General features: G+C 63.3%; 49 protein-coding genes, 1 tRNA gene and 1 pseudogene (1 of these 51 only partly in view). 21 read left to right on the top strand and 30 right to left on the bottom strand.

Features of this window, described 5'->3' with window-relative positions; translation table 11 throughout:
* The 3 genes from preA to hydA all read right to left on the bottom strand — a co-directional run.
* Positions 1-538: the 5' end (the start) of an NAD-dependent dihydropyrimidine dehydrogenase subunit PreA gene (gene preA, locus F3J44_RS09320; RefSeq protein ID WP_167271875.1), read on the bottom strand. Its footprint begins 737 nt before the window's first position; only the first 538 of its 1,275 coding nucleotides appear in the window; the start codon lies at positions 536-538; its stop codon lies beyond the left edge, outside the window.
* Positions 539-1,906: an NAD(P)-dependent oxidoreductase gene (locus F3J44_RS09315; protein WP_167271874.1), complete on the bottom strand. Its 1,368-nt coding sequence runs from the start codon at positions 1,904-1,906 to the stop codon at positions 539-541.
* A gap of 122 nt (positions 1,907-2,028) precedes the next feature.
* On the bottom strand, positions 2,029-3,468 hold the full coding sequence (hydA, locus tag F3J44_RS09310) for a dihydropyrimidinase (RefSeq protein ID WP_167271873.1): 1,440 nt from the start codon (positions 3,466-3,468) through the stop codon (positions 2,029-2,031).
* A 368-nt stretch (positions 3,469-3,836) separates the two neighbouring features.
* On the opposite strand from hydA, the gene F3J44_RS09305 reads away from it, so the two are divergent.
* Positions 3,837-5,324, top strand: coding sequence for an NCS1 family nucleobase:cation symporter-1 (locus F3J44_RS09305; protein ID WP_167068119.1), 1,488 nt, complete (start codon positions 3,837-3,839; stop codon positions 5,322-5,324).
* A gap of 11 nt (positions 5,325-5,335) precedes the next feature.
* Positions 5,336-6,619 carry a Zn-dependent hydrolase gene (locus tag F3J44_RS09300; RefSeq protein ID WP_167271872.1) on the top strand — a complete coding sequence of 428 codons (1,284 nt, stop codon included), beginning with the start codon at positions 5,336-5,338 and terminating at the stop codon, positions 6,617-6,619.
* Between the two features lie 113 nt (positions 6,620-6,732).
* Here F3J44_RS09300 and F3J44_RS09295 read toward each other — a convergent pair whose 3' ends face one another.
* The 3 genes from F3J44_RS09295 to F3J44_RS09285 all read right to left on the bottom strand — a co-directional run bounded on the left by F3J44_RS09295 (position 6,733) and on the right by F3J44_RS09285 (position 9,061).
* Positions 6,733-7,695 carry a ribonuclease Z gene (locus tag F3J44_RS09295; protein WP_167271871.1) on the bottom strand — a complete coding sequence of 321 codons (963 nt, stop codon included), beginning with the start codon at positions 7,693-7,695 and terminating at the stop codon, positions 6,733-6,735.
* A 60-nt stretch (positions 7,696-7,755) separates the two neighbouring features.
* Positions 7,756-8,319 (bottom strand): lipocalin family protein, encoded by a 564-nt coding sequence (locus F3J44_RS09290; protein WP_167271868.1) that lies wholly within the window; start codon positions 8,317-8,319, stop codon positions 7,756-7,758.
* Positions 8,320-8,431: 112 nt separating this feature from the next.
* Positions 8,432-9,061 (bottom strand): dihydrofolate reductase family protein, encoded by a 630-nt coding sequence (locus tag F3J44_RS09285; protein WP_167068106.1) that lies wholly within the window; start codon positions 9,059-9,061, stop codon positions 8,432-8,434.
* A gap of 161 nt (positions 9,062-9,222) precedes the next feature.
* Here F3J44_RS09285 and F3J44_RS09280 point away from each other — a divergent pair, with 161 nt between their 5' ends.
* Together F3J44_RS09280 and nudC are read left to right on the top strand one after the other, a co-directional pair.
* Positions 9,223-10,035, top strand: a complete 813-nt coding sequence (locus F3J44_RS09280) for a crotonase/enoyl-CoA hydratase family protein (protein WP_167068103.1) — start codon at positions 9,223-9,225, stop codon at positions 10,033-10,035.
* 36 nt (positions 10,036-10,071) lie between these two features.
* Positions 10,072-10,902, top strand: coding sequence for an NAD(+) diphosphatase (gene nudC, locus F3J44_RS09275; RefSeq protein WP_167271866.1), 831 nt, complete (start codon positions 10,072-10,074; stop codon positions 10,900-10,902).
* Here nudC and F3J44_RS09270 read toward each other — a convergent pair.
* The 12 genes from F3J44_RS09270 to F3J44_RS09215 all read right to left on the bottom strand — a co-directional run bounded on the left by F3J44_RS09270 (position 10,870) and on the right by F3J44_RS09215 (position 25,513).
* A complete protein-coding gene (locus F3J44_RS09270; RefSeq protein WP_167271864.1) occupies positions 10,870-11,649 on the bottom strand; it encodes a TSUP family transporter in 780 nt (259 codons plus the stop codon). The two genes, nudC and F3J44_RS09270, sit on opposite strands and share 33 nt — an antisense overlap.
* 162 nt (positions 11,650-11,811) lie before the next feature.
* On the bottom strand, positions 11,812-13,164 hold the full coding sequence (locus tag F3J44_RS09265; RefSeq protein ID WP_167271862.1) for a glutamine synthetase family protein: 1,353 nt from the start codon (positions 13,162-13,164) through the stop codon (positions 11,812-11,814).
* 157 nt (positions 13,165-13,321) lie between these two features.
* On the bottom strand, positions 13,322-13,873 hold the full coding sequence (locus F3J44_RS09260; protein ID WP_167271860.1) for a helix-turn-helix domain-containing protein: 552 nt from the start codon (positions 13,871-13,873) through the stop codon (positions 13,322-13,324).
* Entirely contained in the window at positions 13,866-15,155 is a 1,290-nt protein-coding gene (locus tag F3J44_RS09255) for an FAD-binding oxidoreductase (protein ID WP_167271858.1), read from the bottom strand. The genes F3J44_RS09260 and F3J44_RS09255 overlap by 8 nt, the downstream gene beginning before the upstream one ends.
* Before the next feature lie 242 nt (positions 15,156-15,397).
* Positions 15,398-17,347, bottom strand: coding sequence for a DNA topoisomerase III (locus F3J44_RS09250; protein ID WP_167272210.1), 1,950 nt, complete (start codon positions 17,345-17,347; stop codon positions 15,398-15,400).
* Positions 17,348-17,571: 224 nt separating this feature from the next.
* On the bottom strand, positions 17,572-18,000 hold the full coding sequence (locus F3J44_RS09245) for a GNAT family N-acetyltransferase (protein WP_167056774.1): 429 nt from the start codon (positions 17,998-18,000) through the stop codon (positions 17,572-17,574).
* Positions 17,993-19,159 (bottom strand): cupin domain-containing protein, encoded by a 1,167-nt coding sequence (locus tag F3J44_RS09240; protein WP_167056771.1) that lies wholly within the window; start codon positions 19,157-19,159, stop codon positions 17,993-17,995. Before F3J44_RS09240 ends, F3J44_RS09245 begins: the two co-directional genes overlap by 8 nt.
* An 81-nt stretch (positions 19,160-19,240) precedes the next feature.
* Positions 19,241-20,611: an adenylosuccinate lyase gene (gene purB / locus F3J44_RS09235; RefSeq protein WP_167271856.1), complete on the bottom strand. Its 1,371-nt coding sequence runs from the start codon at positions 20,609-20,611 to the stop codon at positions 19,241-19,243.
* Between the two features lie 248 nt (positions 20,612-20,859).
* Complete coding sequence (gene hflD, locus F3J44_RS09230) at positions 20,860-21,486, bottom strand: high frequency lysogenization protein HflD (protein WP_167056765.1); 627 nt, start codon at positions 21,484-21,486, stop codon at positions 20,860-20,862.
* Positions 21,483-22,607: a tRNA 2-thiouridine(34) synthase MnmA gene (mnmA, locus tag F3J44_RS09225; RefSeq protein WP_167271853.1), complete on the bottom strand. Its 1,125-nt coding sequence runs from the start codon at positions 22,605-22,607 to the stop codon at positions 21,483-21,485. Before mnmA ends, hflD begins: the two co-directional genes overlap by 4 nt.
* A gap of 59 nt (positions 22,608-22,666) precedes the next feature.
* Positions 22,667-23,107 carry an NUDIX hydrolase gene (locus F3J44_RS09220; RefSeq protein ID WP_167271851.1) on the bottom strand — a complete coding sequence of 147 codons (441 nt, stop codon included), beginning with the start codon at positions 23,105-23,107 and terminating at the stop codon, positions 22,667-22,669.
* Between the two features lie 180 nt (positions 23,108-23,287).
* Positions 23,288-25,513 (bottom strand): NADP-dependent isocitrate dehydrogenase, encoded by a 2,226-nt coding sequence (locus tag F3J44_RS09215; RefSeq protein WP_167271849.1) that lies wholly within the window; start codon positions 25,511-25,513, stop codon positions 23,288-23,290.
* 467 nt (positions 25,514-25,980) lie between these two features.
* Between F3J44_RS09215 and icd the strand changes: the two genes are divergently transcribed.
* Positions 25,981-27,237: an NADP-dependent isocitrate dehydrogenase gene (icd, locus tag F3J44_RS09210; protein ID WP_103448066.1), complete on the top strand. Its 1,257-nt coding sequence runs from the start codon at positions 25,981-25,983 to the stop codon at positions 27,235-27,237.
* Between the two features lie 80 nt (positions 27,238-27,317).
* Here icd and cspD read toward each other — a convergent pair whose 3' ends face one another.
* The gene (gene cspD / locus F3J44_RS09205) at positions 27,318-27,569 is read right to left on the bottom strand and encodes a cold shock domain-containing protein CspD (RefSeq protein ID WP_167271848.1); all 252 of its coding nucleotides are present in this window, start codon (positions 27,567-27,569) and stop codon (positions 27,318-27,320) included.
* Positions 27,570-27,798: 229 nt separating this feature from the next.
* On the opposite strand from cspD, the gene clpS reads away from it, so the two are divergent.
* A complete protein-coding gene (gene clpS / locus F3J44_RS09200; RefSeq protein ID WP_003251220.1) occupies positions 27,799-28,161 on the top strand; it encodes an ATP-dependent Clp protease adapter ClpS in 363 nt (120 codons plus the stop codon).
* A gap of 30 nt (positions 28,162-28,191) precedes the next feature.
* Positions 28,192-30,462, top strand: coding sequence for an ATP-dependent Clp protease ATP-binding subunit ClpA (gene clpA, locus F3J44_RS09195; protein WP_167056746.1), 2,271 nt, complete (start codon positions 28,192-28,194; stop codon positions 30,460-30,462).
* A gap of 156 nt (positions 30,463-30,618) precedes the next feature.
* Here the strand turns inward: clpA and infA are convergent, their stop codons facing one another.
* The 3 genes from infA to aat form a co-directional block, all read right to left on the bottom strand.
* Positions 30,619-30,837 (bottom strand): translation initiation factor IF-1, encoded by a 219-nt coding sequence (gene infA / locus F3J44_RS09190; RefSeq protein ID WP_002553999.1) that lies wholly within the window; start codon positions 30,835-30,837, stop codon positions 30,619-30,621.
* 101 nt (positions 30,838-30,938) lie between these two features.
* Complete coding sequence (locus tag F3J44_RS09185) at positions 30,939-31,646, bottom strand: arginyltransferase (RefSeq protein ID WP_167271846.1); 708 nt, start codon at positions 31,644-31,646, stop codon at positions 30,939-30,941.
* A gap of 55 nt (positions 31,647-31,701) precedes the next feature.
* Positions 31,702-32,382 carry a leucyl/phenylalanyl-tRNA--protein transferase gene (gene aat, locus F3J44_RS09180; protein WP_167271844.1) on the bottom strand — a complete coding sequence of 227 codons (681 nt, stop codon included), beginning with the start codon at positions 32,380-32,382 and terminating at the stop codon, positions 31,702-31,704.
* 325 nt (positions 32,383-32,707) lie between these two features.
* Here aat and F3J44_RS09175 point away from each other — a divergent pair, with 325 nt between their 5' ends.
* From F3J44_RS09175 to cysG, 5 genes are all read left to right on the top strand, one after another.
* Positions 32,708-35,263: a DNA translocase FtsK gene (locus F3J44_RS09175; RefSeq protein WP_370526732.1), complete on the top strand. Its 2,556-nt coding sequence runs from the start codon at positions 32,708-32,710 to the stop codon at positions 35,261-35,263.
* 62 nt (positions 35,264-35,325) lie between these two features.
* Positions 35,326-35,949 (top strand): outer membrane lipoprotein chaperone LolA, encoded by a 624-nt coding sequence (lolA, locus tag F3J44_RS09170; RefSeq protein ID WP_167056737.1) that lies wholly within the window; start codon positions 35,326-35,328, stop codon positions 35,947-35,949.
* 12 nt (positions 35,950-35,961) lie between these two features.
* Positions 35,962-37,287, top strand: a complete 1,326-nt coding sequence (locus F3J44_RS09165) for a replication-associated recombination protein A (RefSeq protein ID WP_167271842.1) — start codon at positions 35,962-35,964, stop codon at positions 37,285-37,287.
* A gap of 103 nt (positions 37,288-37,390) precedes the next feature.
* On the top strand, positions 37,391-38,671 hold the full coding sequence (gene serS / locus F3J44_RS09160) for a serine--tRNA ligase (protein ID WP_167056729.1): 1,281 nt from the start codon (positions 37,391-37,393) through the stop codon (positions 38,669-38,671).
* On the top strand, positions 38,672-40,063 hold the full coding sequence (gene cysG, locus F3J44_RS09155) for a siroheme synthase CysG (protein ID WP_167271840.1): 1,392 nt from the start codon (positions 38,672-38,674) through the stop codon (positions 40,061-40,063).
* Positions 40,064-40,181: 118 nt separating this feature from the next.
* Here the strand turns inward: cysG and F3J44_RS09150 are convergent, their stop codons facing one another.
* From F3J44_RS09150 to F3J44_RS09115, 8 genes are all read right to left on the bottom strand, one after another.
* Entirely contained in the window at positions 40,182-41,141 is a 960-nt protein-coding gene (locus F3J44_RS09150; RefSeq protein ID WP_167271838.1) for a glutathione S-transferase family protein, read from the bottom strand.
* 96 nt (positions 41,142-41,237) lie between these two features.
* A complete protein-coding gene (locus tag F3J44_RS09145; protein WP_167271836.1) occupies positions 41,238-42,239 on the bottom strand; it encodes a glycosyl transferase family protein in 1,002 nt (333 codons plus the stop codon).
* Positions 42,236-42,571, bottom strand: coding sequence for a TusE/DsrC/DsvC family sulfur relay protein (locus F3J44_RS09140; protein ID WP_167056716.1), 336 nt, complete (start codon positions 42,569-42,571; stop codon positions 42,236-42,238). The genes F3J44_RS09145 and F3J44_RS09140 overlap by 4 nt, the downstream gene beginning before the upstream one ends.
* Positions 42,568-42,864, bottom strand: coding sequence for a sulfurtransferase complex subunit TusB (gene tusB / locus F3J44_RS09135; RefSeq protein ID WP_167271834.1), 297 nt, complete (start codon positions 42,862-42,864; stop codon positions 42,568-42,570). The genes F3J44_RS09140 and tusB overlap by 4 nt, the downstream gene beginning before the upstream one ends.
* Complete coding sequence (gene tusC, locus F3J44_RS09130) at positions 42,864-43,223, bottom strand: sulfurtransferase complex subunit TusC (protein ID WP_167271831.1); 360 nt, start codon at positions 43,221-43,223, stop codon at positions 42,864-42,866. Before tusC ends, tusB begins: the two co-directional genes overlap by 1 nt.
* A gap of 1 nt (position 43,224) precedes the next feature.
* On the bottom strand, positions 43,225-43,617 hold the full coding sequence (tusD, locus tag F3J44_RS09125) for a sulfurtransferase complex subunit TusD (RefSeq protein ID WP_167271829.1): 393 nt from the start codon (positions 43,615-43,617) through the stop codon (positions 43,225-43,227).
* A gap of 189 nt (positions 43,618-43,806) precedes the next feature.
* Positions 43,807-45,186, bottom strand: coding sequence for a nucleobase:cation symporter-2 family protein (locus F3J44_RS09120; RefSeq protein WP_167271826.1), 1,380 nt, complete (start codon positions 45,184-45,186; stop codon positions 43,807-43,809).
* Positions 45,187-45,672: 486 nt separating this feature from the next.
* Positions 45,673-46,344, bottom strand: a complete 672-nt coding sequence (locus F3J44_RS09115) for a Bax inhibitor-1/YccA family protein (RefSeq protein ID WP_167271824.1) — start codon at positions 46,342-46,344, stop codon at positions 45,673-45,675.
* A gap of 123 nt (positions 46,345-46,467) precedes the next feature.
* Here F3J44_RS09115 and F3J44_RS09110 point away from each other — a divergent pair.
* The 9 genes and pseudogenes from F3J44_RS09110 to F3J44_RS09070 all read left to right on the top strand — a co-directional run bounded on the left by F3J44_RS09110 (position 46,468) and on the right by F3J44_RS09070 (position 56,885).
* Positions 46,468-46,555: transfer RNA gene (locus F3J44_RS09110), tRNA-Ser, on the top strand.
* A gap of 274 nt (positions 46,556-46,829) precedes the next feature.
* Positions 46,830-47,534 (top strand): annotated as a pseudogene (locus tag F3J44_RS09105) (IS5 family transposase); the annotation flags it as partial.
* A gap of 200 nt (positions 47,535-47,734) precedes the next feature.
* A complete protein-coding gene (locus F3J44_RS09100; RefSeq protein WP_167271822.1) occupies positions 47,735-48,244 on the top strand; it encodes a sigma-70 family RNA polymerase sigma factor in 510 nt (169 codons plus the stop codon).
* 16 nt (positions 48,245-48,260) lie between these two features.
* Positions 48,261-49,304, top strand: coding sequence for a FecR domain-containing protein (locus tag F3J44_RS09095; RefSeq protein WP_205299792.1), 1,044 nt, complete (start codon positions 48,261-48,263; stop codon positions 49,302-49,304).
* Between the two features lie 99 nt (positions 49,305-49,403).
* Positions 49,404-51,893, top strand: a complete 2,490-nt coding sequence (locus tag F3J44_RS09090) for a TonB-dependent receptor (protein ID WP_167271820.1) — start codon at positions 49,404-49,406, stop codon at positions 51,891-51,893.
* A gap of 327 nt (positions 51,894-52,220) precedes the next feature.
* Entirely contained in the window at positions 52,221-52,442 is a 222-nt protein-coding gene (locus F3J44_RS09085; protein WP_167271818.1) for a co-regulatory protein PtrA N-terminal domain-containing protein, read from the top strand.
* 335 nt (positions 52,443-52,777) lie between these two features.
* Positions 52,778-53,110 (top strand): hypothetical protein, encoded by a 333-nt coding sequence (locus F3J44_RS09080; protein ID WP_167271816.1) that lies wholly within the window; start codon positions 52,778-52,780, stop codon positions 53,108-53,110.
* A 60-nt stretch (positions 53,111-53,170) separates the two neighbouring features.
* Positions 53,171-54,178: a LacI family DNA-binding transcriptional regulator gene (locus F3J44_RS09075; protein ID WP_167271814.1), complete on the top strand. Its 1,008-nt coding sequence runs from the start codon at positions 53,171-53,173 to the stop codon at positions 54,176-54,178.
* 298 nt (positions 54,179-54,476) lie between these two features.
* Entirely contained in the window at positions 54,477-56,885 is a 2,409-nt protein-coding gene (locus tag F3J44_RS09070; protein ID WP_167271812.1) for a membrane-bound PQQ-dependent dehydrogenase, glucose/quinate/shikimate family, read from the top strand.
* Positions 56,886-57,120 lie beyond the last annotated feature (235 nt).

Below are 57,120 nucleotides of genomic sequence, written 5' to 3'. Positions count from 1 at the left end.
TATTCGGCGTCAGCTTGACGATCACCGGCAGTGAACAGTGCTGCTTGCACCAGCGGGTGACCATCTCCACGTACTCCGGCACCTGGCCGACCGCCGCGCCCATGCCCCGTTCGGGCATGCCATGGGGGCAACCGAAGTTAAGCTCGATGCCGTCGGCACCGGTGGCTTCGACCAGCGGCAGGATGAACTTCCAGGACGCCTCGATGCACGGCACCATCAGCGACACGATCAAGGCGCGGTCGGGCCAGTCCTTCTTCACCTGGGTGATTTCCCGCAGGTTGATTTCCAGCGAGCGGTCGGTAATCAGCTCGATGTTGTTGATGCCCTGCACCTGGCGGTTGGGGCCGTAGTGCGCGGAGTAGCGCGACGACACGTTGACGGCCGCCGGGTCCTCGCCCAGGGTTTTCCAGACCACCCCACCCCAGCCGGCCTCGAACGCGCGGACCACGTTGTAGGCTTTGTCGGTGGGCGGTGCGGAGGCCAGCCAGAAGGGGTTGGGCGCCTTGATGCCGGCGAATTCGATGGACAAGTCGGCCATTTACGCTGCCTCCACGTTGAGCATGAGTTGGGCATGGATGGCTTCGGCGGCCAGCTTGCCGTGTTGCACGGCCTGGACGGTGAGGTCCTGGCCCAGGGTGGTGCAGTCGCCGCCGGCGTAGACACCCGGCAGGCTGGTGCGCAGCTGCGCATCGACGCGAATGCGTTCGCCGTCGCGTGCCAGTTGCTGGGCGGTGGGGTCGGCCAGCGCGGTGGCGTCGAAGGCCTGGCCGATGGCCTTGAAGATGGCGTCGGCAGCCAGCTCGAAGCGCTCGCCGGTGTCGCGCAGGTGGCCGTCGGCCAACGCGGTGCGCATGAAGCGCATGCCGCGTACCTGGCCTTGGTCGTCGAGCAGCACGGCGTCGGGGCGCGCCCAAGTGTGCAGGCGTACCTGGTTGGCCTTGGCGATGTCCTGCTCGTGGCCGGTGGCGCCCATGTCGGCGTGGCCGCGGCGGTACACCAGGTTGACGTCGCGCGCGCCCAGGCGGCTCATCTGCACGGCCATGTCGATGGCGGTGTTGCCGGCCCCGATCACCAGGCAACGGTCAGCCAGGGGCAGCTGTGCCAGGTCATCGGCCTGGCGCAGTTCGCGGATGTAGGCGGTGGCGGCGAGCAGGCCGGGGGCTTCTTCATCGGGCAGGCCAAGCTGGCGCACGGCGTTCAGGCCGAGGCCGAGGAACACGGCGTCGTATTCCTCGCGCAGGCTAGCCAGGCTGAGGTTGCTGCCCAGACGCTGGCCATGGCGAATTTCGATGCCGCCGATGCCCAGCAGGAACTGCACCTCGCGCTGGGCGTAGTCGTCCACCAACTTGTAGCGGGCAATGCCGTATTCGTTGAGGCCACCGGCCTTGTCGCAGGCTTCGAACACCACCACGTCGTGGCCGTGCAAGGCCAGGCGGTGGGCGCAGGACAACCCGGCAGGCCCGGCGCCGACCACGGCGATACGCTTGCCGGTGGCCGGCGAGCGCTGGAACGGGTGCTCGGTGAAGCCTGCGTTGTCCAGGGCGTAGCGCTGCAGCTGGCCGATCAGCACCGGCGCGCACTCCTGGGCATTGTTGCGCACGCAAGCCTGCTGGCAGAGGATTTCCGTGGGGCACACCCGGGCACAACTGCCGCCGAGAATGTTGGCCGCCAGGATGCGCTCGGCGGCGCCTTGCAGGTTCTCGTCACTGATGCGGTGGATGAACGACGGGATGTCGATTTCGCTGGGGCAGGCGTTCACACAGGGGGCGTCATAGCAGTACAGGCAGCGGGCGCTTTCCACGGCGGCCTGGCGGGCGGTGAGGGGTGGGGCCAGGTCGGTGAAGCGCTCGGCCAGGGTGTCGCTGCCGGCACGTGGGCGCGGCAAGTGGTTCAGGGCATCGATCACGGTGGTAGCCTCTCTTTTTTTATGGGGCTTGAACTGAGGGCGCAAAGCCGCCCCTACAAGAAACCGCGATCTCGTGTAGGAGCTGGCTTGCCTGCGATGGGCCGCAACGCGGCCCCAAGGCCTCAGCGCTGCACAGGCGTCGGGCGCTGTTGCTCGGCCCGGCGGCCCAGCACCTCGTACACCGAGGGGTAGGCCGGGCGTTCCACGTAACGACCGGCGCCAGGCTCGGCGCGCAAGTCGCCATCGGCCCAGAGCACCTTGCCCTGGCTGATGGTGTGGCTGGGGATGCCGCGCACGGTGCGGCCTTCGAAGATGTTGAAATCCACCCGTTGATGGTGGGTCTGGGCGGAAATGGTGCGCGTGCCGTGTGGGTCCCACAGCACCAGGTCGGCATCGGCGCCAACACGGATGGCGCCCTTGCGCGGGAACAGGTTGAAGATCTTCGCGGTGTTGGTGGAGGTCAGCGCGACGAACTCGTGCATCGACAGGCGCCCGCTGTTGACCCCGGCGTCCCACAGCACCGCCATGCGGTCCTCGATGCCGGCGGTGCCGTTGGGGATACGGCTGAAGTCGTTGCGGCCCATGGCCTTCTGCTCGGCGCAGAAGCAGCAGTGGTCGGTGGCCGTGGTGTGCAGGTTGCCCGACTGCAGGCCGCGCCACAGGGCTTCCTGGTGTTCACGCGGGCGGAACGGTGGGCTCATCACGTAGCCAGCGGCGGTGGCCCAGTCTGGGTGGCGGTAGACACTGTCGTCGAGCAGCAGGTGGCCAGGCAGCACTTCGCCGTATACCGGCTGGCCCTTGGCCCGGGCGTAGGTGATTTCATCCAGCGCTTCGCGGCTGGAAATGTGCACCAGGTACAGCGGCGTGCCGAGGGTTTCGGCAATGCGGATGGCGCGGCTGGCCGCTTCGCCTTCCACCTGCGAGGGGCGCGACAGCGGGTGCGCTTCCGGCCCGGTCAGGCCCTGGGCCAGCAGCTTTTGCTGCAGGTGGTACACCAGCTCGCCGTTCTCGGCATGCACGGTGGGCACCGCGCCCAGTTGCAGGCAGCGCTCGAAGCTCGCCACCAGGGTGTCGTCGGCAGCCATGATGGCGTTCTTGTAGGCCATGAAGTGCTTGAAGCTGTTGACCCCATGCTGGCTCACCAACTGGCCCATCTCCTCGGCCACCTGCTCGCTCCACCAGGTGATGGCGACGTGAAAGCCGTAGTCGCTGGCGCTTTTCTGTGCCCAGCCGCGCCAGGTGTGGAAGGCCTCCAGCAGCGATTGCTGGGGGTTGGGAATGACGAAGTCGATGATCGAGGTGGTGCCGCCCGCCAGCCCTGCGGCGGTGCCGCTGAAGAAGTCTTCGCTGGCCACGGTGCCCATGAAGGGCAATTGCATGTGGGTGTGCGGGTCGATGCCGCCGGGCATCAGGTAGCGGCCGCTGCCGTCGAGGATTTCGCAGTCGGTCGGGGGTTCGAGGTCTTTGCCAATGGCGCGGATCTGGCCATCGGCGCACAGGACATCGGCGGGGTAGCTCTCTTCATGGGTAACCACGGTGGCGCCACGGATCAACAGGGACATGCCGTCTTCCTCGCAGGCTGACCGGTCTGTGCCGGTTCTTGGAGTTGTTCTAATCGCAGGGCTCACAGGTGGCGTGCTCCTTAATCCTGTCAGACCTAACAAGAATCGAGGCTAGTTGCGGATGGGGTTTTCGGCAAGAAAATAAGCCAGATAAATTTTGTGGTCATTAACCCAATGAAAAACAAGAAATTAGTAGCGGTTAAGCGACTCGGCGTGGGTTTTTCATCATCTTGCCTACCTTGACAGGAACAGAATTTGAGCAAGATTTTCTACGCGACCTAAGCGTTTCCAATGCCCACCGTGTGTGTACTCCGGCCATCGCATTAGCCCGATGAGCGAACAACTAAAAGAAATCTGGAGAAGGCCCCATGCAACAGAGCAGATCGCAGGTGATCGAGCAGGATGGCCTGTTCGAGCTGGCCGCGGGCAGTGACGTGCTCGACAGCCCGCGCTACAACCACGACATCGCACCCACCCAGGTGCACCAGCGAACCTGGAACAAGTGGCACATCACGGCGTTGTGGGTGGGCATGTCCATCTGCGTGCCCACCTACACCCTTGGCGGCGTGCTCACGGCGTATTTCGGCCTGAGCGTGGGCGAGGCCTTGCTGGCGATCCTCCTGGCCAACCTGATCGTGCTGATTCCCCTGACCCTCAACGCCTTCCCTGGCACCAAGTACGGCATTCCGTTCCCGGTGCTGCTGCGCTCGTCGTTCGGTATTTTCGGCTCCAACGTGCCGTGCTTGATCCGTGCCGTGGTGGCGTGCGGCTGGTTCGGCATCCAGACGATGTTCGGCGGGCTGGCGATCCACCTGTTTCTCGGTTCGATCTTCGACGGCTGGAAGGCCCTGGGTGGCACCGGCGAGGTGATCGGTTTCATGGTGTTCTGGGCACTGAACCTGTGGGTGGTGCTGCGCGGCGCCGAGTCGATCAAGTGGTTGGAAACGCTGTCGGCACCGCTGCTGGTGGCGGTCGGCTTCGGCCTGCTGTTCTGGGCCTTGCCGCACATGTCGATGGCCGAACTGCTGGCACAGCCGCCCAAGCGCCCGGAAGGCGCCAGCGTGGTCGGCTATTTCTGCGCAGGGCTTACGGCCATGGTCGGTTTCTGGGCCACCTTGTCGCTGAACATTCCCGACTTCAGCCGTTACGCCAAAAGCCAGAAGGACCAGATACTCGGGCAGATCTTCGGCCTGCCGCTGACCATGTTCCTGTTCGCCGCCCTGGGCGTGGTGATGACTGCAGCCTCGGCCTCGCTGGTGGGGGAAACGGTGTCGGACCCGGTCAGCCTGATTGGCAAGATCCACAGCCCCGGCTGGGTAGCCCTGGCCATGGCGTTGATCGTGGTCGCCACGCTGTCGACCAACACCGCTGCCAATATCGTCTCGCCCACCAACGACTTCCAGAACATCGCCCCGCGCCTGATTGGCCGCAGCCGGGCGGTGTGGCTGACCGGGTTCATTGGCCTGGCGCTGATGGGCCACGAACTGCTCAAGAAGCTTGGCTGGATCGTTTCCGACCTGAGCCTTGAGAGCGTGTATTCCAACTGGCTGCTGGGGTACTCCAGCCTGCTCGGGCCGATTGCCGGGATCATGGTGGTGGACTATTTCCTGATTCGCCGGCAACAGCTGGACCTGGCCGGGCTGTACCGCGACGACGTGTACCCGGCCTGGAACTGGGCGGGCTTTGCCGCCTTCGGCGTGCCGGTGGCGCTGACCGTGCTGGCCATCGGCAACAGCAGTTTCAGTTGGTTCTACGACTACGGCTGGTTCACCGGGTCGCTGTTGGGCGGGGCGCTGTACTACGCGCTGGGCGCCGTGGCGGTGCGTGGGCCGGTACACACAACGAGAAATGCCTGAGGAGAAACACCATGAGCCAAGCCAAGCATGTGCTGCAATCGAGTGACCGCCACGTCGACAGTGAACGCCTGTGGCAGTCGCTGATGGACCTGGCGCGCCTGGGCGCCACGGCCAAGGGCGGCGTTTGTCGCCTGGCCCTGACCGACCTCGACCGCCAGGCCCGCGACCTGTTCGTGCAGTGGAGCGAGGCGGCAGGCTGCAGCGTCAGCGTCGATGCGGTGGGCAACATCTTCGCCCGCCGCCCGGGGCGCAACCCCAAGCTGCCGCCGGTGATAACCGGCAGCCATATCGATACCCAGCCCACCGGTGGCAAGTTCGATGGCTGCTTTGGCGTGATGGCCGGGCTGGAGGTGCTGCGCACCCTCAACGACCTGGGCATTGAAACCGAGGCGCCGCTTGAGGTGGTGGTGTGGACCAACGAGGAAGGCTCGCGCTTCGCCCCGTGCATGATGGGGTCGGGGGTGTTTGCCGGCAAGTTCACCCTGCAAGAGACGTTGGCCAAGCGCGATGCCCAGGGCACCACGGTGGGCGAGGCGTTGAATGCCATTGGCTACGCGGGCTCGCGGGCGGTGCTCGGTCACCCGGTAGGTGCCTATTTCGAGGCCCATATCGAGCAAGGGCCGATTCTTGAAGACCAGGCCAAGACCATTGGCGTGGTGCTTGGCGCGCTGGGCCAGAAGTGGTTCGACCTGACCCTGCGCGGGGTTGAAGCCCACGCCGGCCCAACCCCGATGCACCTGCGCAAGGACGCCTTGGTGGGTGCTGCCGCGGTGGTGGAGGCGGTCAACCGCGCGGCCTTGGGCCATCAGCCCCATGCTTGCGGCACGGTCGGTTGCCTGCAGGCTTACCCCGGCTCACGTAACGTGATTCCGGGTGAAGTGCGCATGACCCTGGATTTTCGTCACCTTGAAGGTGAGCGGTTGGATGCGATGATTGCCCAGGTGCGTGAGGTAATCGAAGCGACCTGCGCCAAGCATGGGCTCAGCCATGAGCTGGTGCCGACGGCGGATTTCCCTGCGTTGTACTTCGACCGTGGCTGCGTCGATGCGGTGCGCGAGTCGGCGCGGGCGTTGGGTTTGCCGCATATGGACATCGTCAGTGGGGCAGGGCATGACGCGATCTTCCTGGCCGAGCTTGGGCCGGCGGGGATGATCTTCGTGCCGTGCGAGAATGGCATCAGCCATAACGAAATCGAGAACGCCACGCCCGAGGACCTGGCGGCGGGCTGTGCGGTGTTGCTGCGGGCCATGCTGGCGGCCTCGGAGGCGATCGCCAGCGGGCGGTTGGCGGCGTAGCAGGCACTGCTGGCGCAGCGCATCGCGAGCTGCGCTCGCTCCTACCGGGACGGATTTGCCCATGTAGGAGCGAGCGAAGCTCGCGATGCGCCGCCAAGCGGCGCCTCACGCGCTCAGCCCGAAACACACTCCAAAACCCCATCACGCCCAACATGATACCGCTGCAGGTCCTGCGCCAAGGTCAGGTGCCCGCTGTAATGGGCTTGAGCTTCCTCGCGCACGTCATCAATGCTCGGGCTGCGCCGTGAATCGCCCTGGTAACGCGCACTGAAATGCGTCAGCACCAGGTTGCGCACCCCTGCCGTTTGCGCAAACTGCGCCACTGCCGCCGCCGTGCTGTGGCCAAACGCATTGCCGCTGCGCTCGACGATCGGCTGGGTGAAGGTCGCTTCATGCACCAGCACATCCGCGCCCTGAGCAACCTCAGCCAGCAGCGCTGGGTTGTCGTTGTCGCCGCAGACGATCACCCGCCGCGGCGGGCGCGAAGCCTTCAGGTAAACCCGGGCGTCGAGGGCCCGGCCGGCATGCTCGACCGAGATGCCCTTGGCCAGCTCACCCCACAGTGGCCCGCGCGGAATACCTTCTGCCTCCAGCCGGGCAATGTCCAGGCGCGGCTCGGGGTTGAGTTCGCTGAACACGAAGCCAACGCTCGGCACCCGATGCGACAGCTGCACGGTGCTGACCTGAACCTGCTCGCTGTGCCAGTGCTGCAGGCCTTCGACGCTGAGCAGGCGCAGTTCGAACGGCAGGTAGCTGGCGCTGGCCTCCAGGCTCAGGCGTACCCAGTCGTGCAGGGCGGCGGGCAGGATCAGGTCGAGTGGCTCGGTGCGCCCGCTCATGCCGGCGCTGGCCAGCAGGCCGGGCAGGCCGAAGCAATGGTCGCCATGCACGTGGGTGATGAAGATGCCGCGCAGGTCGCGCACCGACAGCGAGGTGCGCAGCAATTGGTGCTGGGTGCCTTCGCCGCAATCCACCAGGTACCAGTGGCGGCCACTGGCTTCGATCACCGCCGTGGCGCTGACGTTACGGGCTTTGGTGGGCACCCCGGAAGAGGTGCCCAGAAACTGCAGGTCCACTGTTTCGCTCCATGCGTGAGGGAGCGACACCTTAGCCGGATTGCAGCAGGGCGTCGACGGTCACGGCTGGGCGTTGTCGCCCTGGCGCCAGATCAGTTTCTGCGTGTCGTAACCCTGCTTGCGGGCAATGGCCAGCAGTTGTTCGCGGGTTTGGTCGGTGATCGCCGGGGTGCGCGACAGCAGCCACAGGTATTCGCGGTTGGGGTGCCCGACCAGCGCCACGCGGTAGTCCTTGTCGTGGTACAGCACCCAGTAGTCGCCCTTGGTCAGGCCTGGGGCCAGGCGGCTGAACCAGTTGTCGAAGCGTACCCAGAGCTTGTCGGTCTTGCCGGCCACCTGGGGTTCGGCGATGCCGCGGGCTTCGTTCCATTCGCCGTCCTTTTCCCGGCAGCGGTTGGTCACATCGATGCGGCCGTCTTCGCGCAGGCCGTAGTGGGCTTCGGATTGTACGCAATTACGCTGGAAGAACATCGGCAGGCGCGCCAGTTCGTACCAGGTGCCCTGGTAGCGTTGCAGGTCGACTTGCTCGGTGCTGGGCGGCGCGCGGTGCTCGTCGCTGGAACCGGCGCAGCCCAGCAGGGCCAGGGTCATGCAGGAAAGCGTCAGGGCCTTGCGCATCGCCATGGGGAGTCTCCTGTGGGCAGATGTGGGGCTTACACGGGATTTGATGCTTGGGGGAGGGGAAAGTTGTATTGGGATCGAGCGCCGCTTGCGCGGCGCATCGCGAGCTGCGCCCCTACGAAGGCGGCAAATCGAACGACCCGGTCTGCACATCACCGGTTCGCACGAATCGGGCAATGATCACGCCCTTGGGCGTAACCTGCGAATGCTGCAACGTGAACGCGCCAGGCGCAGCGTCATCGGCGAACAAGCGTTTGCCACGCCCCAGCAGCACCGGGTTCATCAGCAGCTGCAACTCATCCACCAGCCCCGCCGCCAGCAACTGTTGAACCAGGTTGGCGCTGCCCTGGGTCAGCAGGTCGGCACCTTGCTGTTGCTTGAGCGCCCGCACCGCCGCCACGACATCCGCCCCCAGGCCATGGCTGTTGCGCCACCCGAGGCTGGCAGGGTGGTGGGTTGCCACATGCTTGGGCACACTGTTGAACAGGTTGGCGATGGAAAACTCCTCGGTGTCGTCCTTAACCCTTGGCCAGTAGCCGGCGAAGATGTCGTACGTACGCCGGCCCAGCAGCAGTTCGAAGGGCTGGCTGAACAGTGCCTGCATGGCCTGGCCAAACACCTCTTCGGCGTAAGGCACCATCCAGCCACCAAAGGTAAAGCCGCCGCTGGTGTCTTCCTGGGGCCCGCCGGGGGCCTGCATGACTCCGTCGAGGCTGGTGAAGGCGGCTACGATAAGTTTGCGCATGGGGCTTCTCCTGTTACAGGGCAGTGTCGAGGACTCATCACTGGTCGAATGGCGCGTGGCATTTTCGACAGGGCGTGCAGTCCCGTTTTTGGCACAAGCGCGGTCACGCTGCTGGGTTACCATCCGCGCAGTGAACCTCAACCCCTGCAGGAGTGCCGCCCGTGACCGAGTACAGCGCGTTCAAGGTCGAACTGACCGATAGCATCGCCCATGTGCAGATCAACCGCCCGGAAAAGATCAACGCCATGAACGCGGCCTTCTGGGACGAGATCGTCGATATCTTCCAATGGATCGACGACACCGATGCGGTGCGTGCGGTAGTGATCAGCGGCGCCGGCAAGCACTTCTCCTCCGGAATCGACCTGATGATGCTGGCAGGGCTGGCCGGGCAGATGGGCAAGGACGTGGGGCGCAATGCGCGCCTGCTGCGCCGTACCATCCTGCGCCTGCAGGCCTCCTTCAATGCCGTGGACAACTGCCGCAAGCCGGTACTGGCGGCGATCCAGGGGTATTGCATCGGCGGCGCCATCGACCTGGTTTCGGCCTGCGACATGCGCTACAGCAGCCGCGACGCGCAGTTTTCGATCAAGGAAATCGACATGGGCATGGCCGCCGATGTCGGCACCCTGCAACGTTTGCCACGTATCATCGGGGACGGCATGATGCGAGAGCTGGCCTTCACCGGGCGCAACGTGGACGCCGACGAGGCCCTGCGTATCGGCCTGGTGAACCGCGTCTATGATGATCAGGCCGCGCTGCTCGACGGGGTTTTTGCCATTGCCCGCGAGATTGCCGCAAAATCGCCGATCGCCGTGGCCGGCACCAAGGAAATGCTCAGCTACATGCGTGACCATCGCATCGACGATGGCCTGGAATACATCGCCACCTGGAACGCCGCGATGCTGCAGTCAGAAGACCTGCGCGTGGCCGTGGCGGCGCACATGAGCAAACAGAAACCGACGTTCGCCGACTGACCTGGCCGGGGGACGCGCAGTAAAGGAACCCCCGACATGTCAGCTCGCTGGACTACCGCAGTACTCGACCCACAGATCACCGGGGGGCTGGCCGTGGCCCGCGGCCCGGAAGGGTTCCTGGTGGACGCCAACGGTGCGCTGTTCCCCCGGGACTGGCTCAAGCGCCAGGGCCTGGACGTGCTGTGCGAGCATGGCATCGGCCACTTCGACGGCGAGCCGGTGTTCCTGCTGGAGCTGCGCAGCAGCGCCGAGGTGCCCGGCTGCAGCTGGCGCGGCCTGCGCGCCTTCATGCTTGAAGGCGATTTCGATACCTACAAAGTACTGGGCTACGCCGCCCAGGTCGGCACCTGGGCCCGCGAGCACCGTTTCTGCGGCAGCTGCGGCCAGGCGATGACGCAAATCCGCTGGGAGCGGGCGATGTACTGCCAGCCCTGCGAGCTGCGCAGCTACCCGCGCATTTCCCCAAGCATGATCGTGCTGGTGACCCGTGGCGACGAGATTCTGCTGGCCCGTTCGCCACGCTTCGTCACGGGCGTGTACAGCACCCTGGCCGGGTTCGCCGAGCCGGGCGAGTCGGCGGAGGACTGCCTGGTGCGCGAAGTGCGCGAGGAAGTGGCGGTAGAGGTGCGCAACATCCAGTACGTCGGCAGCCAGTGCTGGCCGTTCCCACACTCGATGATGCTGGGCTTCCACGCCGAGTATGCCGGCGGCGAGATCGTCATGCAGCCGGACGAGATCGAGGACGCCAAGTGGTTCAGCGTCCACGACCTGCCGCCGCTGCCGGCCGGGCGCTCCATTGCCCGGCATTTGATCGACCTGTACGTCGCCAGGCGCTTAGGCCTGCCCGAACCAGTGCTGCCACGCTAAGCGCACGGTCAGTGCCAGCACCACGGTGATGAACACCGGGCGAATGAACTTGCTGCCGCCGCTGATCGCCGTGCGTGCGCCGAAGAAGGCGCCGACCATCACCGACAGGCCCATGCACAGGCCGACGATGTAGTCCACCTGCCCGGAGATGATGAACACCGTCAGCGCCGCGATGTTGCTGACGAAGTTCATGCTGCGTGCCACGCCGCTGGCGCGGACCAGGTCGATGGGGTAGAGCAGCAGCGTGCTGACGGTCCAGAACGCGCCGGTGCCGGGGCCGGCCACGCCGTCATAGAAGCCCAGGGTGAAGCCTTGGGGGAACTGCCATTTCTTCTTGATCGGCGCATCGGCATCCAGTGGCGCCTTGGGCGTGCCGCCGAACAGCAGGTAGATGCCACAGGCGAAGACGATCACTGGCAGCATCTTGTTCAGCCACTCGGCAGGCATGTAGTGCGCGATGACCGCACCGATGGCGGCGCCGAGCAGGGTGGCGAACAGGGCCGGGCGCCATTGCGCGGGGTGGAACAGCTTGCGCCTGTAGTAGGTGAAGCCGGCGGTGGCCGAGCCGAAGGTGGAGCTGAGCTTGTTGGTGCCCAGTACCAGGTGTGGCGGCATGCCGGCGGTGAGCAGCGCCGGGGTGGTGAGCAAGCCGCCGCCACCGGCGATGGCGTCGATGAAACCGGCGACGAAGGCGACCAGGGCCAGGATCAGCAGGGTGAGCGGTTCTACGGTGAGTTCGAAGGGCATGGTGTTTGGTGGGCAGGGGGCTGGGAGGGCGCGGCAACGGGCGGCGCTGGAAGGTGGACATGGTAATCCTGGGGTTGCTGGGTTGCCAGTGCTGGCCTCTTCGCGGGGCAAGCCCGCTCCTACAAAGGGGGTTGTTGTAGGGGCGGGCTTGGACGCGCTGGGTTACAGGAACCAGCGGTATTCCCGGGCGCTCACCTCTTGCAGGAACGCCAGGTGGTCCTGGCGCTTGTTCTCGCAATACACCATCACGAATTCCTCCCCCAGCCCCGCGTTGACCGCTGGGTGCTCGCGCATTGCGGCCACCGCGCCGAGCATGTCCTTGGGAAAGTCGATGCCACTGCTGCGGTCGTCATTCAACGGTGCGATTGGCGCCTGCCCGGCGTCCAGGCCATGCTCCATGCCACACAGGATCGCCGCCAGCACCAGGTACGGGTTGGCATCGGCGCCCGCCAGGCGGTGCTCGATACGCAGGTTGCGTTCATCCGACTCGGGAATGCGAATGCACGCATCACGGTCCTCGAAACCCCAGCTGGCGCGGCTGGCGGCATTGACCATGGCGCCATAGCGCCGAAACGCATTGTGGTTGGCGGCGAAAATCGGCATGCAGTGCGGTAGCAAGGCCAGGCAGCCGGCCACGGCGTGGCGCAGCGGCTGTTGCTGGTCGGCCGCCAGCAGGTTGTTGCCGGCTGCGTCGTACAGGCTTACGTGCACATGCATGCCACTGCCTGGGGCCTGCAGGTAGGGCTTGCTCATGAACGAAGCGCGCAGCCCGTGCTTGAGCGCAACGCCACGGGTGCTGCGGCAGAACAGGGCAGCCCAGTCGGCAGCTTGCAGGCCGTCGTCGCAGTGGCCGAAGTTGATCTCGAACTGGCCGGGGCCCAGTTCGGCGGTGATCACATTGGCATCGATGCCTTGGGTGTTGGCGGTGTCGACCATGTCGCGCAGCACGTCACTGAAGCGCGACAGCCGTTCGATATGCATGTTGGGCTGGTCGTCCGGGTCGTCGCTGAACGGGTCGCGGGGGAATTGCGGCAGGCCTTGCTTGAGTGACCGGTCGAACAGGTAGAACTCCAGTTCGAACGCCACCACCGGGCGAATGCCACGGCGTTCCAGGCGCTGCAGCACCCGGGCGAGCACTTCGCGGGGTTCGAACTCGATGGGCGCGGCGGTGCCGTCGGAGCTGATCAGCATCTGCCCCAGCGGCTCGCGCTCCCAGGTCACCGGCTTGAGCGTGCCGGGCACCAGGCGGCGGATGGCATCGGGGTCGCCGTCGTTGAAGCAGTAGTCGCCAATCGGGAACAGCCCGCCCTGCACGCCCAGCAGCACGCAGTTCTGCGGCAATTTCAGCGGGCTGCCGGCGGCGACTTTTTCCAGCATGTCGATGGGGTAGCGTTTGCCGTAGAAGTGCCCGGGGATATCCAGGCTGAGCAGGTCGACATGGCCGACCTCGGGGTAACGGGCGCGGAAGGCGCGCACTTCACTGAGCAGATCGGGAAAGGCTGATGGAGGGGTCATGCAATGCTCCTGTGGAACAAACCGTAACTGTCTGATGCAACGATGACTGTGTAGGAGCGGGCTTGCCCCGCGAAGCAGGCGGCGCGGTGCATGGCACCGGCTTCGCCGGTGTTCGCGGGGCAAGCCCGCTCCTACAGGGGGCGCGTGCGGGCATTTATCATCGGAATACCCAGAGGACGCGGGTCGCCTGGTTGGTCAGGTTGGCGTAACGGAAACGGCGGTTGGGCGGCAGCTGGAAGCTGTCGTTGGCGGCTAGGGTCACGGCCTGCTCGTCACTGGCCAGCCACAGCGTCAGTTGCCCTTCAAGCACGAAACCGCCTTGCTCGGAGCTGTCGTTCAGGTGCCCCTGGCCACTGCTGGCGCCGGGGGCCAGGTGGCTTTCGAGCATGGCGAAGTGGCCGTTGAGGGTGGGCGACACCAGCACGTCGCTGATGCCTTCGGCGTAGTAGATCGTGCGCCGCTCGCCGGGGCGGGTCACCCAGTTCAGCGCAGGGGGCTGGCTGGCCTGATAGAAGTAGGTGGTCGGTACCTGCAAGGCTTCGCTGATCGCCGTGAGGTCGGCCACGGTCGGTTGCGACAGGCCGCGCTCGACCTGGGAAACAAAGCCCAGCGAGCGCTTGACCTTGCCCGCCAGCTCATCGAGGGTCAGCCCGCGGTGCTTGCGCAAGTCGCGAATCAGCAGGGCCAGGCCCTGGGCATCTTCAGACATGGTCGCGCATCCTGTACCAGGCCTTGGCCGCCGCCTCTAGCGGTGCGGCCAATAGGTCGCCGCCGGGGAAGCGGCCATTGTCGATGCCCTGGTACAACGCCAGCAGGTCATCGTCGCCCAAAATCGCATCGCTGACTGCGCGTGCGGCGGCCAGGGTTGGCAGCACGCCGTGGCCGGAGAACCCTTGCAACCAGTAGCGCTGGCCCTGGCGACCGACATCGGGGGTGCGCCGCAGGCTGCAATCGATATGCCCGCCCCAGGCGTAGTCGATGGCAACGCCCGCCAGTTGCGGGAACACCCGCTCAAGGTAAGGCCGGGTGGCGCTGGCGACGTCCTTGGGTATGCCGCCCAGGTAGGTGCAGCCGCCGCCGAACAGCAGGCGGTGGTCGGGCGTGAGGCGGAAGTAATCGGGCACGAACTGGTTGTCGATCACGCAACTGTTGCGCGGCAGCAGCGAACGGGCAAGGTCGGCGTCCAGTGGCGCGGTGGCCACCTGGTAGGAACCAACCGGCAGCAGGCGGCGCGACAGGCTGCGGTCGAGGCGGTCGATATAGGCGTTGCAGGCCAGCACCAGCACGGCGCAGCGCACCTCGCCGTGGGCGGTACGGGCGACATGGCCGTTGCTGGTGGCCTGGTAGCCCAGCACCTGGCTTTGTTCGAAAATGCGCCCGCCATGGGCCTCGATGGTTGCCGCCAGGCCCTGGGCCAGCTTCAGCGGGTTCAGGTGGGCACCCTTGGCATCGTACAGCGCGGCCTGGTAGCGCGGGCTGTCGACCCATTGCGGCAGTTCGTCCCGGCCGATCAGGCGCAGGGCGTCGTAGCCCCATTTGTGCTCGGCGTCGTGCAGGGCTTCTTCGAGCAGCTTGACCCGTCGTGGAAGCACTGCGGTCCACAGGCTGCCGAGGCGGTAGTCGATATCGAAGCCGTGGCGCTGTGGCAGTTCGCGCAGCTCATCGGCGGCCCAGCACATGCTGTTCCACAGGCGGCGGGTGCGCTCGATGCCCAGGGCTTTTTCCAGCGGGGGCATGTCGCACGACCAGCCGAGCAGAGCCTGGCCGCCGTTGCGCCCAGAGGCGGCCCAGGCGACGCGGCTGGCTTCCAGCAGGGTGACGCGCTTGCCGGCCAGGGCCAGGCGCAGGGCCGTGTGCAGGCCGCTGAAACCGCCGCCGACGATCAGCACATCGGTGTCGTGCGGGCCTTGCAGGGTAGGGCGCAGGGGGATGCTGGCGGGGTAGGTCTGGGCGTAGTAGCTGGCGACGTGCTGGGCGGACTGCTTGAACATGCCTTGGCCTCATGAAATTTATTGTGGTTATTTTCATGAAAATTTAGCAGAAGATTTTCATGGCGCCAGGCCGTTGGTCTTTTCTCTTTGAGGTTGTGGGCCTGCTGCTATCGTTGTGGGCGACCCTGTAGGAGCGGGCTTGCCCCGCGAACACCGGCGAAGCCGGTGCCATGCACCGCATCGTCTGCTTCGCGGGGCAAGCCCGCTCCTACAGGCATTTGAGCAAGACAGATGGTGAACCCTCAACTTGAGGCTTTACGCCTGGGTTTGCGCGCAGTGGTCTTGCCATCAGCTGCCTTACTCTTCCCGGCACTGCGGCGCTTCTTCTTCCACGGCGCGGTCTTGCCCACTGCAGGCCCAGTGATGGTCATGCGCAGGCCGCTGCAGCGCTCCACCAGCTTGCCCATCCACGCCGACTGGCGGGCGACGAATTCTTCCAAGCTCATCTCGCCACTTTGCACCATGTCCAGCGCCTGCTCCCAGATCGCCGTGGTGCCGGGGTCGGCGATGGCCCGGGGCACTGCGTCGATCAGGCTGAAGGCGGCCGGTGTGGCGGCCAGGGCCTTGCCGTTTTTCACCAGGTAACCGCGGTCGAGCAGGCCCTGGATGATGCTGGCGCGTGTGGCTTCGGTGCCGATGCCGGTGGTTTCCTTGAGCTTCTGCTTCAGCCGCGGGTCGTCCACCAGCTTGGCGACATTCTTCATCGCCTTGATCAAGTCGCCTTCGGTGAAGGGCTTGGGTGGCTGGGTCCACAGGTCCTTGAGCTGCAGGCCCTGCAACTGGCACTCCTGGCCTTCGCGCAGGGCCGGCAGCACCTGGGCGGGCGGGGCTTCGCGGCCTTTTGCCGGGGTCAGCGCCTCGGGCAGGGCGCGGCGCCAGCCGGGTTCGATGATCTGCTTGCCAACCGCGCGCAGGGCTTGGCCTGCGCAATCGAAATCGGCCTGGGTGCGGTCGTACTCGTGGTTGGGCAGGAACTGCGCCAGGTAGCGGGCACGTATCAGCGTGTACACCGCCTTGTGCTTGGCCGGCAGCCGCGCCGGGTCGCTGGCGGCGGCCGTGGGGATGATGCCGTGGTGGGCGCTGACCTTGGCGTCGTTCCAGGCGCGAGAGCGCCGTTGCGGTTCCAGGTGCGGCTGCAGCGCTGCGAGGCTGGCGTCGGCACGCTGCAGGGCGGCGAGAATGGCCGGGGCTTCGCCGTGCTGGCTGAGGGGCAGGTAGCCACAGTCGCTGCGCGGGTAGGTGATCAGCTTGTGGGTTTCGTACAGCGCCTGGGCGATGTCGAGGGTTTCCTGGGCGCCCAGGCCGAACTTCTTCGAGCACAGCTCCTGCAGGGTGCCAAGGTCGAAGGGCAGGGGCGCGGCTTCGCGCACGCGCTCGGTGGCAACCTTCACCACCCGTGCGCTGCCGGCGGCCTGCATGGCGGCGGCAGCCTGCTGCGCCAGCGCCTGGTTCAGGCAGCGGCCCTGGTCGTCGCAGGCGTCTTCCGGCGCCCGCCACTGGGCGTTGAACACCTGGCCTGCGGCCTGGAGTTGCACGTCGATGGCCCAGAACGGCACCGGCACGAAATCGGCAATGCTGCGGTCGCGGTCGACCACCAGGCGCAGGGTGGGGGTTTGCACCCGGCCCACCGGCAGCACGCCCTGGTAGCCGGACTGGCGGCCGAGCAGGGTGAACAGCCGGCTCATGTTCATGCCGATCAGCCAGTCGGCGCGCGAGCGCCCCAGCGCCGAGTGGTAGAGGTTGAAGGTTTCCTGGCCTGGCAGCAGCCGCGCCAAGGCCTTGCGGATGGACGCATCGTCCAGGGCCGACAGCCACAGGCGCTGGATGGGGCCGCGGTAGCGGCAGTGCTCCACCAGTTCACGGGCGATCATTTCGCCTTCACGGTCGGCGTCGGTGGCAATCACCAGTTCGCGGGCTTCGCCAAGCAGGCGCTTGACGGCCTTGAACTGGCTGGCGGTCTTGGGCTTGACCTGCATTTTCCACTTTTCCGGGATGATCGGCAGGTCGGCCAGGTTCCAGCGCTTGTAGCGTTCGTCGTAGCTGTCGGGCGGGGCGGTTTCCAGCAGGTGGCCGATGCACCAGGTCACGCAGACGTCAGTGCCTTGCCAGCAGCCGTCGGCCTTGCGGTTGGCACCGAGCACCTTGGCGATGTCTTTGGCCTGGGAGGGTTTTTCGCAGAGGAACAGGCGCATGGCCGGGAACGCTTCATCGGGAATGATGGGTACTAGGATGCGCAAGCGGGGGCGCACAGGCAAGCTTTATCTGGATGGATGTACAGGTTTTTGTCAGGGGGAGTGTCATTTCCTGTGCCGGCCCTTTCGCGGGGCAAGCCCGCTCCTACAAAGCCCCCGCATGCCCCAGGGCCATACGGGCCCTGTAGGAGCGGGCTTGCCCCGCGAAAGGGCCGGTGCAGGCTTCAGGCGCGCGAGTCGCGCACCATGTCCACGTGGGGAATGCCGGCTTCGAGGAATTCCTCGCTGACTACGCGAAAGCCCAGGCGCTCGTAGAACGGCGTGGCGTGCGTCTGGGCGCTGAGCATCTGCTGCTTCAGGTCGCGGTCCTGCGCTTCGGCGATCACCGCATGCATCAGTGCATCGCCAACCTTGAGGCCGCGCCAGTCCTTGAGCACCGACACCCGGCCGATGGTGCCGTCGGGCAGCAGGCGGGCAGTGCCGATCGCGTAGTCGCCCTCAAGGGCCAGGAAGTGGGCGGCCGTTGGATCGTCCGAATCCCATTCCAGCTCCGGCGGCACATGCTGCTCGGCGATGAACACGGCTTCACGGATGCGGCGGATGTCCGCGTTATCCTTGTGCCAGTCGGCGAGGCGCACACGAATCTTATTCATTGGCGAATCCCAGGCTTCCTTGTTTGATCAACTGCTGTACCAGCATAAGGCCATCTTCATCTTGCAACCACTGCTCAAGGTTGTCGATGTGTAACGCATCCGCCGAGCACACCAGTTTCAGCAGCTCGCGCAGCTTGGCCGGCAGCGGGCAGCTGCGGCCGCTGGCGAACAGCATCAGGTCGTCGTTGAGCTCGGACCAAGCCATGCGCGCGCTCGGGTTGCGAATCAGGATGGCGCCGTCTTCCAGGGCTTCAACCAGCTCTTCTTCGCTCAGTTCTTCGCCAACCACCTGCTCCGGGTAGCGCGGCTCGGTCATGAACTGGCCGAACCAGGTCAGCAGCAGGTCCTTGTCGTTGGTGTGCTTGTCGATCAGCGCCTTGAGGCGGTCGAGGGCATCGTGCTGGATCTGGTGCGGGTCGCTGGCAGGCTGCGCGTCGGCGTCGCTGTAGCGCTCCTCTTCGGGCAGGAACTGGCCGAGGAAGTCGGTGAAGTGGGTCAGCACTTCAGCCGCGCTTGGCGCACGGAAACCGACCGAGTAGGTCAGGCAGTTGTCCACGGCCACGCCGTAGTGGGCCAGGCGCGGCGGCAGGTAGAGCATGTCGCCCGGCTCCAGCGTCCACTCGGCGCTTTGCTCGAATTCGGCAAGGATGCGCAGGTCAGCGTGCTCCAGCAGTGGGCTGTCGCTGTTGCACATCTGGCCGACCTTCCAGTTGCGCTCGCCGTGGCCTTGCAGCAGGAACACGTCGTAGTTGTCGAAGTGCGGGCCGACGCTGCCGCCTGGGGTGGCGAAGCTGATCATCACGTCGTCGATGCGCCAGCTTGGCAGGAAGCGGAAGTGCTCCAGCAGCTCGGCCACTTCCGGAACGAACTGGTCTACGGCCTGCACCAGCAGGGTCCAGTCCTTCTCGGGCAACTCGGCGAAGGTGTCTTCGTTGAACGGGCCGCGGCGCAGCTCCCACGGGTGGGCGCCGTGCTCAAGGACGATGCGCGACTCGACTTCTTCTTCCAGGGCCAGGCCGGCCAGCTCGTCGGGGTCGATAGGGCTTTCGAAGTCTGGGAATGCCTGGCGCACCAGCAGCGGCTTCTTCTGCCAGTAGTCGCGCATGAATTCGCGGGCCGAGATGCCGCCGAGCAGCTGCAGTGGAGTATCAGGATTCATGTTCAACCTATTGAAAAAACGTAATTTTCGTCCGGGAATAAAAACGCCCGGCTAGGCCGGGCGTTGAACGCGACGGTCAGCTTAGATGCGTTTGGCCTGGGCTGCCGCGTTACCGATGTAGGTAGCGGGGGTCAGCAGCTTCAGTTCGGCCTTGGCGTCGGCAGGCATGTCGAGGCCGTCGATGAAGGTCAGCAGCGCTTCTGGCGTGATGCCCTTGCCACGGGTCAGCTCCTTGAGCTTCTCGTAGGGGTTCTCGATGTTGAAGCGGCGCATCACGGTCTGGATTGGCTCGGCCAGCACTTCCCAGCAGGCGTCCAGGTCGGCGGCGATGCGCGCCTGGTTGACTTCCAGTTTGCCGATGCCCTTGAGGCTGGCTTCATAGGCGATGACGCTGTGGGCGAAGCCCACGCCCAGGTTGCGCAGCACGGTGGAGTCGGTCAGGTCACGCTGCCAGCGCGAGATCGGCAGCTTGCTGGCCAGGTGCTGGAACAGGGCGTTGGCAATGCCCAGGTTGCCTTCGGAGTTCTCGAAGTCGATCGGGTTGACCTTGTGCGGCATGGTCGAGGAGCCGATTTCACCGGCCACGGTCTTCTGCTTGAAGTAGCCCAGCGAGATGTAGCCCCAGACGTCGCGGTCGAAGTCGATGAGGATGGTGTTGAAGCGGGCAATGGCGTCGAACAGCTCGGCGATGTAGTCGTGCGGCTCGATCTGGGTGGTGTACGGGTTGAACTGCAGGCCCAGCTCGTCTTCGATGAAGGCGCGGGCGTTCGCTTCCCAGTCGATTTGCGAGTAGGCCGACAGGTGGGCGTTGTAGTTGCCCACGGCGCCGTTGATCTTGCCCAGCAGCGGCACGGCGGCCACTTGGGCGATCTGGCGCTCCAGGCGGTACACCACGTTGGCCAGTTCCTTGCCCAGGGTGGTCGGCGAAGCTGGCTGGCCGTGGGTGCGCGACAGCATTGGCACGTCGGCGTGGGCGTGGGCCAGGGCGCGGATGGCGTCGGCGATCTGGCGCATCAGCGGCAGCAGCACGTCGTCACGGCCAGCGCGCAGCATCAGGGCGTGGGACAGGTTGTTGATGTCTTCGCTGGTGCAGGCGAAGTGGATGAACTCGCTGACCTTGGCCAGCTCAGGCAGTTGGGCGGCCTGCTCCTTGAGGAGGTATTCGATCGCTTTGACGTCGTGGTTGGTGGTGCGCTCGATTTCCTTCACGCGCTCGGCGTGCTCAAGCTTGAAGTCGGTGGCCAGGCTGTCCAGCAGGGCATTGGCTTCGGCGGAGAACGCCGGCACTTCGCCGATCTGCGGGTGGGCGGCCAGGCGCTGCAGCCAGCGCACTTCGACCAGGGCGCGGAAACGGATCAGGCCGAATTCGCTGAAAATGGGGCGCAAGGCCTGGGTTTTGCCGGCATAACGGCCGTCTACAGGGGAAACCGCAGTGAGCGAAGAGAGCTGCATGGGGTGTTCTCGGACAGTCAGGCTTTTGGAAGGGCGCATATCATACATGAAATTTGCGCCCGGGTCGGGTGGCTGACCAAAGGTCGGGCCTATAAACCATGTCGCGGTGCGACCGTAGGAGCGACTGCCAAGTCGCGATGGGGTGCGAAGCAGCCCCTGCAATCTGTGCCGCGGGCGAAATTGCAGGGCCGCTGCGCGCCCCTTTTCGCGACTTGGCAGTCGCTCCTACAGAGGGTTTCTGTCGCCTCTCAGGAAGGCGTACGCATCATGTCGTACAGTTCGTTGAGCAGCTTGCGCCGGCTGAACACCAGCTGCCAGCGGTGCCCGCCCAGCTGGCGCCACAGGCGCGCGGCGCGGATGCCAGCCAGCAGCAGGGCGCGAATCTTCGAGGCGTTGCTGGCCTGCTGCAGGAAACGCATGTCGCCGTGCACCTGGATACGCTGGCGCAGGGTGCTCAGGGTGTCTTGGTACAAGGCTCCGCTGGAAGCGATGACGTTTTCGTGAACCAGGCCGAAATGCTCGGCCTGGGACTGAATTTGCGGCAGGCGGTTGCCAATGGTGTCGAGCAGGTCGCCACGCTTGTTCAGCTGGCGCTCCAGGCCCAGCATCGACAAGGCGTAGCGCAGCGGCTCGCGCTGCAGGCTGCTGGGGTCACGCTCCAGGGCACCGACCAGTGCGCGGTAGCCGTCACGCAGGTTGAGGTCGTCGCCGCCGAACACTTCCAGGGTGTTGTTCGGGTCGCGCACCAGCAGGCTGCCGAGCATGCAGCCGATGTTGGCCTCGCTGGCCTGGCCGGTGCGGGCGATGCGGTCGACCAGCACGGCGGCCTGGAAAACACCGCCCAGGGCAATCAATTGCTCCTGCAGGTTGCTCATGCGCGCGGGCTCCACGGCTCGGCGGTTTCGATCACGCCGCCGCCCAGGCACACCTCGCCGTCATAGAACACCACCGACTGGCCCGGGGTCACGGCGCGCTGCGGTTCGTCGAACACGGCGCGGTAACCGGTAGCGCTCTGTTCCAGGGTGCAGTGCTGGTCGCCCTGGCGGTAGCGCACCTTGGCCGTCAGGCGGCGCGGGGTGCTGAGGTCGACCGGGTTGACCCAGAAAATTTCCGAGGCGAGCAGGGCGCGGGAGAACAGCCATGGGTGTTCGTTGCCCTGGCCAACCACCAGCACGTTGCGGGTGAGGTCTTTGTGCAGCACGTACCACGGCTCGTCGCCGGCGTCCTTCAGGCCGCCGATGCCCAGGCCCTGGCGTTGGCCGATGGTGTGGTACATCAGGCCGTGGTGGCGGCCGATCACTTCACCGTCGGTGGTTTCGATGTTGCCCGGCTGGGCGGGCAGGTACTGCTTGAGGAAGTCGCTGAAACGGCGCTCGCCAATGAAGCAGATGCCGGTGGAGTCTTTCTTCTTGGCGGTGGCCAGGCCGTGCTTTTCGGCGATGGCGCGCACTTCGGGCTTTTCCAGCTCACCGACCGGGAACAGGGTACGGGCAATTTCCTTGCCGCCCACGGCGTGCAGGAAGTAGCTCTGGTCCTTGTTCGGGTCCAGGCCCTTGAGCAGTTCGGTCAGCGTGCCGGTGTCGCGGCGGCGCACATAGTGGCCGGTGGCGATCAGGTCGGCGCCCAGCGACAGGGCGTAGTCGAGGAACGCCTTGAACTTGATTTCACGGTTGCAAAGGATGTCTGGGTTGGGCGTGCGGCCGGCCTTGTACTCTTCAAGGAAGTGCTCGAACACGTTGTCCCAGTATTCGGCGGCGAAGTTGGCGGTGTGCAGCTTGATGCCGATGCGGTCGCACACGGCCTGGGCGTCGGCCAGGTCTTCACGGGCGGTGCAGTATTCGGTGCCGTCGTCTTCTTCCCAGTTCTTCATGAACAGCCCTTCCACCTGGTAGCCCTGTTCCATGAGCAGGAGGGCGGAGACGGAAGAGTCCACGCCGCCGGACATGCCGACGATGACGCGGGTCTTGGCGGGGTCTTTGAGTGCTGGGCTGGTCATGTTTACCGGTGTGTATCAAGGGGGAAAAACGCCGATTCTATCAAAACCGGCGCGGCGCGTCAGTCGCGCAGCAGCTCAAGGCTGTGCAACGGGCCCTGGAGGTAGTCGTCGAGGCAGCGCGGCACCAGCTCGCTGCGCCAGCGGGTGGGGTCGGCCAGCAGTTCGTCACGGGTCAGCCACACGGCGCGCACGATGTCGCTGTCCAGCGCCAGGTCCTGGTGGTGGCGCAGCGGGCGGGCGGCGAAGCAGATGCGCTGGTAGGTCACGCCGTTGCTCGGGGCGGTATACAGGTAGATGCCGACCACGCCGGTGAGCTCGACTTCCCAGGCGGTTTCCTCAAGGGTTTCGCGCAGGGCGGCCTGGCGTAGGGTTTCGTTGGGTTCCAGGTGGCCGGCAGGTTGGTTGAAGACGTGCTGGTTGGCCTTGAACTCTTCGACGAAGAGGAATTTGCCGTCGTGTTCGACGACGGTGGCGACGGTGATGTGGGGTTGCCAGGTCATTGGGGTGTCCTTTTAGGTTGCTGGGGGCCGCTGTGCGGCCCATCGCGACTTGCAGTCGCTCCTACCGGGGTGCGATCGTTTGTAGGAGCGACTGCAAGTCGCGATAGGTCCGCACGGAAAACCCAGAAAGCACAAACCCCGGTGCGTGGCCGGGGTTTGTGTTGTTACGTCAAGCGAACCTTACAGGGCGGCAATGGCGCTGTTGAGGGTCTGGCTTGGGCGCATCACCTTGGCGGTCAGCTCGGCATCCGGGGCGTAGTAGCCACCGATGTCGGCCGGCTTGCCCTGAACGGCGTTGAGCTCGGCGACGATGGTCTCCTCGTTCTCGGTCAGGGTCTTGGCCAGCGGGGCGAAGCGGGCCTGCAGGGCGGCGTCGTCGCTCTGGGCGGCCAGGGCCTGGGCCCAGTACAGGGTCAGGTAGAAGTGGCTGCCACGGTTGTCGATACCGCCAACCTTGCGCGAAGGCGACTTGTTGGTGTCGAGGAACTTGCCGGTGGCCTGGTCCAGGGTGTTGGCCAGCACCTTGGCGCGTGGGTTGTCGTAGGTGTTGCCCAGGTGCTCCAGGGAAGCGGCCAGGGCCAGGAATTCACCCAGCGAGTCCCAACGCAGGAAGTTCTCTTCCACCAGCTGCTGCACGTGCTTGGGTGCCGAACCACCGGCGCCGGTTTCGAACAGGCCACCGCCGCTCATCAGCGGCACGATCGACAGCATCTTGGCGCTGGTGCCCAGTTCCATGATCGGGAACAGGTCGGTCAGGTAGTCGCGCAGCACGTTGCCGGTCACCGAAATGGTGTCCTTGCCTTCGCGGATGCGGGCCAGGGAGAACTTGATGGCGTCGACCGGGGCCAGAACGCGGATGTCCAGGCCGGTGGTGTCGTGATCCTTCAGGTACTTCTGGACCTTCTCGATCATCACGCCGTCGTGGGCGCGGGCTGGGTCCAGCCAGAACACCGCTGGGGTGTTGCTCAGGCGGGCACGGTTGACGGCCAGCTTGACCCAGTCCTGGATCGGCGCGTCCTTGGTTTGGCACATGCGGAAGATGTCACCGGCTTCGACGTTCTGCTCCAGAACGACCTGGCCCTTGCCATCGACCACGCGCACGACGCCGTCGGCCTTGATCTGGAAGGTTTTGTCGTGGGAGCCGTACTCTTCGGCCTTCTGCGCCATCAGGCCAACGTTCGGTACGCTGCCCATGGTGGTTGGGTCGAAGGCGCCGTTGACCTTGCAGTCTTCGATGGTGGCCTGGTAGATGCCGGCGTAGCAGCGGTCCGGGATGATCGCCTTGGCGTCTTGCAGTTCACCGGCGGTGTTCCACATCTTGCCCGAGTCACGGATCATCGCTGGCATCGAGGCGTCGACGATGACGTCGCTCGGCACGTGCAGGTTGGTGATGCCCTTGTCGGAGTTGACCATGGCCAGGGCCGGACGCTCGGCGTACAGGGCCTGGATGTCGGCTTCGATCTCGGCCTGCTTGTCGGCTGGCAGGTCCTTGATGCGGGCGTACAGGTCGCCGATGCCGTTGTTGGCGTTGAAGCCGACTTCAGCCAGGGCTGCGGCGTGCTTGGTCAGCACGTCGTTGTAGAACTCTTCGACGATGACGCCGAACATGATCGGGTCGGAAACCTTCATCATGGTGGCTTTCAGGTGCACCGACAGCAGCACGCCGGAGGCCTTGGCATCGGCGATCTGCTCGGCGATGAAGGCTTTCAGGGCCTTGCGGCTCATGGTGGCGCAGTCGATCACTTCGGCGGCTTTGACGGCGGTTTTTTCCTTCAGCACGGTGGTGCTGCCGTCTTTGCCGACCAGCTCGATGCGCAGGCTGTCGTCAGCCTCGATCAGTGCGGCTTTTTCGCTGCCGTAGAAGTCACCCTGGGTCATGTGGGCAACGTGCGACTGGGAGTCGGCGGCCCAGGCGCCCATTTTGTGCGGGTGCTTGCGGGCGTAGTTCTTGACCGACAGCGGTGCGCGGCGGTCGGAGTTGCCTTCGCGCAGCACGGGGTTCACGGCCGAACCCTTGATGCGGTCGTAGCGTGCGCGGGATTCTTTTTCCTCGGCACTGGCCGGCGCGTCGGCGTAGTCAGGGATGTTGAAGCCCTTGCCTTGCAGTTCCTTGATCGCGGCCTTGAGCTGCGGTACCGAGGCGCTGATGTTAGGCAGCTTGATGATGTTGGCTTCAGGGGTGGTAGCCAGCTGGCCCAGTTCCGCCAGGTGATCGCCTACTTGCTTCTCTGCGCCCAGTTGCTCCGGGAAGGCGGCAAGGATACGGCCAGCCAGGGAGATGTCGCGAGTTTCGACGGCGATGTCAGCCGAAGCGGTAAAGGCTTCGATGATCGGCAGCAGCGAGTAGGTGGCGAGGGCAGGGGCTTCGTCGGTGAAGGTATAGATGATCTTGGAACGGGTGGGCATGCGGGTTAACTCTCTGTGTGCTGAGCGTGCTCGAGTCTCGTGTTGCGCAGGGTAGGCGCATCGCCCTGGCAACGCCATGAGCGGAAAGTCGAGAGGCTGCGAGCTGTGATGGTGGATGCATCAGTCGAGCGTCAATGCTGAGCTGCGGTAACAGTCCAGGCTTTTTCTGGCCAGGCTTTCAGGCCCTTCACGGCCAAGGGCGGTCCGCATTTTCCTGGGATTCGCCCCGATGACCCTTCGGTCGCGGCGCAGTATACCAAACCAATCGGACTAATCAGCAAGGCCAAGTGACATCCTCGCCATTTATAAGACCAAAGACGTAGGGGCAATGTGGTGTAGTGACGCACCCATTGTGTTGCATTCTTCGCGGGCAAGCCCGCTCCCACAGCTTGCAGGTCGGCGGATGTGGTTTAGGCTCATTGCATCGCACGATGTCCAATCACACCCGACAGCGGAGTAGTGCAAGCATGGGATACCAGAAAATCAAGGTTCCGACCGACGGCACCAAGATCACCGTCAATGCAGACCATTCGCTCAACGTTCCTGACAACCCGATCATTCCTTATATCGAAGGCGACGGGATTGGCGTCGATGTCTCGCCGGTGATGATCAAGGTGGTCGATGCTGCCGTGCACAAAGCCTACGGCGGCAAGCGCAAGATCGCCTGGATGGAGGTGTATGCCGGCGAAAAGGCCACCCAGGTGTACGACCAGGACACCTGGCTGCCCCAGGAAACCCTGGATGCAGTGAAAGACTACGTGGTGTCGATCAAGGGGCCGCTGACCACCCCTGTTGGCGGGGGTATCCGTTCGCTCAACGTGGCCTTGCGCCAGCAACTCGACCTGTATGTGTGCCTGCGCCCGGTGCTTTGGTTCCAGGGCGTGCCGAGCCCGGTGAAAAAGCCTGGCGACGTGGACATGGTGATCTTCCGCGAGAACTCCGAGGACATCTACGCCGGCATCGAGTGGAAGGCCGGCTCGCCCGAGGCGAACAAGGTGATCAAGTTCCTCAAGGAGGAAATGGGCGTCACCAAGATCCGCTTCGACCAGGACTGCGGCATCGGCGTCAAGCCGGTTTCCCGTGAAGGCACCAAGCGCCTGGTGCGCAAGGCCCTGCAGTACGTGGTGGACAATGACCGCGAGTCGCTGACCCTGGTACACAAGGGCAACATCATGAAGTTCACCGAAGGGGCGTTCAAGGACTGGGGCTATGAAGTGGCCCGCGACGAGTTCGGCGCCGAGCTGCTCGATGGCGGCCCGTGGATGAAGTTCAAGAACCCCAAGACCGGCCGCGAGGTCATCGTCAAGGATGCCATCGCCGACGCCATGCTCCAGCAGATTCTGCTGCGCCCGGCCGAGTACGACGTGATCGCCACCCTCAACCTCAACGGTGACTACCTGTCCGACGCCCTGGCGGCGGAGGTGGGGGGTATCGGCATCGCGCCGGGGGCCAACCTGTCCGACACCGTGGCCATGTTCGAGGCCACCCACGGCACCGCGCCCAAGTACGCCGGGCAGGACAAGGTCAACCCGGGCTCGGTGATTCTTTCGGCGGAAATGATGCTGCGCCACATGGGCTGGACCGAGGCGGCCGACCTGATCATCAAGGGCACCAATGGCGCGATTGCCGCCAAGACCGTGACCTACGACTTCGAGCGCCTGATGGACGGGGCCACCCTGGTGGGCAGTTCAGGGTTTGGCGATGCGATGATCAAGCATATGTAAGGATAGGCAGGGCAATTTAAAACCGGCCGCTTCCATAAAGAAGCGGCCGGTTTCTTCGTATACCGGCAGAGCAGAACAGGTCAGGCGTTGCTGGTGACGGCCTCCGGCGTGGAATCTGCCTTCACGGCTGCGCTGCCGGAAATGTTCACCGCGTGCTTGCCCTTGGGACCTTGCACGATGTCGAACGTCACGGTCTGGCCGGCCTTGAGGGTCTTGTAGCCTTCCATCTGGATGGCGGAATAATGGGCGAAGAGGTCTTCGCTGTCGCCGTCGGCGTTGACGAATCCGTAGCCTTTGGCGTTGTTGAACCACTTGACTTTACCGCTTGCCATCCCTATGTCCCTCTGCAAAGGACTCCATCACTGGAGTATCATCCACTTCATCCGCATACGAACCTGCGAAAAAACCGGTTGACTGCGCGGATCTTTATCGACCACGGTGGGTTCTTATTGGTTGTAACACCGTTTTGCCGATAGTCAAGGTCACGCGGCGCCTGCGCTGGCGACGGCCTCGGCGGCCAACCCACAACCTTAACCTGTCGCTCATGATGAAATTCTTTCCATGCATGCACCCAGTGAGATTCGACTAACATTCAATCAGGATCGCCCGCAATCGAACGAGGACGACGGCTCAGGTCTTGCCGTTCAGGAAGCCAAGCCGATCCTGCAGGCGCCACCGATGTACAAGGTGGTTTTGTTCAACGATGACTACACGCCGATGGATTTCGTCGTCGAAGTGCTCGAAACGTTCTTCAGTTTGAACCGCGAGCTGGCGACCAAGATCATGCTGACCGTCCATACCGAGGGGCGGGCAGTGTGCGGATTGTTTACCCGTGACATCGCCGAGACAAAGGCCATGCAGGTCAACCAATACGCCAGGGAAAGCCAGCATCCGCTACTCTGTGAAATCGAGAAGGACGGTTAATCGCCGACCACTTGGGTATGAGGTGAAGCTATGTTAAACCGCGAGCTCGAAGTCACCCTCAATCTTGCCTTCAAGGAGGCCCGTTCGAAACGTCATGAGTTCATGACCGTCGAACATCTGCTGCTGGCACTCCTTGACAATGAGGCTGCTGCGACCGTTCTGCGCGCCTGTGGCGCCAATCTCGAAAAGCTCAAGCACGACCTGCAAGAGTTCATCGATTCCACCACTCCCCTGATTCCGGTCAATGATGAGGACCGCGAAACCCAGCCGACCCTGGGCTTCCAGCGTGTGCTGCAGCGTGCCGTGTTCCACGTGCAGAGTTCCGGCAAGCGTGAAGTCACCGGTGCCAATGTGCTGGTGGCGATCTTCAGCGAACAGGAAAGCCAGGCCGTGTTCCTGCTCAAGCAGCAGAGCGTGGCCCGCATCGATGTGGTCAACTACATCGCCCACGGCATCTCCAAGGTGCCTGGCCATGGTTCGCACAGTGAAAGCGACCAGGAAATGCAAGACGAAGAGGGCGGCGAAACGTCCTCTTCGAGCAACCCGCTGGACGCCTATGCCAGCAACCTGAACGAGCTGGCCCGTGCCGGCCGTATCGACCCACTGGTGGGTCGCGAGCAGGAAGTGGAGCGCGTTGCGCAGATTCTGGCGCGCCGGCGCAAGAACAACCCGCTGCTGGTCGGCGAAGCCGGTGTTGGCAAAACTGCAATCGCCGAAGGCCTGGCCAAGCGCATCGTCGACGGCCAGGTGCCCGACCTGCTGGCGCAAAGCGTGGTCTACTCCCTGGACCTTGGCGCGCTGCTGGCCGGTACCAAGTACCGTGGCGATTTCGAGAAGCGCTTCAAGGCGCTGCTTGGCGAGCTGCGCAAGCGCCCGCAGGCGATCCTGTTCATCGACGAGATCCACACCATCATCGGTGCCGGTGCGGCGTCGGGCGGGGTGATGGATGCCTCCAACCTGCTCAAGCCGCTGTTGTCGTCGGGTGAGATCCGTTGCATTGGCTCCACCACCTTCCAGGAGTTCCGCGGCATCTTCGAGAAAGACCGTGCCCTGGCGCGGCGCTTCCAGAAGGTTGATGTCAGCGAGCCGTCGGTGGAAGACACCGTTGGCATTCTGCGTGGGCTGAAAGGGCGTTTCGAAAGCCACCACAACATCGAGTACAGCGACGAAGCCCTGCGCGCCGCCGCCGAGCTTGCCTCGCGCTACATCAACGACCGCCACATGCCCGACAAGGCCATCGACGTGATCGACGAGGCGGGCGCCTACCAGCGCCTGCAGCCGGAATCCAACCGGGTCAAGCGCATCGAAGTGCCGCAGGTCGAGGACATCGTTGCCAAGATCGCGCGGATTCCGCCGAAGCACGTCACCAGTTCCGACAAGGAGCTGCTGCGTAACCTGGAGCGTGACCTGAAGCTGACCGTGTTCGGCCAGGACCAGGCCATCGACTCGCTGGCCACCGCCATCAAGTTGTCCCGGGCTGGGCTCAAGTCGCCAGACAAACCCGTCGGTTCGTTCCTGTTCGCAGGCCCCACCGGTGTGGGTAAAACCGAAGCGGCGCGGCAGCTGGCCAAGGCCCTGGGCGTTGAGCTGGTGCGCTTCGACATGTCCGAGTACATGGAGCGTCACACCGTGTCACGGCTGATCGGTGCACCACCCGGCTACGTTGGCTTCGACCAGGGCGGGCTGTTGACCGAGGCGATCACCAAGCAACCGCACTGCGTGCTGCTGCTCGATGAAATCGAGAAGGCCCACCCAGAAGTCTTCAACCTGCTGCTGCAGGTGATGGACCACGGCACCCTGACCGACAACAACGGGCGCAAGGCAGACTTCCGTAACGTGATCCTGATCATGACCACCAACGCCGGCGCCGAAACCGCCGCGCGGGCCTCGATCGGCTTCACCCATCAGGACCATGCGTCCGATGCCATGGAAGTGATCCGCAAGAGCTTCACGCCGGAGTTCCGCAACCGCCTGGATACCATCATCCAGTTCGGCCGCCTGAGCACCGAGACGATCAAGAGCATCGTCGACAAGTTCCTCATCGAACTGCAGGCGCAGCTGGAAGACAAGCGCGTGCTGCTGGAAGTCAGCGATGCCGCCCGCGGCTGGCTGGCGGTTTCCGGCTACGACGTGCAGATGGGCGCACGGCCGATGGCGCGGCTTATCCAGGACAAGATCAAGCGGCCGCTGGCCGAGGAGATCCTGTTTGGCGAGCTGGCCGAGCATGGCGGCGTGGTGCACGTCGACCTGCGCGATGGCGAACTGGTGTTCGACTTCGAGACCACGGCTGAGGTGGCGTGACAGCGGGGCCGCTTTGCGGCCCTTCGCGAGCGTTGCTCGCTCCTACAGGGATCGAATTCCCATGTAGGAGCGAGCGCAGCTCGCGATCAGCCGTGACGCGGTTTCAACAGGCACAAAAAAGCCCGGCACATGGCCGGGCTTTTTCATGGCTTGAGCTTAGCGCGCACGGTAAGTGATGCGGCCCTTGCTCAGGTCGTACGGCGTCAGTTCGACGCGGACCTTGTCGCCAGTGAGAATACGGATGTAGTTCTTGCGCATCTTTCCGGAGATGTGCGCGGTTACGACGTGCCCGTTTTCCAACTCCACGCGGAACATGGTGTTGGGCAGGGTGTCGACGACAGTACCTTCCATTTCGAAGCTGTCTTCTTTCGACATGCAGTAGAGCCCTCGGATCCAGTGTTGGCCCGACGCATATCCGCACCGGGCAAAAAAGTGGCGTGGATTATGCCCGAAAACTGTGTGTCAAGCCAATGCTTTCAGTTGAGGGTGACCCAGCGCTGGTTTATCAGCAATTCTATGGGCCGGTACTGCGTCTTGTAGTTCATTTTCTTGCAGTTCTTGATCCAGTACCCCAGGTAAACCGCCTCCAGGTCCTGGCGCAGCGCCTCGGTGATCTGCCAGAGAATGGCGAAACGGCCCAGGCTGCGGCGTTCTTCGTCAGGCTCGTAGAAGGTGTAGACCGCCGACAGGCCGTTGGGCAGCAGGTCGCACACCGCCACCGCCAGCAGGCGGCCTTCCAGGCGGAACTCGTAGAACCAGCAAAAGGGCAGGTCGCGCACCAGGAAGGTGGAAAACTGATCGCGGCTGGGCGGGTACATGTCGCCGTCGGCGTGGCGGGTTTCGATGTAGCGCCGGTACAGGTCGAAATACTCTTCCCTGAACGCCGGGCGGGCGGCGGTTACGCTGAGGTCGGCGTTGCGCTTCAAGATGCGTCGCTGCTGGCGGTTGGGAATGAAGCGTGCAGCCGGGATACGCGCCGGCACGCAGGCGTTGCAGTTCTGGCAGTGCGGGCGGTACAGGTGGTCGCCGCTGCGGCGAAAGCCCATTTCCGACAAGTCGGCGTACACGTGCACGTCCATCGGCTGGCTGGGGTCGAGAAACAGCGTGGTCGCCTGTTCGTCCGGCAGGTAGCTGCAGGAGTGGGGTTGAGTGGCATAGAACTTCAACCGCGCCAACTCTGTCATGATCAACCCCTCGGTGAGACTTTGCTTTAAGTGTAAGCCAGCTGGCAAAACTCGCCTAGCAAACCCAGGTGGCGCTATTGGGCTGGTCGAGGTGCTTGGCCAGGTAGTCGGCAAATGCGGCTCGGCTGATGGCACGGGCCCCCAGGCTGTGCAGGTGGTTGGTCGGCATCTGGCAGTCGATCAGCACGAAGCCTGCGTTGCGCAAGTGCTGGACCAGGGTGGCGAAGCCGACCTTGGAGGCATTATCGGCGCGGCTGAACATCGATTCGCCGAAGAACAGCTGGCCCATGGCCAGGCCGTACAGGCCGCCCACCAGCTCACCGTCCTGGCGCACTTCCACCGAGTGGGCGATGCCGCGCCGGTGCAGCTCGCAGTAGGCGTTGCGCATGGTGTCGGTGATCCAGGTGCCGCCTTCAGGGTCGCGTGGCGCGGCGCAGGCGGCGATCACGGCCGGGAAGTCGGTGTCGAAACTGACCTGGTAGCGCCCCTGGCGCATCAGCTTGGCCAACGAGCGCGACACGTGCAGCTCATCCGGCAGCAGCACCGTGCGCGGGTCTGGCGACCACCAGAGAATCGGCTGGCCGTCCGAGTACCAGGGGAAGCAGCCGTGGCGATAGGCTTGCACCAGGCGCTCGGGGCTCAGGTCGCCGCCGGCGGCGAGCAGGCCGTTGGGGTCGTGCAGGGCCTTTTCCAGGGGCGGGAAGGTCAGTGAGTCGCGGGTTAGCCAAGTGAGCATGGTCTATCGTGCGGTGGGGGATGGGAGAGGGCAGCATGGCTTGCGTGCACGGCAGGGTCAATGGTTGTGGATCCTTCGCGGGCAAGCCCGCGCCCACAGAGGTCGGTACGGACAACCAAATAGGCGATTTCCTACACATTCATGAAACCTTAGGCACCATCCGCTACATTTGCTGTCACACCTGTGCAAAAACACAGCATAAGCCTTTGTCACAAAAGAAAATGCATGCTCAAATTGCACCTATATGAAAGTCGCCCCCCAGCCAGGCTCCATACGGCGCGCCGTCATGGCGGCTGGCGGGCAGTAATGTTAAAAGTAGTGGTTCATTGGCCAAGCACCGGCCGATCACTACTGGACGCGCAGCACGCGCAGGAATAGACGCGTTTTGAAGAAATCCACCGCAACTCCAGCTCCCTTGCCCGTGCCCCTGTGGCGGCAGCAGCTGCACTACCGCCTCAAGGAAGGTGCGTTGATCGCTGTCGGCGCCCTGTGCCTGTACCTGTGGATGGCACTGCTGACCTACGACAACTCCGACCCAGGCTTCAGCCACACCAGCAACGTCGACCAGGTGCAGAATGCCGCCGGGCGTGCCGGTGCGTACTTCGCCGACATCCTGTTCATGGTGCTGGGCTATTTCGCCTACATCTTCCCGTTGCTGCTGGCGATCAAGACCTGGCAGATCTTCCGTGAGCGCCACCAGCCCTGGCAGTGGAGCGGCTGGCTGTTCTCCTGGCGGCTGATTGGCCTGGTGTTCCTGGTGCTGTCGGGCGCTGCGTTGGCGCATATCCATTTCCACCCGCCCGCGAGCCTGCCGTTTTCCGCCGGTGGCGCCCTGGGCGAGAGCCTGGGCGACCTGGCGCGCAACCTGCTGAACGTGCAGGGCAGCACGCTGATGTTCATCGCTCTGTTCCTGTTCGGCCTGACCGTGTTCACCGACCTGTCGTGGTTCAAGGTGATGGACCTGACCGGCAAGATCACCCTCGACCTGTTCGACCTGGTGCAAGGCGCGGCCAGCCGCTGGTGGGAAGCGCGCAACGAGCGCAAGCGCCTGGAAGCCCAGTTGCGCGAAGTCGACGAGCCGGCTTTCGACCTCAAGGCCCGTGCCGATAAGCGTGAAGCGGCTAAGCCGCAGCCACGCGAACGCGCAGAGCCCGTGGTCGAGCGCAGCGAGCCGCCCGTGCGTGCGGTGGCGCCGCGCGAGCCAGCGATTGCCCGTGAGCCGATTGCCCGTGAGCCAGTGGTGGCCCGCGAAACCGCGGTGGCCCGCGAACCTGCCGCAGCACCGGTGATCATCCCGCCAACCCCGGCCAAGGCGCCGGAGCCGAGCAAGCGGGTGATGAAGGAAAAACAGGCGCCGCTGTTCGTCGACAGCGCCGTCGAAGGCACCTTGCCGTCGATTTCCATTCTCGACCCCGCCGAGCAGAAGAAGATCGAGTACTCGCCCGAGTCGCTGGCCGGTGTCGGCCAACTGCTGGAAATCAAACTCAAGGAATTCGGCGTGGAAGTGTCGGTGGACTCCATCCACCCAGGCCCGGTGATTACCCGTTACGAAATCCAGCCGGCCGCGGGTGTGAAGGTCAGCCGTATCGCCAACCTGGCCAAGGACCTGGCGCGTTCGCTGGCCGTGACCAGCGTGCGGGTGGTGGAAGTGATTCCCGGCAAGACCACCGTGGGTATCGAGATTCCCAACGAAAACCGGCAGATGGTGCGCTTCTCCGAAGTGCTCGCCACGCCGCAGTACGACGAGCAGAAATCGCCGGTCACCCTGGCCCTGGGCCACGACATCGGCGGCAAGCCGGTAATCACTGACCTTGCCAAGATGCCGCACCTGCTGGTGGCCGGTACTACCGGTTCCGGTAAGTCGGTGGGTGTGAACGCGATGATCCTGTCGATCCTGTTCAAGTCCAGCCCGGAAGATGCGCGGCTGATCATGATCGACCCGAAAATGCTCGAACTGTCGATCTACGAGGGCATTCCGCACCTGCTGTGCCCAGTGGTCACCGACATGAAGGACGCCGCCAACGCGCTGCGCTGGAGCGTGGCCGAGATGGAGCGGCGCTACAAGCTGATGGCCGCCATGGGCGTGCGCAACCTGGCCGGTTTCAACCGCAAGATCAAGGACGCCCAGGAAGCCGGCGAAATCATCCACGACCCGCTGTACCGCCGCGAAAGCATGGATGACGAGCCACCGGCGCTGAAAACCCTGCCCACCATCGTGGTGGTGGTCGACGAATTCGCCGACATGATGATGATCGTCGGCAAGAAGGTCGAAGAGCTGATCGCCCGTATCGCCCAGAAGGCGCGGGCGGCCGGTATCCACCTGATCCTCGCCACCCAGCGCCCGTCGGTGGACGTGATCACCGGCCTGATCAAGGCCAACATCCCGACCCGCATGGCGTTCCAGGTGTCGAGCAAGATCGATTCGCGGACCATCATCGACCAGGGCGGCGCCGAGCAGCTGCTGGGCCACGGTGACATGCTCTACATGCCGCCGGGCACCAGCCTGCCGATTCGCGTGCACGGTGCGTTCGTTTCCGACGATGAAGTGCACCGCACGGTCGAGGCCTGGAAGCTGCGCGGCGCGCCGGACTACAACGACGACATCCTCAACGGCGTCGAGGAGGCCGGCAGCGGCTTCGATGGCGGCGGTGGTGGCGGTGGCGATGGCGAAGATTCCGAGAGCGACGCACTGTATGATGAAGCCGTGCAGTTCGTGCTGGAAAGCCGCCGCGCGTCCATCTCGGCCGTGCAGCGCAAGCTGAAGATCGGCTACAACCGCGCCGCGCGCATGATCGAGGCCATGGAGATGGCCGGCGTGGTCACCCCGATGAACAGCAACGGCTCGCGGGAAGTAATTGCCCCAGGCGGCCCGCGCGACTGATGAACACCTTGCCGGGCGCCAACGGTGGCGCCCGGCCTATTCAATGCTCGATGAGGATTCCCATGCGCGCGATTCGCATGCTGTTGGTTTCTGCCCTGACCTTGGGCTCGGTTACGGCTTATGCCGGTGAGCAAGACGTACAACGCCTGACCCAGCTGCTGGAAAAGTCGCAGACCCTGGAGGCCAACTTTTCCCAGCTGACCCTGGACGCCGGCGGCACCAGCCTGCAGGAAACCTCCGGCAAGATGACGGTGAAGCGCCCGGGCCTGTTCTACTGGCACACCAATGCGCCGCAGGAGCAGGTGGTGGTGTCCGACGGCAAGAACGTCACCCTGTGGGACCCGGACCTGGAACAGGCGACCATCAAGAAGCTCGACCAGCGCCTGAACCAGACCCCGGCGCTGTTGTTGTCCGGTGATGTGTCGAAAATCAGCCAGAGCTTCGACATCACCTCCAAGGAGCAGGGCGAAGTGATGGACTTCACCCTCAAGCCCAAGACCAAGGACACCTTGTTCGATTCCCTGCGCGTCTCGTTCCGCAAGGGCCTGATCAACGACATGCAGCTGGTCGACAGCGTCGGCCAGCGCACCAACATCCTGTTCAATGGCGTCAAGGCCAACCAGGCGGTGCCGGACAGCCAGTTCAAGTTCGACATCCCCAAAGGCGCGGACGTCATCAAGGAGTAAGCAGAGCTCGCCATGGACCTGTTTCGAAGCGAACCCGTCGCCCAGCCCCTGGCTGCACGCCTGCGCCCGTCGAACCTGGACGAGTACGTAGGCCAGGAGCACCTGCTGGCGCGCGGCAAACCGCTGCGCGAGGCGCTGGAGCAGGGCGCGCTGCACTCGATGATTTTCTGGGGGCCGCCGGGGGTGGGTAAAACCACCCTGGCGCGGCTGCTGGCGCAGTTCTGCGACGCCCATTTCGAAACGGTGTCGGCGGTGCTGGCCGGGGTCAAGGAGATCCGCCAGGCGGTGGAAGTGGCCAAGCAGCAGGCCGGCCAGTATGGCCGGCGTACCATCCTGTTCGTTGACGAAGTGCACCGCTTCAACAAGTCCCAGCAGGACGCCTTCCTGCCCTACGTGGAAGATGGCACGCTGCTGTTCATCGGCGCCACCACCGAGAACCCGTCCTTCGAGCTGAACAACGCGCTGCTGTCGCGGGCCCGGGTGTACGTGCTCAAGAGCCTGGACGAGCCAGCGCTGCGCAAGCTGGTGAACCGTGCGCTGAGCGAAGAGCGTGGCCTTGGCAAGCGTAACCTGCAGGTGGGTGACGAGGCCTTCAAGATGCTGATGGCCGCCGCCGATGGCGATGGCCGGCGCATGCTCAATTTCCTTGAAAATGCCGCGGACCTGGCCGAAGACGGCAGCGAAATCGACGTGCAGATGCTGCAAAGCCTGCTTGGCGACAGCCGCCGCCGGTTCGACAAGGGCGGCGAGGCGTTCTACGACCAGATTTCCGCCCTGCACAAGTCGGTGCGCGGTTCCAACCCCGATGCTGCCCTGTACTGGTTCGCGCGCATGCTCGATGGCGGCTGCGACCCACTGTACATCGCCCGCCGCGTGGTGCGCATGGCCAGCGAGGACATCGGCAACGCCGACCCCCGCGCCTTGAGCCTGTGCCTGGCGGCCTGGGACGTGCAGGAGCGCCTGGGCAGCCCCGAGGGCGAGCTGGCGGTGGCCCAGGCCATCACCTACATCGCCTGCGCGCCGAAGAGCAACGCCGTGTACATGGGCTTCAAGAACGCCCTGCGCGAGGCGGGCGAGCATGGCTCGCTGGAAGTACCGCTGCACCTGCGCAACGCCCCGACCAAGCTGATGAAGCAGCTGGGCTACGGTGACGAGTACCGCTATGCCCACGACGAGCCCGATGCCTACGCCGCCGGTGAAGACTACTTCCCCGACGCACTGGAGCCACGGCCATACTACCAGCCCGTGCCCCGCGGCCTGGAGCTGAAGATCGGCGAGAAGCTGCGCCACCTGGCCGAACTTGACCGCAACAGCCCGCGGCAGCGGAGAAAGCCGTGATGGCCGCTGCCTTGGGCTATACCAGTATCAGCGCAGTGGCCGGGCTGTCGGCCCGCCACTGACCCCATTCTGAACCAACACCTACCTATAACGAGAGAACGATATGCTCGATTCCAAACTGTTACGCGGCCAACTTCAGGAAGTGGCAGATCGCCTGGCCTCCCGTGGCTTCAGCCTGGATGTCGCGCGCATCGAATCGCTGGAAGAGCGCCGCAAGGCCGTGCAAACCCGCACCGAGCAACTGCAGGCCGAGCGTAACGCCCGTTCCAAATCGATCGGCCAGGCCAAGGCCAAGGGCGAAGACATCGCCCCGCTGATGGCTGATGTGGAGCGCATGGCCAATGAACTGGCCGCCGGTAAAACCGAGCTGGACGCCATTCAGGCGGAGCTTGACGGCATCCTGCTGACCATCCCCAACCTGCCGGACGCCAGCGTGCCGGTGGGCGCCAGTGAAGACGACAACGTCGAAGTGCGCCGCTGGGGTACGCCAACGGCCTTCGACTTCGAGATCAAGGACCACGTCGCCCTGGGCGAAGTGAGCGGTGGCCTGGACTTCGAGGCGGCAGCCAAGCTGTCTGGCGCCCGTTTTGCCGTGCTGCGCGGCCCGATTGCCCGCCTGCACCGCGCCCTGGCGCAGTTCATGATCAACCTGCACACCGGCGAGCACGGCTACGAGGAGCACTACACCCCGTACCTGGTGCAGGCCCCGGCCCTGCAGGGCACCGGCCAGCTGCCGAAGTTCGAGGAAGACCTGTTCAAGATCACCCGCGAAGGCGAGGCTGACTTCTACCTGATTCCAACCGCCGAAGTGTCGCTGACCAACCTGGTGGCCGGTGAAATCCTCGATGCCAAGCAGCTGCCGCTCAAGCTGGTCGCCCACACCCCGTGCTTCCGCAGCGAAGCCGGTGCGTCGGGCCGCGATACCCGCGGCATGATCCGCCAGCACCAGTTCGACAAGGTCGAGATGGTGCAGGTAGTGGAGCCGTCCAAGTCGATGGAAGCCCTGGAAGGCTTGACTGCCAACGCCGAGCGCGTGCTGCAGCTGCTGGAGCTGCCCTACCGCGTGCTGGCCCTGTGCACCGGCGACATGGGCTTTGGCGCCGTGAAAACCTACGACCTGGAAGTGTGGGTGCCGAGCCAGGACAAGTACCGCGAGATCAGCTCCTGCTCCAACTGCGGTGACTTCCAGGCGCGCCGCATGCAGGCCCGCTGGCGCAACCCGGAAACCGGCAAGCCGGAACTGGTGCACACCCTCAACGGTTCGGGCCTGGCCGTTGGCCGTACCCTGGTGGCGGTGCTGGAGAACTACCAGCAGGCCGACGGTTCGATTCGCGTGCCGGACGTGCTGAAGCCGTACATGGGCGGCGTCGAGGTTATCCGCTAAATGGATTACCTGCCGCTGTTCCACAAGCTGCAGGGCGGCCGTGTGCTGGTCGTCGGCGGCGGTGAGATCGCCCTGCGCAAGGCGCGCCTGCTGGCCGATGCCGGCGCTGCGCTGCGCGTGGTGGCGCCGGACGTCGACGGCCAGCTGGCCGCGTTGGCCCGGGAAGGTGGCGGTGAGGTGCTGGTGCGTGGCTATCAGGCCACTGATCTTGCCGGTTGCCGGCTGGTGATCGCGGCCACCGACGACCCTGGGCTCAATGCCCAGGTGTCGGCCGATGCGCAGGCGCAGAGCCTGCCGGTCAACGTGGTGGATGCACCGGCCTTGTGCACGGTGATCTTCCCGGCGATCGTCGACCGCTCACCGCTGGTGATTGCGGTGTCCAGTGGCGGCGATGCCCCGGTGCTGGCGCGGTTGATCCGCGCCAAGCTGGAGGCCTGGATTCCCTCGGCCTACGGCGAACTGGCGGGGCTTGCGGCGCGTTTTCGGCACAAGGTGAAATCCCTGTACCCGGACGTCAACCAGCGCCGCGGCTTCTGGGAAACCGTATTCCAGGGGCCGATTGCCGAGCGCCAGCTGGCTGGCCAGGGTGGCGAGGCCGAGCGCCTGTTGCAGGCGATGGTCGACGGCGCGCCGGTGCAGCAGGGCGGCGAGGTGTACCTGGTGGGGGCGGGGCCGGGCGATCCGGATTTGCTGACCTTCCGCGCCTTGCGCCTGATGCAGCAAGCCGACGTGGTGCTGTACGACCGTTTGGTGGCACCTGCGATCATCGAGATGTGCCGGCGCGATGCCGAGCGTATCTACGTGGGCAAGCGCCGCGCCGACCATGCCGTACCCCAGGAGCAGATCAACCGGCTGCTGGTCGACCTGGCCCAGCAGGGCAAGCGGGTGCTGCGCCTCAAGGGCGGAGATCCGTTCATCTTCGGCCGTGGTGGCGAGGAGATCGAGGAACTGGCCGAGCATGGCATCCCGTTCCAGGTGGTGCCGGGCATTACCGCGGCCAGTGGCTGTTCCGCCTACGGCGGCATTCCGCTGACTCACCGGGATTACGCCCAGTCGGTGCGCTTCGTCACCGGGCACCTCAAGGATGGCACCAGCAACCTGCCCTGGCATGACCTGGTGGCGCCGGCCCAGACCCTGGTGTTCTACATGGGGCTGGTGGGCTTGCCGACCATCTGTGCCGAACTGATTCGCCATGGGCGGGCGGCCAGTACTCCGGCGGCCCTAGTGCAGCAGGGGACCACGCGCAATCAGCGGGTGTTTACCGGCACCTTGGCGGATTTGCCAGCGCTGGTGGCCCAGCATGAGGTGCATGCGCCGACTCTGGTGATTGTTGGGGAAGTGGTGCAGTTGCGCGACAAGCTGGCCTGGTTCGAAGGTTCGCAAAACGGCTGAAACCGTTGGGGCCGCTTTGCGGCCCTATCGCGACCTGCGGTCGCTCCTACCGGGCATGCATATCCCCTGTAGGAGCGACCGCAGGTCGCGATAGGGCTGCAAAGCAGCCCCAACGATCTCACCCCTGATATATCCCTTTCCCGACCAACCGCGCCCGATCATGCGGCACGGTAAGGTCCTGCAACGGCCCCTTTGGCACGATCCCGTTCGGGTTGATGGTCTTGTGGCTCATGTAGTAATGCTTCTGGATATGCTCCATGTCCACAGTCCCCGCCACCCCCGGCCACTGGTACAGCTCACGCAGCCAGTTCGACAGGTTGTGGTAGTCGCTCAGGCGCCGCAGGTTGCACTTGAAGTGCCCGTGGTACACCGCATCGAAGCGCACCAGCGTGGTGAACAGACGCACATCGGCTTCGGTCAGGTATTCGCCGGCCAGGTAGCGGTTGCGGCCTAGCAAGTCCTCCAGATGATCCAGCTCGTTGAACACCTCGTCGAACGCCGCCTCGTAGGCGTCCTGGGTGGTGGCGAAGCCTGCGCGGTACACGCCGTTGTTCACCGCCGGGTAAATGCGTTCGTTCAACGCCTCGATGGCGGGGCGCAGTGGCTCGGGGTACAGGTCCAGGCTATTGCCGGTAAGTTCATTGAACGCACTGTTGAAGATGCGGATGATTTCCGACGATTCGTTGTTGACGATGCGCTGCTCTTTTTTGTCCCACAGCACAGGCACGGTCACGCGGCCGGTGTAGTGCGGGTCGTCCTGGGTGTAGCGCTGGTGCAGGTACTGCAGGGCGTCGAGGTGGTCGCCGCTGGAGCCTTGCTCGGTGTCGAAGGTCCAGCCATGGTCCTGCATCAGCCAGCTGACCACGGAAACATCGATCAATGGCTCCAGGCCCTTGAGGGCACGCACGATCAGGGTGCGGTGGGCCCAGGGGCAGGCCAGCGAGACGTACAGGTGATAGCGGCCAGCTTCAGGGGCGGGCAGGGCATTGCGGCGTTGGGCGTTTTCGCGTTTGAACGTGCCGTCCTTGCCGTTTTCATACCACTGGTCATGCCAGCGGCCGTCGATCAAAAGGCCCATGCTGAGCTCCTCGGAAACAAAAGTGTTTGTCGTTGGAGCCCAGTCTAGGGAAAAACGTTCGAATAACTAGCGCAAAGACTGCGGTGGTTTTATCTGTTAATTCGATTGATTGCGCTTGGCCCAGTAGTCACGTGCCTTGGCGAACGCCTGGTCGCGGTCGTCGCCCAGGCCACGCAGGGCCAGCGCCAGGGTGGCGACCACGGCCATTTCGCCATAGCTGTCCTCGGCTTCGCCGCGCCACACGGCCAGCAAATGCTCCGGTTGCAGGCTGGGCGGCTTCACATGGCGGCGCTCGCTCAGCGCTGGCCATTCCTCGTCCCAGGCTTGACCAGCGGTGGTGCCATACAGGTGGCTGATGACATCCGGGTTGACCTCGATTTCGCCGCCATCGCCCTTGATCACGATGACGTGATCGCCCAACAGCTGGCTGGCTTCGCGGTGCACGGCCTGGTAACCGGGGTGGAAGATGCTCTGCAGGCCACAGCGTGCGCCCAGCGGGTTGAGCACCCGGGCCAGGGAGTGGATGGGCGAGCGCAGGCCGAGGGTGTTGCGCAGGTCGATCATCCGTTGCAACTGCGGCGCCCAGTCGTGCAGTGGGGCAAAGGCCAGGTGCTGTTGCTCCAGGGCCTGGCTGACCGATGCCCAGTCGCGGCACAGCGGGATATCCAGCAAGGCCAGCAACTGCTCGGTGTACAACCGCCCGGCAGTGTGGGCGCCGCCACCGTGCATGAGAATACGCACGCCGTTGGCGGCCAGGCACTTGGCGCTGAGCAGGTACCAGGGCAGGTGGCGCTTCTTGCCGGCATAGGTTGGCCAGTCGATGTCCACGGCAATGGGTGGCGCCTGCAGGTGGCTGCGCAGGGCTTCGGTGAAGCCGGCAAGCTCTTCGGCGCTTTCTTCCTTGTGCCGCAGCAGCATCAGGAAGGCGCCGAGCTGGGTGTCTTCGACCTTGCCTTCGAGCAGCAGGGTCATGGCGGCGCGGGCCTCTTCGCGGGTCAGGCCGCGGGCACCGCGCTTGCCTTTGCCAAGAATGCGCACGAATTCGGCGAATGGGTGTTCGGCCGGGGTTTCCAGGGTCAGTGGGCGGGCGTCGGTCATATGCAATTGGTCGGCTTGGGCAGGCCCGCCAGCTTGGCGGCGAGTTTGGCGGGGGTGCCGTTGAACAGGCGGTTGAGGTGCGGGCTGTTGCCCTTTTCCGTGCCCAGCTTGAGCGCGGTGTATTTGATCAGCGGGCGGGTGGCCGGCGACAGCTGGTACTCGGCGTAGAACTGGCGCAGCAGTTCGAGGATTTCCCAGTGCTCGGCGGTCAGGGCGATGCTTTCGCGCTCGGCCAGGGCTTGGGCAACCGGGTGCGACCAGTCTTGCAGGTCGAGCAGGAAGCCGTCCTTGTCCAGGGCGATGGCGCGATCGCCTACGGTAAGCGTACTCATAACCAGCTGTTGACCTTGTCGTAGTGCAGTGACAGTGCGACGAAGGCCGGGTAGTCCACGGCCTTGGCCAGCTCGCTGGCGATGGCGCGGGCTTGCAGGTCTTCATCGAGGGCGAACAGGCGTTGGGCCAGGCCTGCCGCTTCGAGCTGGCGCTGGCTGTCGCTGCCCTGGCGCAGGGCGTAGACCGCGTCGCCGCACAACAGCACGCCGTCGTCGGCGGCGAGCAGGCGCAGGCAGCTGGCCAGGCGTTCGTCAGCGAACGGGGAGTGGGATAACACGTGCAGGGTTGCCATCAGAGCGTCACCACTTGGTCGAAACGGGCAATCAGGGCCTTGAGCGCGGCGGCGTCCAGCACCTCCACTTGCAGGGCCAGGGCGTCGGTGGGCAGCCCCCGGCGTGCCAGGCTGTGCCCGCAGGCGAACAGCTCGTCGACGCCGAACATCGGCAAGGCTTGCAGGTTGGCGGCAAGGTTCTTTTGCTGCACCGCAGCCGGTTGCTGGTCGGGTGCGAGCTGGAGTACGCCGTCATCGAGAAACAGCATGGCCAGGGGCAGGTCGAAGGCGCCGCCCGCCAGGGCGATATCCAGCGCCTCGCGGGCGGACGGGCCGCTCCACGGCGCCTGGCGGCTGATGATCAACATGGACTTGGCCATTTCAGTCGCCTCCGAAGCAGACCAGGCGGTCGGCAGTTTGTGCGGCTTCATGCAGCTGGCCCAGGCCAGACAACTCCCAGGGCTTGGGCAGGTTTACCGCCGGGCGCTGGTAGCGGCTGGCCTCGGCCTCGTCGAGCACGCCACGGCGCAATGCGGCGGCGATGCACACCACGGCATCGAGCTGGTGGGTGTCGATGAAGGCACGCCACTGGGCGGCGATGTCCTGTTCATCCTGGGGCGTGACCACGTTGGCCGAGGCGCTGTGCACCCCGTCCTGGTAGAAGAACAGCCGGGCAATCTCATGCCCGCCGGCCAGCGCCGCCTCGGCAAAGCGCAGGGCGCGGCGCGAGGAGGGGGCATGTGCCGGGGAAAATACCGCAATGGCGAATTTCATGGGCAACTCGTGCAAGGGAATGCCGCCATGATAAAGCAAAAAAGCCCGCCCCCGCTGTAGCAAGCTCGCCACGATCCCTGCGGGCTGCGCTGCCGCGCAGGCACCGCACCGTAATCCCCTGTAGGAGCGGGCTTGCCCCGCGAACACCGGCGCAGCCGGTGCCACGCACCGCCTTGCTTGCTTGGCCGGTCAAGCCTGTTCCTTGCTCTCCGGCAAGAACCAGTTCAGCACCAGCGCACAAATACCACCGGTAGCCACCCCCGATTCCAGCACGTTGCGAATCGCCGCCGGCATATGCGCCAGGAACTCTGGCACCTGCGCCACACCCAGCCCCAAGGCCAGCGACACGGCAATGATCAGCAACGCACGGCGGTCTAACCGCGTGCTGGCCAGGATATTGATACCCGAAGCCGCCACGGCACCGAACATCACCATGGCCGCGCCGCCCAGTACCGGCTCAGGCACCGCCTGGATCACGCCTGCCACCGTCGGGAACAACCCCAGCAGCACCAGCATCACGGCAATCCAGATACCGATATGGCGGCTGGCAATGCCGGTCAGCTGAATCACGCCATTGTTCTGGGCGAAGATCGAGCTTGGGAAGGTGTTGAACAGCCCGGCCAGCAGCGAGTTGGCGCCGTTGACCAGCACACCGCCCTTGATGCGCTGCATCCACACCGGCCCTTCGACAGGCTGGCGCGACACTTTGCTGGTGGCGGTGACGTCACCAATGGCTTCCAGCGAGGTCACCAGGTAGATCACCAGCATTGGAATGAACAGCGCCCAGGAGAAACCCAGGCCAAAATGCAATGGCGTCGGCACCTGGAACAGCGCGGCCTGGTGCATGCCAGTGAAATCCAGGCGGCCCAGGTAGGCGGCCAGGGCATAGCCGACCGCCAGGGCGATGACGATGGCGCAGCTGCGCATCCACACCACCGGAACCCGGTTGAGCACCACGATCACCGCAAGTACGGCGCCGGACAGCATCAGGTTCTCGCCATTGGCGAAGGTGCCGTTGGCCATGGCGCCAAAGCCGCCACCCATGCTGATGAGGCCGACCTTGATCAGGGTCAGGCCGATCATCAGCACGACAATACCGGTCACCAGTGGGGTGATCAGGCGTTTGACGAACGGCAGGATCCGCGAAACGCCCATTTCCACGAAGGAACCTGCAATCACCACGCCGAAGATCGCCGCCATCACGCTTTCAACTGGCGTGCCTTGCTTGACCATCAGCGCGCCGCCAGCTATCAGCGGGCCGACGAAGTTGAAGCTGGTGCCCTGAACGATCAGCAACCCGGCGCCGAAGGGCCCGAAGCGTTTGCACTGCACGAAGGTGGCGATACCGGAAATCACCAGCGACATGGAGACGATCAGGTTGGTATCACGAGCCGAAACACCCAGGGCCTGGCAGATCAGCAAGCCAGGGGTGACGATCGGCACGATGATGGCCAGCAGGTGCTGCAGCGCTGCCAACAGGCCGATCACCAGCCGTGGCTTGTCTTCAAGGCCAAGTACCAGTTCGTTGGCAGGCGCCGCCGCGCCTGGGCTGTTTTCGTGTGAGCTCATCTAGGAAGCTGCCCCGGAAGAAAAAAGGAGCGCATTCTACGGGCAGAAGTGGGATTGGGGTAGGGGAATGCACGATACCGGCAAGATCGGCGATCAATTGCCTTGCTTTTTGACTTTTTAGTCAGCTTCAGGGTGTTTGACGAGGGAGCAGGGGCGAGGCTGACTGGGGCTTGGCTTGGGTTATGAGGTGGGGCGGAAATCGAGCGCCGCCCGTGCGGCGCATCGCGAGCTGCGCTCGCTCCTACGTTGTGACCGCCTTGTTTGTACGACGCAATTACGAGACAGGCCCCAAGGCGGTCGCGCGCAATTCACTGGCCCGAAACAAACGTAGGAGCGAGCACAGCTCGCGATGCGCCGCGCAGGCGGCGCTCGATCTCACAGGCGCCGCCCCCTCAAGGCAAGCACCTCACAACTCCCCGCATGTTCTTCAACACGCAAAGAAAAGCCCGCCGAAGCGGGCTTTTCCAAACACTCAATCAATTCAAATCAGTCGTCACGGCCCATGATGCCAAACAGCTGCAGCAGGCTGACAAACAGGTTGTAGATCGACACATACAGGCTGATGGTCGCCATGATGTAGTTCCGCTCACCGCCATGAATGATGGCGCTGGTCTGGAACAGGATGCACACCGACGAGAACAGCACGAAGCCTGCGCTGATCGCCAACTGCAGCCCGCTGATCTGGAAGAAGAAGCTCGCCACCACGGCGCCCAGCAGCACGAAGAAGCCGGCGGTGATGAAGCCGCTCAGGAAGCTCATGTCCTTGCGGGTGATCAACACGTAGGCCGACAGGCCGCCAAACACCAGGGCAGTCATGGCGAACGCCGAGCTGACAACCTCAGCACCGCCTGCCATACCCAGGTAACGGTTCAGGATCGGGCCGAGAAAAAAGCCCATGAAGCCGGTGAGGGCAAAGGTGGACACCAGGCCCCAGGCCGAATCACGTAGTTTGTTGGTGAGGAAGAACAGGCCATAGAAACCGATCAGCACCACGAACACGTTCGGGTAGCCGACGCGCATCTGCTGGGCCACGAAGGCCATCACGCCGCTGAAGGCGAGGGTGAGTGCCAGCAGGCTGTAGGTGTTGCGCAGGACCTTGCTAACCTCCTGCTGCTCGGCCTGTAGGCCGTGGTTTACGGCATAATCCTGTTCGCGCATGGCGACACTCCTGTGGTTTTGGACGTTCAGATGCTAGGAGTCTACCAGAGCACTCGCAACCCGCGACACAGAGAGTTTGACAGCGTGTTTCATTACGGTATTATGGCCGCCGCAAAACAAGCTGGAAGCGTGGCCGAGTGGTTTAAGGCAACGGTCTTGAAAACCGTCGATGGGCAACTATCCTAGAGTTCGAATCTCTACGCTTCCGCCATACAAATGCCTGATTTCATTGATGTTTGCCTTAGGCGACCCCTCAAAAGGGAACGTTTTGGGAACATTGGGAGATCGAAGGCAAGCGAAAAGTCCGTCAGCAGGCTGTCTGAAGTCCTGCAATCTGCACGGCCTTTCAAGAGAATGCTCCGTATCGAAAGATACGGAGCATTTTTCGTTCTAGGTTCTGTATGAAAACCTTTGAAACCTCACCGGAGCCGCTGGAAGCCTGATTTTTCGTAGAGTTCTCGCTTTTTTAGGCGAAGGATTCTGCCATGCCCAAGCGATACGAACTTTCCGACACAGAATGGGAAATAGTCGCGGACCTCTTCACCGAACATCGACGTACGGGACGCCCAAGAGTCGACGATCGCTTGATGCTCAACGGCGTGTTGTGGGTGCTGTGCTCCGGTGCAACCTGGCGGGACATGCCTGAACGATTCGGGCCTTGGTCGACGGTCTATCAACGATTTCGAGACTGGCGAAACCAAGGAACCTTCAACAAGATGCTCAAGCGGTTACACCTCAAACTCAATGCACAGGGCCAGATTGACTTGACCACCTGGTGCATCGACTCAACCGCTGTGAGGGCCACCCGTGCCTCTGCCGGAGCAGGCAAAAAAGGGGGCTGAAGAACCAACGGACCACGCACCTGGACGAAGCCGGGGCGGGTTGGCGACGAAAGTTCACTTGGTCAGTGACGCCCATGGCATCCCACTCCACTCCACTTCACGCTCTCAGGTGGTAACGCCAGCGACATCTCCCATGCTCAGCGCCTGCTGGACGGTGTCCACATTCCCTCGAATCGAGGTCGGCCACGCAAGCGCTGCCGCTGGCTCCTGGCCGACAAAGGCTATGACGCAGAATCCTTGCGGCAATACTGCGACCGCTATCGGATGCAGCCGGTGATTCCGCTGCGTGGAATGAAGCGCAAGCCGAAGCTGGGTTTATCGCGCCTTTTTGACAAGCCCAAGTATCGGCTGCCTCGCAAGGGCATCTGCACATGGTTCGCTACCTGGTTGATGGGGAATGCCTCAGCAACCGGTGAATCAGCCGCTATCCAGGTAGGGGTCAGCCGTCACTGAACCTTCGAATGTCGAGACGAGCATCTTGGGAAATGCTGCGTGAGTGAGAATGATTCTAGATGTATGATGCATTGCATTCTCATAGGAGCCCTGCAATGCCTGCCTCTGAAGCCGTTCGGCATCATGATGTAGAAGGCCTATACAGCGATCACCACGGTTGGCTCCACGGCTGGCTTCGCAAGCGAATGGGCAGTGCGTGCGATGCTGCCGACCTGACTCAAGATACCTTCTTAAGCATCATCACCTCCGACATCTGCAGGGACATCAGGGAGCCGCGACCTTTCCTGGTTACAATCGCGCGTCGGTTGATGGCTCGAAGCTTTCGGCGAAAATTGTTGGAAACCAGCTATTTGGAAGCGTTAGCGAGCTTGCCTGAGGCGTCGACACCCTCTCCGGAAGTGCAACTTCTTGCGCTCGAGGCTTTGCAACAACTGGACGTGGCGCTGGATGGCCTTCCCGTGATCGTGAGGGAATCGTTCTTGTTAGCTCACCTCCAAGGCATGAGTTACGCGCAGATCGCCAATCAGCTCAACGTTTCTCAGAGCTCGGTCAAGCAATACCTTTCCAAGGCCAACAGGCACTGCTTGTTCGCTATCGCGCTCTAGGTGGCGGCTTCAGATCATGACCAGACAAATCGCCAATGGGCCCGTTGCGATGGCAGCGGGTCGGCCTATCGATTCAAGTGTTGCCGACGCTGCCGCCGACTGGCTGACGTTAGTCATGTCTGATGAGGTAGCGGAAGACACCTGGGAGCAGTTGCGTGAGTGGCGCAAGGCAAACCCGGATCACGAAAGGGCCTGGGCTCATATTGAAGCCGTTACGGGTCGACTGAGCACTAAAGGTGGAAAGGCCGCATACCGTGCACTGTCGCCCTACGCCGACCTGGGCGCCATCGAGCGTCGCAAGCTATTGAGCATCCTATTTTACGCTGGGGCTTTCGGTCTGACCGCCTCGCTCGCTACACGAACCCAGAGCTGGCAACGTGTCATGGCCGACTATCACACATCGACGGGAGAGCAACGCCAGGTTGCATTGAGCGATGGGACGCAAATCCTCCTCAACACTTCCAGTGCCATTGATGTGAAGTTCGATGGCCAGCTTCGGCTTGTGCGACTTCTGTCGGGGGAGATCAGGGTCATCACCGGGCACGGAAACCCTGTATCCAGTGACCGGTTGCCACCCTTCGTAGTGGAGACGCCAGAGGGCCGAATCAGAGCATTGGGGACTCGTTTCAGCGTTAGTCAGCGCGAGGGCGAGACGGTTGTTGCCGTGGAACAGAGCGCCGTTGAGATTACGCCGGGTGAAAGGCCTGATATCCGGTACCGGCTCAATGAGCTGCAACGAACTGCATTCACTCGCAACCGCGTGGGTCAGGGCTCAGCGCTTATGGACTCAGAGTTGGCCTGGACTCACGGGCAACTCATCGCAGATGAGCAATCACTGGGGGATTTCCTTGCCGACCTGAGTCGCTATCGCCCAGGCCTCATACGCTGCGACCCCTTGGTGGCAGGGCTTCGGTTCTCTGGCGTGTTCCCCTTGAATGATACCGACGCGATCTTGAACACACTGCCAACAGTGATTCCGGTAGCTGTGCGAATGCGCACGCGGTACTGGGTTGTGGTTGAGGCAGCAGGCCAGGGCAGGCCGCCAATCCAGAAGGCTTGAACACTCGGAAGCAAAAAATTTCAAATTCCTCTGCCCGATTTGTTTTCTCAAGGCACCTCTATCCCAGAGACCTTTCATCAAGCGACTCATGGGGAAGTCATGCGGGTAAAACAAAATCAGCAGCCATCTTTGTATGCGGGCCAAACGAACCCTGGGGTAAAGCGCCTCGGGCTTGAGCTTTTCCAGCGTCGACCCATCGCGGCCGCCATTATTTATGTCGCCTTGGCGGGGACGCTGGGTTCCACGCCCAATCAGGCGATGGCGGCAGAAACGCCAGGTGCAGAACATTCGCCATTTCAGCAAGCCAACTACCAGATTGAACCTGGGCCGCTTGCCCCAGCGCTTCGTAGCTTGGCCAGCACTGCCAATGTGCTGCTGACGTTTACGGCAGACCAGACTGACGGGAAGCAAACGAGCGGTGTAAAAGGACGCATGGATTTCACGTCTGCGATGGCGGCATTGTTGTCGGGCACAGGCCTTCATGCCGTACAGCTCGATACCGGTGCGTTCATCCTTGAATCTGTCGCTGGCGACAGCCAGGTAGTGCTTGCACCTGTTGACGTCAAGGCGAGGTTGGCAACCAGTACAGAGGCGCCTGCAGCGTATGCAGGCGGTCAAGTCGCCTCAGGCAGCCGCGTAGGTGTGCTGGGTAACAAGGACTTGATGGATACCCCCTTCAGTACGGTCAGCTATACCCAGCGCAAGATTCAAGACGAGCAAGCCCGCAGCGTGGCTGATGTACTGTTTGCCAGTGATCCCTCTGTGCGCGCATCGATCGGGGCGAGTAACCGCTACGATGCCTTCACCATTCGCGGGTTGAGAGTCGCGAACAGTGACGTAGCGCTCAACGGCCTGTTTGGCCTGGTTCCGAATTGGCGTATCGGCGTCGACTCTGTCGAGCGTATCGAGCTGCTCAAGGGGCCAGGGGCCTTTCTGTATGGCATGGCTCCCGCGGGCGGGGTCGGGGGCAACATCAATCTGGTCACCAAACGCGCCGATGAGGATCTCACGCGTCTGACAACGACCTATTCGTCTTCGAACATATGGGGGCAGCGGTTCGACATCGGGCGAAGAGTCGGTGACGAGAAACAGTTCGGGGTAAGGCTCAACGGCTCGCAAAATGAGGGGGCTCCCCCTTATGACGGAACGTCGGTACGAAGCAAGGACTTCTCGCTCGGCCTGGATTATCGCGCTGACCGCTTTCGGGTCTCGGGTGACTTCATCTATCAAAAGGATCACACCACGGCCCAGGAACGTGGCTATAGCCTCACCCCGGGTATCGCTGTTCCTTCTGCCCCCAATCCGCGTACCAACTTGAGCCAGTCCTATGATTTTGCTGACTCCGAGAGCACCACAGGGCTTCTGAGCGGTGAGTTCGATGTGAACGATCAGATCACGCTGTTTGCCTCCGTCGGCGCCAACAGGTTCAACTTCGAAAAGCGTGAAGCGAGTGGTGGCACCATTCTCAACGCTGCCGGTGATATCAACGTTGGCACCAATGCGCTTCAGAATGGCCAGTACGAGACCGTGACCGGTGAAGCGGGTGCGCGCTTTCGTTTCGACACGGGTGTGTTGAGCCATGAGGCAACGGTCAGCGCGAACGCGCTTGATCAGGATTACGACCTTGGCCAGATCACGTTCGCAAGCTACCGAAGCAATATCTATGCGCCGGTTACGACGACCACACCGGTGACCTCTTCGTACGGGAAGTCCAGGGCGTCCGAGCTGTCCATGCACAGCACCGCATTGGCTGACACCATAGGCTGGCATGATGATCGGGTTCAGCTCACCCTGGGTGTCCGACAGCAGTACGTCAACTCGAAGAGCTACTCAGGCACTACGGGCCTCAAGACCCGCGGCTACAGTGACACGGCAACCACGCCGACGGTCGGGCTGGTCATCCGCCCGACTGACGAACTTTCGCTGTATGCCAATTATATCGAGGGCCTGACGCCTGGGCCGACACCGCCAACTGCAGCGGTCAACTCCGGTGATGTCTTTGCACCGTTCAAGTCCAAGCAGTACGAGGCGGGCGCCAAACTTGACCTTGGATCCCTTGGCTTCGGGCTGAGCGTCTTCCAGATCGATGTACCCAACGGCATCACCGATCCTGCTACCCACGTCTTCAAGCTTGATGGCTTGCAGAGAAACAGAGGTGTAGAGCTCACGACCTTCGGCGAGATCACGCCTCGGGTTCGGTTGTTGGGCGGGGTGACATTCTTTGATGCACGCCAAGACAAGACCTCTGGTGGCAGCAACAACGGAAAATTTGCTGTCGGTGTACCGAGGGCGCAGTCGACGTTGGGGGCGGAATGGGATGTTCCTTCCATCGAAGGGCTCACACTCACTTCCAGAGCGATCTATACCGGCGAGACGTACCTGGACTCAGCCAACCAGCAAACAGCACCCTCCTGGGTGCGATACGACCTCGGTGCGCGGTATGCGTTCGCCGTTAATCATGTCCCGTTGACGCTGCGAGGCACTGTCCAGAATGTATTCGATCGACGCTACTGGGAAGCCAACCCATCGGGGTATGTCGGCGCTGGTGCGCCGCTGACGACCTGGATCTCCCTGTCCGCAGATTTTTGATCGAGCTTAGATACTCACGAGATGGAGCAGCGCCTAGCAGTGCATGGAGTCGCTGAATAGGCACTTGCTGGAACTTGGCAGCATGACCTAGGAGATTTGGGGTCTTCGAAACAGGCATGCTGCCTGGTCTCCGTCGAATCCTCAGTTGCACGAGGTGTGAGCATCAATCGATGCCCGCAGGGCAGAGTTGATCAACTTGGCTAGAGAGGTCGTCTGGTACCTGTCAGAAAATTTAGAATGCGGCGAAAAGGGGGCGAGGCACGAAGTTGTAATGTGGCCGGGCTGGAATCAAATTCTCTCGAATCAGCCAAAAAATAGGTGCCCCAAGTGAAAAAAGTAATTGAAGGTTTGGTAATGGCTTCCCTCATGACCGCCGCCCTGTCGGCTTTCGCCGAGGGGGGTGGTGACACCGTCGTAGCTCACATGGACGCATCGAGACAGCGCGCGATGGAGCATATGCGTCAAGTAGTCAAAGAACGTGCCGCTGCGAGCATTCGCTCAGAACAACAGCCGCAACAGGCTGCTGACTCCGCTCAAGGTAATGGTTGATGTTAACAGAGGGTTGATGGGAAAGAGCTAGCAGCTGGGCCCGTTACGATACCAGGCTTTGTGCGCGCCCTTGGAGCGGAGCTTCGCTGGGCGACCGAGTCGTAATCGTCGGTTAGTGGTTGGTTTTTCACGTTTTATTCAACTCCACTCCTCTATCCTCGAATGGATGGGCTTGAGGATAGGTACGATGCTAAAACCACGGCGTGAGGCATTGATGAGTGCAAGGGGAAAGTGGATAAAATGGTTTGAACGTGATCAGGGTTCATTTGCATAACAGTTGAGGTTTGAATGTGATCGTTCGCTTCATCTGTTTGTAAATGCCTGGAGGGTTTTACATGCGCGCGCGGTTCAATTGCGTTAGTGCTAATGCACATATTCATAGTTTGTTTCGCTGTTATGGGCTCAAGGCCAGTTTACTTCGGATCAAAGTAATCGAGATGCTTTTTGAGACGGTGAGCTGTAAAAATACTTTATCTGCTGGTGAGGTTTCTGAGCCGCTCAAGGCCCCTGGAATCTCACTCCTGAGTATTCGCGAAATGTTTAAGCGGTTGCAAGATGTCGGTATGGTGACTGTCCATGAGGATAAAAATTATAGCCTCAGTCAAGAAGCCATACGCACGCTTCAAGAACTAAATGCAGAGGGTCAGCCTGGCACTGACGGCAGTTGAGCGCCTGGCTTGTGGTATTCTGCTCAGGTAATTTGCTTCGCCGGAACCTCAGACAAAATTATGCCCAAGCCCTTTACCACCCTGGATGACGTCGCCAAAGCGGCGGGGATGTCGCGGGCGCAGGTTTCGCGTGCGTTGCGGGGCGATCCCGGGGTAAGGCCGGAAACCCGCCAGCGGATCGATACGATCGCGGCGCAATTGAACTATCGGCCCAATCTTGCGGCGCGTAGCCTGGTGTCGTCGCGCTCCTCGATCGTTGGGCTGATCATCGGCGACCCCAACAACCCTTTCCACATCCAACTGGCCCAGGCCGTGGACCGGCGTTTGCTCGCCGCCGGTTTCGATGCGATCACTTCGCTGCGCTCGGTCGACGACGGCGCGGCCCTGCAGGAGGTCGAACGGCTGCTGAGCCTGCGTGCGGCGGGGGTCATCCTGCTCGGGCCGGCGCATCATCCGCGGGTGATCGGCGAAATCGCCGACAAGCTGCCCTGCGTGTTCATCGGCAGCAAGCGCGTCACCCATCCTGAGGTCATCTCCATCGCGGTCGACGACGACAGTGGCGTCAGGCTTACCATGCAGCACCTATTTTCCCTGGGCCATACCCGAATCGCCCACTTGGCCGGCGGCAAGGAGCCCTCATCGAAGGAGCGGGCCAATGCCTATTGCAAGGTCATGCGTGAGGCTGGGCTTGAGCCGCTGGTGCTCCACGGCAAGCACAATGCCGCATTCGGCAGGGAAGGGGTGGACAGGCTGTTCGACAGCCGGACGCCACCCACGGCGATCTTCGCTTCCAACGACTTCATCGCGCTCGGGGTGCTGGACCGGCTCAAAGGCATGGGGCTGTCGGTGCCGCACGATGTGTCGGTGGTCGGCTTCGACGATATCCCGGATGCTGCCAACGCGTTGTTCTCATTGACCACCCTGCGCCAGGACACCGACGCCCAGGCCCAGGCGGCGGTTGAAGCGCTGCAGACCATCCTGGGGGGCAGCCCGCGGCGCAAGCGGCGTATTGAGATGGGCGTGACGCTGATCGAGAGGGCGTCTACCGCTGCTCCGGCCAGTCAATAATTATTCTCATTTTATGGGCTGCGTCAGATTGACTCACAATGTAACAATCCATAACATTCTGCGCGGTTGAGCAGCGGCCCTTCGACGGCCGCTTTTTTGTGCGTTTCTTATGAGAGCGCTCTCATTTTGTTGGTTGTATTGTGCATTTTCATACAACTGGCGCCGACAAATGAGAGCGCTCTCATACTGGCTGTACCTATGTCTTCAGGGCAGGGGAATGTGTGGGCGCCCGGCGGCGAGCATTGCCGGGCGTGAATCTGAATCCACGGCCGAGGCCGTGAATCGTGCAGGAAGGGATATGAAAGTGAAGGGCGCCATACCGATCGTGATCGGTGCCATATTGGTTTTGCTGGGGGCCGGCCTGGCCGTGGGAGGGATCAAGCTGATCACGCTGGGTGGCAGCGGGTACTACCTGCTGGCCGGGGCGATGATGGCGGCTAGCGGCATCAGTCTGGTGCGACGCAAGGTTGCCGCAACCTGGATCGCCTTGCTATTGCTGGTGATCACCGCGCTGTGGGCGTTCTGGGAGGTCGGCGTCGACTTCTGGCAACTGGTGCCACGCCTGATGACTTTCATTGTCATCGCTTTGGTACTGACCCTGCTGGTGCCGCTGCTGGACGGCAACCGCAGGTTCCTTGGCGTCGCCCCACGTGCCGGCATCAGCCTGGCGCTGGTTGCCAGCCTGGTCGGCTTTGCCGTTGGCATGTTCAAGCCGCATCCAACCGTGGTCGCCGAAAAAGGCAGCAAGGCGCCGGTGCTGGTGGCGGACGCCGGTGAAGCGGATGGCAATGACTGGACCGCCTATGGCCGCGGTACGCACGGTGAGCGCTTTGCCCAGTTCGACCAGATCAACAAGTCCAACGTCAAGGACCTGCAGGTCGCCTGGACCTTCCGTACCGGTGACATGGCCATCAACGGCGCCGAATACCAGGGTACCCCGCTGAAGGTCGATGACACGGTGTACCTGTGTACGCCGCTGAACAAGGTGTTCGCCCTGGACCCTGTCAGCGGTGCCGAGAAGTGGAAGTACGATCCGCAGATCAAGGAAACGCCGTCCAACAAGAGCTGGAAACGCTGCCGCGGTGTTGGTTACTACGATGCCGACAAGGCACCGCAGAATGCTTCCTCGCCGGCAGACCAGGTGGCAGAGGTTGCCGCTGCGCAGCCAGCCGAGTGCCGTCGCCGCATCATCACCACCACTGTGGATGCCCGCCTTATCGCGCTGGATGCCGCTACCGGCAAGCCATGCGAAGGCTTCGGCGAGCATGGCCAGGTCGACCTGCTCAAAGGCATCGGCCCGAACACCGACGGCTCCTACTACCTGACCTCGGCGCCACTGGTGGCCGGCAACGTGGTGATCGTCGGCGGCAAGATCAACGACAACCTCAAGACCGGCGAACCCTCCGGTGTGACCCGCGGCTTCGACGTACGCACCGGCAAACAGCTGTGGGCCTGGGACGCGCTGAACCCCAAACGCGGTGCGCCGCTGCCGGAAGGGCAGAACTACCCAAGCGACTCGCCGAACTTCTGGGGCACTGCCTCGTACGATCCGCAACTGGGCCTGGCCTACATCCCGACCGGTAACCAGACCCCGGACTTCTGGAACGGTGACCGTAACCCTGGCTCCGATGAGTACAACGACTCGATCGTCGCCATCGACGTCAACACCGGCGTCGACAAGTGGCATTTCCGCACTGCCAACAACGACATGTTCGACTACGACGTGTCCGCCCAACCCATCCTCTATGACCTGCCCAACAAGGAAGGCGGCAAGACCCCGGTGGTGATTGCCCTGACCAAGCGTGGCCAGATCTTCGTACTGGATCGTCGCACCGGCACCCCGGTTTTCCCGGTTGAGCAACGCAAGGTCGCCACCGATGGCATGCCGGGCATGCGCATCTCGCCGACCCAACCGTACTCGCAGCTGTCGGTCGGTACCGAGCGCTTCAAGGAATCGGACATGTGGGGCGGCACGGTCTTCGACCAGTTGATGTGCCGGATCGACTTCAAGGCCATGCGCTGGGAAGGTGAATTCACCCCGCTGGTCGAAGGCCAGGCGACCCTGATCTACCCGGGTTACTACGGTGGTTTCAACTGGGGTGGCGGCGCGCTGGACGCATCGACCGGTACGCTGATCGTCAACGACATTCGCATGGCGCAGTGGGGCCGTTTCATCAAGCGTGAGGATGCCAAGCGCACTGGCCTCAAGCCAAGCACCGAGGGTGAATACTCCGAGCAGTTGGGCACTCCGTGGGGTGTAGAGCGTTCGATGTTCGTCTCGCCGCTGGGCGTGCCCTGCTTCAAGCCGCCGTTCGGCACCATGACCGCCATCGACCTGAACAACGGCAAGACCAAGTGGCAGGTGCCCATGGGTTCGATCGAGGACGCCCCGGTGCATGGCATCGTACCTGGCGTGCACATCCCACTGGGCATGCCGACCATGGGTGGGCCACTGGTCACCAAGGGCGGTCTGACCTTCTTCCACGGTACGCTGGACTATTACATCCGCGCCCTGGACAACGATACCGGCGAAGAAGTATGGCGCGCCCGCCTGCCGGTCGGTGGCCAAGGTGCGCCAATGTCCTATGTAGGGCGCGATGGCAAGCAATACATCGTCGTCACCGTGGGTGGGGCAACCCGAACGGGTACCAACGATAATCGCGGCGACTACGTGATTGCCTATGCCTTGCCGGACGCCAGCCACTAAACCCTTGAGCCCGGCTGCAGGCTTGCCTGCAGCCAACGCTGAAGGCGCGGGTAGGCAATTTACGCCAAGGCCGCGGGCGGTACTTGGGCCAGTTGCGACCGGCAGGTATCGACCCAGGCTGTGTGAAAACGCCAGTGATTGTCTAACCTTCTGATCGTCGAGATCGTGGCGGGGACGATCATGAAACGGTTCATTGAGGGTGAGGCTCGGACGCAAGTCACGTTGCTGCCGGAGT

This window comes from Pantoea sp. Tr-811, assembly GCF_011752535.1.
In the GTDB taxonomy this organism is placed as follows: Bacteria; Pseudomonadota; Gammaproteobacteria; order Pseudomonadales; family Pseudomonadaceae; genus Aquipseudomonas.
Note: the sequence above shows the minus strand (reverse complement) of the source record. Positions and strands in the feature narration are given on the sequence as shown.

What these genes read in the sequence shown, in the direction of transcription:
- F3J44_RS09070 (WP_167271812.1), top strand. Translation starts at nt 54,477, where the DNA reads ATGAAAGTGAAGGGCGCCATACCGATCGTGATCGGTGCCATATTGGTT.
- F3J44_RS09120 (WP_167271826.1), bottom strand. Translation starts at nt 45,186, where the DNA reads ATGAGCTCACACGAAAACAGCCCAGGCGCGGCGGCGCCTGCCAACGAA.
- icd (WP_103448066.1), top strand. Translation starts at nt 25,981, where the DNA reads ATGGGATACCAGAAAATCAAGGTTCCGACCGACGGCACCAAGATCACC.
- F3J44_RS09305 (WP_167068119.1), top strand. Translation starts at nt 3,837, where the DNA reads ATGCAACAGAGCAGATCGCAGGTGATCGAGCAGGATGGCCTGTTCGAG.
- hydA (WP_167271873.1), bottom strand. Translation starts at nt 3,468, where the DNA reads ATGTCCCTGTTGATCCGTGGCGCCACCGTGGTTACCCATGAAGAGAGC.
- F3J44_RS09285 (WP_167068106.1), bottom strand. Translation starts at nt 9,061, where the DNA reads ATGCGCAAACTTATCGTAGCCGCCTTCACCAGCCTCGACGGAGTCATG.
- F3J44_RS09090 (WP_167271820.1), top strand. Translation starts at nt 49,404, where the DNA reads ATGCGGGTAAAACAAAATCAGCAGCCATCTTTGTATGCGGGCCAAACG.
- tusB (WP_167271834.1), bottom strand. Translation starts at nt 42,864, where the DNA reads ATGGCAACCCTGCACGTGTTATCCCACTCCCCGTTCGCTGACGAACGC.
- nudC (WP_167271866.1), top strand. Translation starts at nt 10,072, where the DNA reads ATGTCAGCTCGCTGGACTACCGCAGTACTCGACCCACAGATCACCGGG.
- F3J44_RS09115 (WP_167271824.1), bottom strand. Translation starts at nt 46,344, where the DNA reads ATGCGCGAACAGGATTATGCCGTAAACCACGGCCTACAGGCCGAGCAG.
- cysG (WP_167271840.1), top strand. Translation starts at nt 38,672, where the DNA reads ATGGATTACCTGCCGCTGTTCCACAAGCTGCAGGGCGGCCGTGTGCTG.
- F3J44_RS09245 (WP_167056774.1), bottom strand. Translation starts at nt 18,000, where the DNA reads ATGAATAAGATTCGTGTGCGCCTCGCCGACTGGCACAAGGATAACGCG.
- F3J44_RS09145 (WP_167271836.1), bottom strand. Translation starts at nt 42,239, where the DNA reads ATGACCGACGCCCGCCCACTGACCCTGGAAACCCCGGCCGAACACCCA.
- tusC (WP_167271831.1), bottom strand. Translation starts at nt 43,223, where the DNA reads ATGGCCAAGTCCATGTTGATCATCAGCCGCCAGGCGCCGTGGAGCGGC.
- F3J44_RS09185 (WP_167271846.1), bottom strand. Translation starts at nt 31,646, where the DNA reads ATGACAGAGTTGGCGCGGTTGAAGTTCTATGCCACTCAACCCCACTCC.
- F3J44_RS09255 (WP_167271858.1), bottom strand. Translation starts at nt 15,155, where the DNA reads ATGTTCAAGCAGTCCGCCCAGCACGTCGCCAGCTACTACGCCCAGACC.
- aat (WP_167271844.1), bottom strand. Translation starts at nt 32,382, where the DNA reads ATGCTCACTTGGCTAACCCGCGACTCACTGACCTTCCCGCCCCTGGAA.
- F3J44_RS09165 (WP_167271842.1), top strand. Translation starts at nt 35,962, where the DNA reads ATGGACCTGTTTCGAAGCGAACCCGTCGCCCAGCCCCTGGCTGCACGC.
- serS (WP_167056729.1), top strand. Translation starts at nt 37,391, where the DNA reads ATGCTCGATTCCAAACTGTTACGCGGCCAACTTCAGGAAGTGGCAGAT.
- mnmA (WP_167271853.1), bottom strand. Translation starts at nt 22,607, where the DNA reads ATGACCAGCCCAGCACTCAAAGACCCCGCCAAGACCCGCGTCATCGTC.
- F3J44_RS09250 (WP_167272210.1), bottom strand. Translation starts at nt 17,347, where the DNA reads ATGCGCCTGTTCCTCTGCGAAAAACCCTCCCAGGCCAAAGACATCGCC.
- F3J44_RS09300 (WP_167271872.1), top strand. Translation starts at nt 5,336, where the DNA reads ATGAGCCAAGCCAAGCATGTGCTGCAATCGAGTGACCGCCACGTCGAC.
- clpS (WP_003251220.1), top strand. Translation starts at nt 27,799, where the DNA reads ATGCATGCACCCAGTGAGATTCGACTAACATTCAATCAGGATCGCCCG.
- F3J44_RS09240 (WP_167056771.1), bottom strand. Translation starts at nt 19,159, where the DNA reads ATGAATCCTGATACTCCACTGCAGCTGCTCGGCGGCATCTCGGCCCGC.
- purB (WP_167271856.1), bottom strand. Translation starts at nt 20,611, where the DNA reads ATGCAGCTCTCTTCGCTCACTGCGGTTTCCCCTGTAGACGGCCGTTAT.
- cspD (WP_167271848.1), bottom strand. Translation starts at nt 27,569, where the DNA reads ATGGCAAGCGGTAAAGTCAAGTGGTTCAACAACGCCAAAGGCTACGGA.
- F3J44_RS09220 (WP_167271851.1), bottom strand. Translation starts at nt 23,107, where the DNA reads ATGACCTGGCAACCCCACATCACCGTCGCCACCGTCGTCGAACACGAC.
- F3J44_RS09290 (WP_167271868.1), bottom strand. Translation starts at nt 8,319, where the DNA reads ATGGCGATGCGCAAGGCCCTGACGCTTTCCTGCATGACCCTGGCCCTG.
- F3J44_RS09215 (WP_167271849.1), bottom strand. Translation starts at nt 25,513, where the DNA reads ATGCCCACCCGTTCCAAGATCATCTATACCTTCACCGACGAAGCCCCT.
- hflD (WP_167056765.1), bottom strand. Translation starts at nt 21,486, where the DNA reads ATGAGCAACCTGCAGGAGCAATTGATTGCCCTGGGCGGTGTTTTCCAG.
- F3J44_RS09270 (WP_167271864.1), bottom strand. Translation starts at nt 11,649, where the DNA reads ATGCCCTTCGAACTCACCGTAGAACCGCTCACCCTGCTGATCCTGGCC.
- clpA (WP_167056746.1), top strand. Translation starts at nt 28,192, where the DNA reads ATGTTAAACCGCGAGCTCGAAGTCACCCTCAATCTTGCCTTCAAGGAG.
- lolA (WP_167056737.1), top strand. Translation starts at nt 35,326, where the DNA reads ATGCGCGCGATTCGCATGCTGTTGGTTTCTGCCCTGACCTTGGGCTCG.
- tusD (WP_167271829.1), bottom strand. Translation starts at nt 43,617, where the DNA reads ATGAAATTCGCCATTGCGGTATTTTCCCCGGCACATGCCCCCTCCTCG.
- F3J44_RS09080 (WP_167271816.1), top strand. Translation starts at nt 52,778, where the DNA reads ATGCGCGCGCGGTTCAATTGCGTTAGTGCTAATGCACATATTCATAGT.
- F3J44_RS09265 (WP_167271862.1), bottom strand. Translation starts at nt 13,164, where the DNA reads ATGACCCCTCCATCAGCCTTTCCCGATCTGCTCAGTGAAGTGCGCGCC.
- F3J44_RS09260 (WP_167271860.1), bottom strand. Translation starts at nt 13,873, where the DNA reads ATGTCTGAAGATGCCCAGGGCCTGGCCCTGCTGATTCGCGACTTGCGC.
- F3J44_RS09100 (WP_167271822.1), top strand. Translation starts at nt 47,735, where the DNA reads ATGCCTGCCTCTGAAGCCGTTCGGCATCATGATGTAGAAGGCCTATAC.
- F3J44_RS09095 (WP_205299792.1), top strand. Translation starts at nt 48,261, where the DNA reads ATGACCAGACAAATCGCCAATGGGCCCGTTGCGATGGCAGCGGGTCGG.
- infA (WP_002553999.1), bottom strand. Translation starts at nt 30,837, where the DNA reads ATGTCGAAAGAAGACAGCTTCGAAATGGAAGGTACTGTCGTCGACACC.
- F3J44_RS09150 (WP_167271838.1), bottom strand. Translation starts at nt 41,141, where the DNA reads ATGGGCCTTTTGATCGACGGCCGCTGGCATGACCAGTGGTATGAAAAC.
- F3J44_RS09075 (WP_167271814.1), top strand. Translation starts at nt 53,171, where the DNA reads ATGCCCAAGCCCTTTACCACCCTGGATGACGTCGCCAAAGCGGCGGGG.
- F3J44_RS09140 (WP_167056716.1), bottom strand. Translation starts at nt 42,571, where the DNA reads ATGAGTACGCTTACCGTAGGCGATCGCGCCATCGCCCTGGACAAGGAC.